General features: G+C 62.0%; 47 protein-coding genes and 1 pseudogene (1 of these 48 running past the window's edge). 24 read left to right on the forward strand and 24 right to left on the reverse strand.

Features of this window, described 5'->3' with window-relative positions; genetic code table 11:
- From HCZ30_RS14710 to HCZ30_RS14730, 5 genes are all read right to left on the reverse strand, one after another.
- On the reverse strand, nt 1-343 hold the 5' portion of the coding sequence (locus HCZ30_RS14710; protein WP_167639068.1) for a cytochrome c oxidase assembly protein. Its footprint begins 236 nt before the window's first position; only the first 343 of its 579 coding nucleotides appear in the window; its start codon is at nt 341-343; its stop codon lies off the left edge, out of view.
- Nucleotides 337-738 carry a hypothetical protein gene (locus HCZ30_RS14715; RefSeq protein ID WP_167639069.1) on the reverse strand — a complete coding sequence of 134 codons (402 nt, stop codon included), beginning with the start codon at nt 736-738 and terminating at the stop codon, nt 337-339. Before HCZ30_RS14715 ends, HCZ30_RS14710 begins: the two co-directional genes overlap by 7 nt.
- Nucleotides 738-3,293, reverse strand: a complete 2,556-nt coding sequence (locus HCZ30_RS14720) for a cbb3-type cytochrome c oxidase subunit I (RefSeq protein ID WP_167639070.1) — start codon at nt 3,291-3,293, stop codon at nt 738-740. Before HCZ30_RS14720 ends, HCZ30_RS14715 begins: the two co-directional genes overlap by 1 nt.
- A complete protein-coding gene (gene coxB / locus HCZ30_RS14725) occupies nt 3,290-4,249 on the reverse strand; it encodes a cytochrome c oxidase subunit II (protein ID WP_167639071.1) in 960 nt (319 codons plus the stop codon). The genes HCZ30_RS14720 and coxB overlap by 4 nt, the downstream gene beginning before the upstream one ends.
- A gap of 100 nt (nt 4,250-4,349) precedes the next feature.
- On the reverse strand, nt 4,350-5,378 hold the full coding sequence (locus HCZ30_RS14730) for an Ldh family oxidoreductase (RefSeq protein ID WP_167639072.1): 1,029 nt from the start codon (nt 5,376-5,378) through the stop codon (nt 4,350-4,352).
- Nucleotides 5,379-5,567: 189 nt separating this feature from the next.
- Between HCZ30_RS14730 and HCZ30_RS14735 the strand changes: the two are divergent.
- A pseudogene (locus HCZ30_RS14735) lies at nt 5,568-6,920 on the forward strand (MFS transporter).
- Between the two features lie 96 nt (nt 6,921-7,016).
- Here the strand turns inward: HCZ30_RS14735 and HCZ30_RS14740 are convergent.
- Both HCZ30_RS14740 and HCZ30_RS14745 read right to left on the reverse strand, forming a co-directional pair.
- The gene (locus HCZ30_RS14740; protein ID WP_167639073.1) at nt 7,017-8,603 is read right to left on the reverse strand and encodes an ABC-F family ATP-binding cassette domain-containing protein; all 1,587 of its coding nucleotides are present in this window, start codon (nt 8,601-8,603) and stop codon (nt 7,017-7,019) included.
- A gap of 172 nt (nt 8,604-8,775) precedes the next feature.
- Nucleotides 8,776-9,831 (reverse strand): alpha/beta hydrolase family protein, encoded by a 1,056-nt coding sequence (locus HCZ30_RS14745; protein ID WP_167639074.1) that lies wholly within the window; start codon nt 9,829-9,831, stop codon nt 8,776-8,778.
- A gap of 142 nt (nt 9,832-9,973) precedes the next feature.
- On the opposite strand from HCZ30_RS14745, the gene HCZ30_RS14750 reads away from it, so the two are divergent.
- Nucleotides 9,974-10,969 (forward strand): helix-turn-helix domain-containing protein, encoded by a 996-nt coding sequence (locus tag HCZ30_RS14750; RefSeq protein WP_167639075.1) that lies wholly within the window; start codon nt 9,974-9,976, stop codon nt 10,967-10,969.
- A gap of 1 nt (nt 10,970) precedes the next feature.
- Here HCZ30_RS14750 and HCZ30_RS14755 read toward each other — a convergent pair whose 3' ends face one another.
- A complete protein-coding gene (locus HCZ30_RS14755) occupies nt 10,971-11,666 on the reverse strand; it encodes a fumarylacetoacetate hydrolase family protein (protein WP_167639076.1) in 696 nt (231 codons plus the stop codon).
- A gap of 84 nt (nt 11,667-11,750) precedes the next feature.
- Between HCZ30_RS14755 and HCZ30_RS14760 the strand changes: the two genes are divergently transcribed.
- Nucleotides 11,751-13,070, forward strand: a complete 1,320-nt coding sequence (locus HCZ30_RS14760; protein WP_175581055.1) for an RsmB/NOP family class I SAM-dependent RNA methyltransferase — start codon at nt 11,751-11,753, stop codon at nt 13,068-13,070.
- A 31-nt stretch (nt 13,071-13,101) separates the two neighbouring features.
- Here HCZ30_RS14760 and HCZ30_RS14765 read toward each other — a convergent pair whose 3' ends face one another.
- Nucleotides 13,102-15,138: a YgiQ family radical SAM protein gene (locus HCZ30_RS14765; protein ID WP_217703061.1), complete on the reverse strand. Its 2,037-nt coding sequence runs from the start codon at nt 15,136-15,138 to the stop codon at nt 13,102-13,104.
- Nucleotides 15,139-15,317: 179 nt separating this feature from the next.
- Here HCZ30_RS14765 and HCZ30_RS16775 point away from each other — a divergent pair, with 179 nt between their 5' ends.
- The 3 genes from HCZ30_RS16775 (at nt 15,318) to HCZ30_RS14775 (ending at nt 16,711) form a co-directional block, all read left to right on the forward strand.
- Nucleotides 15,318-15,488, forward strand: coding sequence for a hypothetical protein (locus HCZ30_RS16775; protein ID WP_281352643.1), 171 nt, complete (start codon nt 15,318-15,320; stop codon nt 15,486-15,488).
- On the forward strand, nt 15,485-16,036 hold the full coding sequence (locus HCZ30_RS14770) for an oxidoreductase (protein ID WP_281352644.1): 552 nt from the start codon (nt 15,485-15,487) through the stop codon (nt 16,034-16,036). Before HCZ30_RS16775 ends, HCZ30_RS14770 begins: the two co-directional genes overlap by 4 nt.
- Before the next feature lie 84 nt (nt 16,037-16,120).
- Nucleotides 16,121-16,711 (forward strand): TetR/AcrR family transcriptional regulator, encoded by a 591-nt coding sequence (locus HCZ30_RS14775; protein WP_167639078.1) that lies wholly within the window; start codon nt 16,121-16,123, stop codon nt 16,709-16,711.
- Here HCZ30_RS14775 and HCZ30_RS14780 read toward each other — a convergent pair whose 3' ends face one another.
- Nucleotides 16,712-17,341 carry a class I SAM-dependent methyltransferase gene (locus tag HCZ30_RS14780; RefSeq protein WP_167639079.1) on the reverse strand — a complete coding sequence of 210 codons (630 nt, stop codon included), beginning with the start codon at nt 17,339-17,341 and terminating at the stop codon, nt 16,712-16,714.
- Between the two features lie 97 nt (nt 17,342-17,438).
- On the opposite strand from HCZ30_RS14780, the gene HCZ30_RS14785 reads away from it, so the two are divergent.
- Nucleotides 17,439-17,873 carry an RrF2 family transcriptional regulator gene (locus HCZ30_RS14785; protein WP_167639080.1) on the forward strand — a complete coding sequence of 145 codons (435 nt, stop codon included), beginning with the start codon at nt 17,439-17,441 and terminating at the stop codon, nt 17,871-17,873.
- Here HCZ30_RS14785 and HCZ30_RS14790 read toward each other — a convergent pair.
- Entirely contained in the window at nt 17,870-18,529 is a 660-nt protein-coding gene (locus tag HCZ30_RS14790) for a TetR/AcrR family transcriptional regulator (protein ID WP_167639081.1), read from the reverse strand. The two genes, HCZ30_RS14785 and HCZ30_RS14790, sit on opposite strands and share 4 nt — an antisense overlap.
- Before the next feature lie 122 nt (nt 18,530-18,651).
- On the opposite strand from HCZ30_RS14790, the gene HCZ30_RS14795 reads away from it, so the two are divergent.
- The 5 genes from HCZ30_RS14795 to HCZ30_RS14815 all read left to right on the forward strand — a co-directional run bounded on the left by HCZ30_RS14795 (nt 18,652) and on the right by HCZ30_RS14815 (nt 24,374).
- The gene (locus HCZ30_RS14795; protein ID WP_217703062.1) at nt 18,652-19,554 is read left to right on the forward strand and encodes a shikimate dehydrogenase; all 903 of its coding nucleotides are present in this window, start codon (nt 18,652-18,654) and stop codon (nt 19,552-19,554) included.
- A 22-nt stretch (nt 19,555-19,576) separates the two neighbouring features.
- A complete protein-coding gene (locus tag HCZ30_RS14800) occupies nt 19,577-20,584 on the forward strand; it encodes a DctP family TRAP transporter solute-binding subunit (protein ID WP_217703063.1) in 1,008 nt (335 codons plus the stop codon).
- 84 nt (nt 20,585-20,668) lie between these two features.
- Nucleotides 20,669-21,196: a TRAP transporter small permease gene (locus tag HCZ30_RS14805; protein WP_167639083.1), complete on the forward strand. Its 528-nt coding sequence runs from the start codon at nt 20,669-20,671 to the stop codon at nt 21,194-21,196.
- Nucleotides 21,197-21,200: 4 nt separating this feature from the next.
- Entirely contained in the window at nt 21,201-22,475 is a 1,275-nt protein-coding gene (locus HCZ30_RS14810; protein WP_167639084.1) for a TRAP transporter large permease, read from the forward strand.
- 12 nt (nt 22,476-22,487) lie between these two features.
- Nucleotides 22,488-24,374 carry a bifunctional sugar phosphate isomerase/epimerase/4-hydroxyphenylpyruvate dioxygenase family protein gene (locus HCZ30_RS14815; protein WP_167639085.1) on the forward strand — a complete coding sequence of 629 codons (1,887 nt, stop codon included), beginning with the start codon at nt 22,488-22,490 and terminating at the stop codon, nt 24,372-24,374.
- Here the strand turns inward: HCZ30_RS14815 and HCZ30_RS14820 are convergent.
- A complete protein-coding gene (locus HCZ30_RS14820) occupies nt 24,371-25,261 on the reverse strand; it encodes a LysR substrate-binding domain-containing protein (RefSeq protein ID WP_167639086.1) in 891 nt (296 codons plus the stop codon). The two genes, HCZ30_RS14815 and HCZ30_RS14820, sit on opposite strands and share 4 nt — an antisense overlap.
- A 163-nt stretch (nt 25,262-25,424) precedes the next feature.
- On the opposite strand from HCZ30_RS14820, the gene pcaC reads away from it, so the two are divergent.
- From pcaC to HCZ30_RS14845, 5 genes are read left to right on the forward strand one after another with little or no spacing between them, the layout of a single operon-like run.
- Complete coding sequence (gene pcaC, locus HCZ30_RS14825) at nt 25,425-25,802, forward strand: 4-carboxymuconolactone decarboxylase (RefSeq protein WP_167639087.1); 378 nt, start codon at nt 25,425-25,427, stop codon at nt 25,800-25,802.
- Entirely contained in the window at nt 25,799-26,980 is a 1,182-nt protein-coding gene (gene pobA, locus HCZ30_RS14830) for a 4-hydroxybenzoate 3-monooxygenase (RefSeq protein ID WP_167639088.1), read from the forward strand. Before pcaC ends, pobA begins: the two co-directional genes overlap by 4 nt.
- Nucleotides 26,981-27,003: 23 nt before the next feature.
- Nucleotides 27,004-28,032: a TRAP transporter substrate-binding protein gene (locus tag HCZ30_RS14835; RefSeq protein ID WP_167639089.1), complete on the forward strand. Its 1,029-nt coding sequence runs from the start codon at nt 27,004-27,006 to the stop codon at nt 28,030-28,032.
- Nucleotides 28,033-28,055: 23 nt separating this feature from the next.
- Nucleotides 28,056-28,532: a TRAP transporter small permease gene (locus HCZ30_RS14840; RefSeq protein ID WP_167639090.1), complete on the forward strand. Its 477-nt coding sequence runs from the start codon at nt 28,056-28,058 to the stop codon at nt 28,530-28,532.
- Nucleotides 28,532-29,887: a TRAP transporter large permease gene (locus tag HCZ30_RS14845; RefSeq protein WP_348640401.1), complete on the forward strand. Its 1,356-nt coding sequence runs from the start codon at nt 28,532-28,534 to the stop codon at nt 29,885-29,887. The genes HCZ30_RS14840 and HCZ30_RS14845 overlap by 1 nt, the downstream gene beginning before the upstream one ends.
- Before the next feature lie 36 nt (nt 29,888-29,923).
- Here HCZ30_RS14845 and HCZ30_RS14850 read toward each other — a convergent pair whose 3' ends face one another.
- From HCZ30_RS14850 to HCZ30_RS14875, 6 genes are all read right to left on the reverse strand, one after another.
- Entirely contained in the window at nt 29,924-31,528 is a 1,605-nt protein-coding gene (locus tag HCZ30_RS14850; protein ID WP_167639091.1) for an FMN-binding glutamate synthase family protein, read from the reverse strand.
- 11 nt (nt 31,529-31,539) lie between these two features.
- Nucleotides 31,540-32,316: a 3-keto-5-aminohexanoate cleavage protein gene (locus tag HCZ30_RS14855; RefSeq protein ID WP_167639092.1), complete on the reverse strand. Its 777-nt coding sequence runs from the start codon at nt 32,314-32,316 to the stop codon at nt 31,540-31,542.
- Nucleotides 32,316-33,641 carry an aspartate aminotransferase family protein gene (locus HCZ30_RS14860; protein ID WP_167639093.1) on the reverse strand — a complete coding sequence of 442 codons (1,326 nt, stop codon included), beginning with the start codon at nt 33,639-33,641 and terminating at the stop codon, nt 32,316-32,318. Before HCZ30_RS14860 ends, HCZ30_RS14855 begins: the two co-directional genes overlap by 1 nt.
- Before the next feature lie 3 nt (nt 33,642-33,644).
- Nucleotides 33,645-34,070 carry a universal stress protein gene (locus tag HCZ30_RS14865; protein WP_167639094.1) on the reverse strand — a complete coding sequence of 142 codons (426 nt, stop codon included), beginning with the start codon at nt 34,068-34,070 and terminating at the stop codon, nt 33,645-33,647.
- Between the two features lie 12 nt (nt 34,071-34,082).
- Nucleotides 34,083-36,716: a TRAP transporter permease gene (locus tag HCZ30_RS14870; RefSeq protein WP_167639095.1), complete on the reverse strand. Its 2,634-nt coding sequence runs from the start codon at nt 36,714-36,716 to the stop codon at nt 34,083-34,085.
- A 76-nt stretch (nt 36,717-36,792) separates the two neighbouring features.
- Nucleotides 36,793-37,752, reverse strand: coding sequence for a TAXI family TRAP transporter solute-binding subunit (locus tag HCZ30_RS14875; RefSeq protein WP_167639096.1), 960 nt, complete (start codon nt 37,750-37,752; stop codon nt 36,793-36,795).
- Nucleotides 37,753-37,894: 142 nt separating this feature from the next.
- On the opposite strand from HCZ30_RS14875, the gene HCZ30_RS14880 reads away from it, so the two are divergent.
- The 7 genes from HCZ30_RS14880 to HCZ30_RS14910 all read left to right on the forward strand — a co-directional run bounded on the left by HCZ30_RS14880 (nt 37,895) and on the right by HCZ30_RS14910 (nt 43,957).
- On the forward strand, nt 37,895-38,752 hold the full coding sequence (locus HCZ30_RS14880) for a MurR/RpiR family transcriptional regulator (protein WP_167639097.1): 858 nt from the start codon (nt 37,895-37,897) through the stop codon (nt 38,750-38,752).
- A 214-nt stretch (nt 38,753-38,966) separates the two neighbouring features.
- A complete protein-coding gene (gene queC, locus HCZ30_RS14885) occupies nt 38,967-39,668 on the forward strand; it encodes a 7-cyano-7-deazaguanine synthase QueC (protein ID WP_167639098.1) in 702 nt (233 codons plus the stop codon).
- Nucleotides 39,668-40,021, forward strand: a complete 354-nt coding sequence (queD, locus tag HCZ30_RS14890) for a 6-carboxytetrahydropterin synthase QueD (RefSeq protein WP_167639099.1) — start codon at nt 39,668-39,670, stop codon at nt 40,019-40,021. Before queC ends, queD begins: the two co-directional genes overlap by 1 nt.
- Nucleotides 40,018-40,725: a 7-carboxy-7-deazaguanine synthase QueE gene (gene queE / locus HCZ30_RS14895; protein ID WP_167639100.1), complete on the forward strand. Its 708-nt coding sequence runs from the start codon at nt 40,018-40,020 to the stop codon at nt 40,723-40,725. Before queD ends, queE begins: the two co-directional genes overlap by 4 nt.
- 88 nt (nt 40,726-40,813) lie before the next feature.
- A complete protein-coding gene (locus tag HCZ30_RS14900; RefSeq protein WP_348640402.1) occupies nt 40,814-42,238 on the forward strand; it encodes a TrkH family potassium uptake protein in 1,425 nt (474 codons plus the stop codon).
- A gap of 45 nt (nt 42,239-42,283) precedes the next feature.
- Complete coding sequence (locus HCZ30_RS14905; RefSeq protein WP_167639102.1) at nt 42,284-43,498, forward strand: AGE family epimerase/isomerase; 1,215 nt, start codon at nt 42,284-42,286, stop codon at nt 43,496-43,498.
- 60 nt (nt 43,499-43,558) lie between these two features.
- Complete coding sequence (locus tag HCZ30_RS14910) at nt 43,559-43,957, forward strand: YbaN family protein (protein ID WP_167639103.1); 399 nt, start codon at nt 43,559-43,561, stop codon at nt 43,955-43,957.
- Here the strand turns inward: HCZ30_RS14910 and HCZ30_RS14915 are convergent.
- The 6 genes from HCZ30_RS14915 to HCZ30_RS14940 all read right to left on the reverse strand — a co-directional run bounded on the left by HCZ30_RS14915 (nt 43,954) and on the right by HCZ30_RS14940 (nt 50,875).
- Entirely contained in the window at nt 43,954-46,044 is a 2,091-nt protein-coding gene (locus tag HCZ30_RS14915; RefSeq protein WP_167639104.1) for a 3'-5' exonuclease, read from the reverse strand. The two genes, HCZ30_RS14910 and HCZ30_RS14915, sit on opposite strands and share 4 nt — an antisense overlap.
- Nucleotides 46,041-46,421 carry a response regulator gene (locus tag HCZ30_RS14920; protein ID WP_167639105.1) on the reverse strand — a complete coding sequence of 127 codons (381 nt, stop codon included), beginning with the start codon at nt 46,419-46,421 and terminating at the stop codon, nt 46,041-46,043. The genes HCZ30_RS14915 and HCZ30_RS14920 overlap by 4 nt, the downstream gene beginning before the upstream one ends.
- 31 nt (nt 46,422-46,452) lie before the next feature.
- Nucleotides 46,453-46,929, reverse strand: coding sequence for a hypothetical protein (locus tag HCZ30_RS14925; RefSeq protein WP_167639106.1), 477 nt, complete (start codon nt 46,927-46,929; stop codon nt 46,453-46,455).
- Nucleotides 46,930-46,941: 12 nt separating this feature from the next.
- Nucleotides 46,942-48,699: a DUF294 nucleotidyltransferase-like domain-containing protein gene (locus tag HCZ30_RS14930; RefSeq protein WP_167639115.1), complete on the reverse strand. Its 1,758-nt coding sequence runs from the start codon at nt 48,697-48,699 to the stop codon at nt 46,942-46,944.
- Between the two features lie 148 nt (nt 48,700-48,847).
- A complete protein-coding gene (locus HCZ30_RS14935; RefSeq protein WP_167639107.1) occupies nt 48,848-50,605 on the reverse strand; it encodes a sodium:solute symporter family protein in 1,758 nt (585 codons plus the stop codon).
- A gap of 12 nt (nt 50,606-50,617) precedes the next feature.
- Nucleotides 50,618-50,875 carry a DUF4212 domain-containing protein gene (locus HCZ30_RS14940; protein ID WP_167639108.1) on the reverse strand — a complete coding sequence of 86 codons (258 nt, stop codon included), beginning with the start codon at nt 50,873-50,875 and terminating at the stop codon, nt 50,618-50,620.
- Nucleotides 50,876-51,167: the final 292 nt, after the last annotated feature.

The following is a 51,167-nucleotide window of genomic DNA, read 5'->3' on the forward strand; positions in this document are numbered from 1 at the left end:
CGAAGTTCCCTGCGCTCCGCACCGAGGTCCACAAAAGCAGCCCTGCGAGCAGGAAACTCGCCTGTTCCAGCACGAACCCCGTCGTCGTCATCCGCGCCCAGACATGCAGCGAAGGCAGGTGCCAAGCCCAGACGATGACGGCCTCCATGATCGCTCCCGCCGCAAGCCAGACGGCGCTATTGGGCAGCGGCAGACGGAAGGCGAGCAGGGCAGGCACCATGACGGTGACGCTCAGGTGCAGCACCATATGCAGCACCATCGACCCCGTCGCCAGCCTCGGCAGTGGCGACAGCCAGAGCGCGGCGAGAAGCAGCAGCGCAAATATCCGGCGGGGCGTCAGCATTCGCCGAGCACCAATCCGGGGATGATGTTGAACACGATGGCGACCGCCGACAGCACGCAAAGCAGCAGTGAGACGTGGCCGATGAACTTGTCCCGCCCGCGTTCGGAGCTTTCGGTGATCTCCTCAAAGATCAAAAACACGCCGCCGTAGCGTTTGACGGCGATCCACGCCAACCACGCGATCACCGCGCAGCAGAAAACGCCGAGACCGATGGCGATCCAGCGCGGCTCCATCAAGGGTGCAGCGTTCGGGGCCTTCGCGCAATAGACGGCGGCGACCCAGTAGGAGATCAGGAAATGCGCCGCCCAGATCGAAGGCGAAGCGACGAGGATCCAGATCGACCCTTGGTCAATGACGCGAGGCGCATCACCGGGCGGTTCGGGAAGCTCGGGCATCACAGCACTCCCATCATCAGCGGGAACAGGGCGAGAAGGGCGAAGGTCACGATCACGGTGATCGCCACGAAATGCCCGTAGAGCGTCAGGTTGATGACGTCCGCGCGGAAAATCGGCGTGCAGCAATGCTTCCAGATGCGGGCGATGACGTAGCCGTGCATCACTGCATCAAGGATCAGGTGCAGGCCCGTCCAGAGGATCAGCATCCAGACCATTGCGTCGAAACTGTGCACCGTCGGATCGAGGCCCACCGCCCACGCGGCATAGCACCACGCAGCGATACCGGCGGTTTTTATGACGACGGAGCCGACCAGCAGGATCATGGAGATCGTGCCGTTGTCCTTTCGCAGTGCCTCGCGCGCCGCGATCGTCATGCCCCAACCGACCAGCATCAGTGCGAGGCCGCCCATCAGCGGACCGAAGGCAGGCACATCGGCCAAAGACGGCAGGAAATCGGGCAGCGCGGTCCAAAAGAAGAAGTAACTGAACACGAGGCCCGTGAACGCCGTCATATCGCCTGTCATGGTGATGAACACCGCCCACCAGCCGACGGATTTGTTCCCTTGCGCGTAGGTCGGCAAAGTGATCCCGCGTCCGACGTACTTGGTCGTCTTTTCGGGGATGCGCGCCGTGCCGGTCCAGAGCCAGCGCAGCACGAACGCCACAAAGCCCGCGCCGAAGAACAGCGTCCATGTCCAGAGGTGGAAGGTCGCGAGGATGAACACCGCACCGAGGCAGAACGCAGCGCCGAGTGTCAGGAAGCTCGGCCCGCCAACGCGCTGCACGAACAGGGGCCGCGCGTCGAGGATGTCGGTGACGATCAGTTCGCGCTCGCCCTCTTCGGCATCAGGAAGGAACCACTCCCCGCGGTCCATTTCGCCGACCAGTTCAGGCTGTTCCCACAGGGGATAGCGGGTGTGCACGTAGGGGATCGAGCGGACGCCCCACGGGGTGCCTTCCTGCTCTTCCGACCACTCCATCGTGCCCGCGTTCCAGATGTTGCGCGGCGCAGCGGCGTGTTTGCCGCGCGGCCACAGGACGTTGATAGCGAGCACGAGGAAACCGAAGGCAAAAACGAACGAACCGATGGTGGAGACCATGTTCAAGAGGCCCCAGCCGTCCGACAGTTGATACGTCCAGACGCGGCGCGGCATGCCCATGATGCCCGTCCAGTGCATCGGCAGAAACGCCACGTTGAAGCCGCCGAACATGAGCCAGAAGCTCCACTTGCCCGCGCGGTCGTTCATCTTGCGCTTGGTAACAAAGGGATACCAGTAATGGATGCCCGCGAAGAGCGGGAACAGCATCCCGCCGATCAGCGTGTAGTGCAGGTGCGCCACGACAAAGTAACTGTCATGCGCCTGCCAGTCGAACGGCACCAGCGCGACCATGACACCCGTCAGGCCGCCGAAGACAAAGATCGCCAACGCTCCGCCCGCGAACAGCATCGGAACCGACGGGCGGACCTTGGCGACGAGCATGGTGGCGATAAAACAGAAAATCTGGATGCCCGTGGGGACGGCCACGGCCTCTGACGCGGCAGAGAAGAACGCGAGCGATATTTCGGGCAGGCCGGTCGTGAACATATGGTGGACCCACAGCCCGAAGCTGAGGAACGCGACGCTCACCGCCGACAGCACGATCCACGAATGACCGACCATCGGACGACCGGCAAAGGTCGGCAGCATGGTGGCGATCAGCGCGATGGACGGCAGGAAGATGATATAGACTTCAGGATGCCCGAAAATCCAGAACAGATGCTGCCAGAGGAGCGGGTCGCCCCCACGGTCGGGGTCGAAGAACGCCCAGCCGAAGGCGCGCTCCATCTCCAGCAGCAGATCGCCCGCGATGAGCGGCGGGAAGGCGAAGAGGATCATCCCCGCCACGACCAGCACGTACCAGCAATAAAGCGGCACGAGGTTCAGGCGCATCCCCGGCGGGCGGGATTTCAGGACGCCGACGATCAGTTCGACCGCTGCGGCGATGGAGGAGACCTCGATAAACGACAGGCCGAGCAGCCAGATATCCGTGCCGAGGCCGGAGTACGCGGGGTCCGACGACAGCGGCGTATACATGAACCAACCGCCATCCGGCGCGACCCCGAAAAAGATAGAACCGCAGACGAAAACGCCGCCGATCACGAAGCACCAGAAGCCGAAGGCAGAGAGCCTCGGGAACGGCAAATCGCGGGCGCCGAGGATCTCGGGCAGGATGATGATCGCGACCGCTTCGAAGATCGGGACCGCGAAGAGGAACATCATCGCCGTGCCGTGCAGCGTAAACAGCTGGTTATAAAGTGACTGCGAAAACAGCGGGTTATCAGGCACCGCGAGTTGCACACGGATCAGCAGCGCGAGGATGCCGGCAAAGACGAAGAACGCGAACGACGTCAGCAGATACCACTTCCCGACGTGGCTGTTGTTGACGGCGGAAACGCCGCGCCAGCCCGTCGGTTTTTTCCACACATCAAGCAGCCGCGCGCGCTGCGCCTCGTCACGGGCCTTGTCGTAGGGTTCGGCGGGCGGAAGCTGGGAAAGGTCGATTTCGTCCGTCATTCAAGGCTCATGAGGAAAGAGACAAGGGCCTCCAGCCGCGCGCCGTTGATGTGCGGATAGCTGGGCATGTCGATGTCGGGTTTCATGTTGTCGAGGTCGGTGATCCAGTCGGACACGTTATCTGGCGTCATTTTGTAGATACCAGCGCCGAGCCGTTCGCGGCTGGCAAAGTGCGTCAGATCGGGACCGACAGGGCCGATGGAGTCCGTGCCGCGAATGGTGTGACACGACCCGCAACCTTCCTCGGTGAAGACCTGATAGCCTTCGTCCTCAGGGTCCACGGTGGCGGGTTGGGCCTGCGCCGCGAGCCACGCGTCGAACTCGTCAGGCTCCATCACCACAGTGTCGAACCGCATCAGCGCGTGCGCGCCGCCGCAGTATTCCGCGCAAAGCCCGCCCCAGTTGCCGAGCTTTTGCGGGGTTAGCGCCAATTGCGTTTCGCGCCCGGGGATCATGTCCATTTTGCCGCCCAAGGACGGCACCCAGAACGAGTGGATCACGTCGTCGGCGGTCAGCTTAAATAGCGCGGTTTCACCCAGCGGGATGCGGATTTCGTTGGCGGTCGGGACGGGCCCGTCGTCGGTGTCGTAGACCACGCGCCACCACCAGCGCTCGCCATCGACGCGTATTGTGCGGTCGCCTTCGTTCGGGGTGATGTCCTTGAGGATGACGAGCCCCCAGACCAGCAGCGCGCCGACGACCACGGTCGGAAATACCGCGCCGCCCCAGACGATGAAGTGCCGCGCCTGCTGTTCGCGGTCGGGAACGGAGGCCTTTTGCGCGTAGACCGCTGCGCCGATGACGATGCACCAGATCACGGCCGCCCCGATCAGCAGCACCCAGAACAGATGTTCCACGCGCTGCGCTTCCTCGCCCGCCGCAGAGAGCCAGTTGTGCCGTCCACTACATCCCGCGAGCAAAAACGGAAGTAAGAATAATACCTTGCGCCCCGACACCCAGTCCCCCGAAAGCTATCAGAAGAACCAACGGCTTAGTCGCGGGAGGGTTCCCGAAAAAGTGAGTCTTTGTGAGCGAGGACCGCGGAACGCGGCATTTTTAATCGAGCGCGGCAAGGCCCTGAGCTTCGAACCGGTCGAGCTGGGCGACCTCGGCATCCGTCAGCGTGATACCCTCGGCCAGCGATTTTTCCCGCGCTTCGAACCGCCGCTGCGAGGGCAGGCGGGCGCCTTGCGCACCGATCGCACTGAGCAGCCGCTCGCCCTCGTCAATCGGATCACGACCCGAACGCGCGGCAAAAACGGCGGGGTCCATGGCAATGACCAGCGCGCCATGGCGAGGCAGCAGTGTGCCATTGGCGCCCGTGAATTCCAGCGCCTCCTTGCTCATCCGCTCGCCCAGCATCGCGCCCGCCATCAGTTCGATCATCGTGGAAATGGCAGAGCCCTTGTGACCGCCGAAGGGCAGCATCGCGCCGTCCAAGGCGGCCTCGGGATCAGTGGTCGGGTTGCCGTCCTTATCAACCGCCCAACCTTTGGGCAGGGGCGTTCCGGCGCGGCGGTGAAGTTCGATTTCGCCCCGCGCCGCGACGCTGGTGGCGAAGTCGTAGACGTAGGGATTTTCGCCCTGACGCGGGTAGCCAAAGGCCATCGGGTTGGTGCCGAGCAGCGGCTCCGTCCCGCCGGCGGGGGCGACGAAGGCATAGCTGGGGCACATGGAAAGGGATGCCAGCCCTTCGGCAGCCAGCAATTCCACCTCATGCCAGAGCGCCGAGAAGTGCAGACAATCCCGGATCACCAGCGCGGCGATGCCGGTCTCCTTGGCCCGCGCGACCAGCGCATCCTTGGCATGATCGAAGGCGGGATTGGCGAAACCGCCATGCGCCTCGACCTCGATCACTGCCTTGCCGCTGTCATGCAGTTCGGGCTGCGCATCCGGCACGGCGAGGCCCGCCTGAACCGTCCGCAAACACCCTTCGATCCGGTAGATACCGTGCGATTTGCAGTGATCCCGCTCGCCATTGACGATCACCGTGGCGACAGATGCGGCGTTCTGCGGCGTGAGGCCGGCACCCGTGAAAATGCGGGTTACACGATCATGCAGGTCGGTCACGGAAATGGTGGTCATGGTGGCTCCAAAGGTGGTTCGGGCGCAGTGAAGCACAACGTGTCAGGGGCCGCAAATCCCCCTTAGGGTACTATTGATGATACTTGAGTTGAAGCCCGCACCAATAAGTGACATCTGATGTTACGAAAGGATCGTTTGACCGAAAGTACTCTTATGACCGTCCCCGCCTCACGCACCCAATGGCTTGCCATGGGGTTCCTCTGCCTTGGCAGCTTTATCAATCTGCTCGACGTCACCATTGTCACTGTCGTCTTGCCGCAAATACGCGCTGATCTGGGCGCGACCCCGACCGAGCTTGAGTGGGTCGCCGCGATCTACGTTCTGGCGCTCGCCGCCGCGCTGCTCCCGATGGGGCGGTTCGGCGATATTTGGGGCCGCAAGCACCTGTTTGTTTGGGGTATGGCGGGGTTTACGGTCGCCTCTGCCGCCTGAGCGGGGGCGACGGGCATCACCATGCTGATAGGCGCACGCCTCGCGCATGGGGTGTTCGCTGCGATGATGGTGCCGCAGGTTCTTGCGATCCTGAATGTGACCTTCCCGCCCGAGCAAAAGACCCGCGTGTTCGGCATATTTGGCGCGGTTTCGAGCCTTGCCTCCGTCGCTGGCCCCGTGCTTGGCGGCGGCTTGATTGCGCTTGATCCCTGGGGGCTGGACTGGCGCGCGATTTTCATCGTGAACGTACCCTTGGGGCTGGTTGCCATCGTCGGCGCAGCGCTGACAATCCCGCCGGCAGAGGCCGCCTCGCGCAAGGTCGACTGGATCGGCACGGGGCTCTTCGCGCTGACCACGGTCTGCCTCATTCTGCCGCTGATCGAAGGGCGGACCATTGGATGGCCTTGGCCGATCATCGCGCTTCTGGTGGCGTCGCTCCCCTTGGCGGCGCTGACAGCACTTTACATGCGACGGCGCGACCGCAACGGCCAAGCCGTACTTATTCCCGCCGTTCTGGTGCAGAACACGTCATTCATGCGGGGCCTCGGGCAGATCGTGATCGTTTTCTCGGGCGTTCCGGGATTCTTCCTCGTGCTCACGATCTACTTGCAGTCCGCCCTCGACCTAACCCCGCTGCAAAGCGGCTTCGCCACGGCAGCGTTTCCTGCGGGCGTTATGGCCGCGTCGATGTCGGCATCACGGCTCAACGGTTGGCCGTTGTACCGGCGGATCGGCTTCGGAGCTGGGCTGCTTGCCTCCGGCATGGTGCTGACCGCCACGGTCCTGTCGCACGTCGGCGCGGGGGTCATGCCGTGGCATCTCACCCTCCCGCTGGCGATTTGCGGGCTTGGCATGGGCACGGCTGTTGTCGCGCTGTTCCAGTCGGTCATGGCCGCCGCACCAGCATCGGAATCCGGAGCCGCATCGGGCGCCATGCAGGCATTCCAGCAAGTCGGCGCGGCGCTAGGGATTGCCGTGATTTCAGCCATTTACTTCGGCTTCTCAGCGACGGGCGATACGCTGCACGCGATCCTTTTGGCCTGCCTTTACCCCGTGATCGTCTTCACGCTCCTCGGTGTGGTCACGCTGCGCAAAAAGGCTATAGCTTGATCATGGCCAAGAGGGCAATTGCTGCGCAGCCCGATCTGTCGCTCATCAGCCGCTACTTCGGCGGCTTTGCCAAACTGCTGGCTAACGGGCTGCCGATCAGGGAGATATAGGGCCTAGCACGACGGTCCGGTTTGGCGCGAGCCGATGGATGAAGGCCGCGTCATGGCTGATGGCGAGCACGGCGCCGTCGTAAGCGGCCAGCGCGGCCTCTAGCGCTTCGAGACCCGCGAGATCAAGGTGATTTGTCGGTTCGTCAAGGATCAGAAGTTGCGGAGGCGGGGTGCCGCCCAGAACGCAGGCCAAGCCCGCACGCAGCCGCTCTCCGCCGCTGAATTCGCCCGCATCGCGCAAGGCATCGTCCGCGCGAAACCCGAAGCGGGCCAGCGCGGCGTGCGCGTCTTGCGTGGTTGCACCCGAATGACGTGCGAGGAAGGTATCGCGCAGGCTTTGCCCGTGTTCAATCACATCGAGATGCTGGTCCAGCAGCGCCCAACCAACATGCATTCGGACCTCTCCCGAGGTCGGAGGCATCTGCCCCGTGATCAGCTTCACAAGCGTCGTTTTCCCGCTGCCGTTAGGGCCGGACACGACGATGCGCTGCGGGCCGGTGATGGTCAGAGAAAGTTTTCCGATCACTGGCTTATCTGGCATGTAGCTCGCGCTGACATCGCGCAGGGTCAGCACCGTTTTGTCGGCGGGCATGGCGGTGGAGGCGACATCCATATTGATGGGTGTCAGCACTTCGACCTTCTGGCGAGCGGCTGTCAACGCATCCTCGGCCTCGGCCCGGCGCACGTTGCGAAGGCGAATGCCTGCGCTGGCGGAGGCTTCGGCGCGGTTCTTTTCAAAGTCGTGGAACATCTTCGGCTGACTGCCGCCCACGCGGGATTTGCGGCCAGCGGCATCTTTGCGCGCCTTGCGCTCAGCCGCCTCGCGGGCGCGCAGGGCGGTGTCGTCCCGCACCTTTTCCGCGTGGGCCAAGGCGCTTTCGGCAGCTGCAAGCTCGTTCTCTTTCAGAGCGCGGTAGGCGCTGTAGTTGCCGCCATAGCGGGACGCGCCGAGCGAGGTCAGCTCGACAATCGCGTCCATTTTTTCCAGCAGTTCCCGGTCATGGCTGACGACAACCGCCGCACCTTTCCAACTGCCCAGCAGGTCGATCACAAGACAACGCCCCGCACGGTCGAGGTTATTCGTCGGCTCGTCCATCAGCAGGATATCGGGCTGCGCGAAAACAACCGCCGCCAAAGCCGCCCGCGTCTGTTGCCCGCCCGAAAGGCTTGCGAGCGGCGTCATGAGGTCAGCGTCAAGCCCGCAGCGGGTGAGGGCGGCGGCCATCCTGTCCGGAAGCGTCCAATCGGCCTCTGCGATGTCTTCGGCCGTGGCGACGCCATTTTCGGCGCGGTCCAGAACGGCCAGAGCGGGGCGCACGTCGAACAGGTCAGCGATGGCCACGTCAGGATCGTGGATCTGCCGCATCATTGCCAGCGTGCCGCTGACCGTCACCTGACCAGAGGGCGGCGCAATCAGACCCGCGGCAAGCCGCAAAAGCGTGCTCTTTCCCGCGCCATTACGCCCGACAACGCCGGTGCGCTCGGTACCAAAGGTCAGATCAAGGTCGGTGAAAAGCGGAGAGCCGTCAGGTTTGGACCAAGACAGGCGGCTGAGGGAAATAGAGGCGGGCATGAGGCATAATTTCTCGCTGCGAAACACGATAGGCGAATGCGGCGAGAGAATTGTTCATGGCGTGGAGCCTCCTGCGGTCTATAGGTTTAGTATGGAGATTGTTGGCACGGATCGCAAGAATAGCGTCAGCCTGTTGCGGCCAACGCAATATCCTATAATCTGTCTTATGTTGTTAAACTCCGTACCGCAGGTAGCTCACGATGGTCTCTGACAGCTCGGCATGGATGTCCGCGCGCGAGCGGCCTCCGGCGTCGTCGCACAGCGGGTCCGGCTCGCCCTCTTTTTCGAGGATACGCGGCCCCGCGGGCTTACACTCGGCCAAGAAGCTGAAATGCGTGGAGTCCGAAACGAGGCGATAGTCAGCCTGCGGGATCAGAGGCGCGGCATGGCTCGCATCGACGCCGCTCGGGATGGTGCCTTCATCGTCGAGGTTGAGCACCAGCATCGGAATGTCGATCTCGGTCAGGCTGTTATCGGTCAACGTGCCAACGATACCCGGATCGACGACCACCGCCGACCCAATGCGCGGATCGCGCAAATCCTGCCCTGCGGGCGACAGGTCAAAGCTGTGAAGGTCGATGCCGAAATGGGCGAGAAACGCGCAGTCGGACATGCCGTGATCGGTGCCGTCGCAGAACCGCGCCAGCTTCTCTGGATCGACGCGCGCACCGCTGAGCGCCATGGCGGTGTAGCCGCCGGCGGAGAAGCCCAGAACGGAGATGCGGGTCGGGTCGATATAGGGATAAGCGTCCGAGCCTGTGACCTCGTCCAGAACGGCAGACACATCGGCGGGGCGTTCCCAGACCCGCACGGCAGCCTCGGCCGAGGCATCGCCCGTCGTGGTGCCAGGATGGTTCGGCAGGATCACGACAAATCCGGCCTGCGCGAGTTCGGAAGCGATCCAGCCGAACTGACCGGCATTGCCGCCTGCACCGTGCGAGATGATCACGGCGGGAAATTGGCCGTCCTTGCGCGGTGCGTCACGACCAGCAGGCGTGCCATGGAAAACGCCGTTGCCGCCGACGGTCACGGCGCGTCCACCCGGCGTTGCAGGATACCAAATATGAAATTTAACATCGCGGTCACGCACGGGCGCATAGGCGCTGCCATAGGTGATGCCCGCAGTGCCGCCATAGGCGGGGCGGGTCAGTTCGTAGCCGCCCCAGCCGCATAGCGCGAGACCTGCGGTGCAGGCGGTGATCTGTAGGAATGTTTTGAGCTTCGACATCGGTTCTCTCCGGTTGGGTGTGTTGATGTCGATCGGTGTGCCAACCACTCGGAAATGCTGCGCCCTAAAACGCGTTTCAGGTCGCTCAGGATCGCGTTTAAGGTTATGAACAGCCTGAATTTACCGAGTGAAACGTCCGCCGATGTTATTTGTCCCTCTGCCCTTGTTCGCGTCGCTCCTGCTGGTTCTGGCATTGGTCCGTTTCTGCCTGTCACGGGAAATGCGCGTGCGCGCCCATCAGCTTTTCGCGCTGCTGGTGGCGCTCTACGCGCTGCAAACGCTGCTTGCCTCGCTCCGCTGGGGATATGAGGTCGAACGGGCAGCGAAAGGCATGATCCTGATGGCGCCGCTGTTGCCGGTCATCGCCTATCTGGCCTACCGCGCACTCTCGGGCCCGATCGCTGTTTGGCCGCTGGCGTTGGTGGTGCTCAACTGGCTGGTCTATGCCATCGCACCGGAGTTTTCGGACGCGGCGATCCTGATGACCTATATCGGGTTCGGCGGTCTGCTTCTGAGGCTCGGCAGCAAAGGCATTGCGCAGGTTGCGCTCTCCGCGATCAACGATGCTGCCGACATCCGCATCGCGATTTACGTGACAGGAGGCGCCCTGATCGCTTCGGGCCTGACGGACATCTACATCATCTATGATTTCGTGCGGAACGACGGACAGACGGCTCCGGTCATCATTACCTTCGTGCAGACGGCGTTCGTTCTGGCCATCGGAATTTCCGGCGTGGTCGGGCGGTCGACCGCTACCGCATCCGAGGAAACGCAGGAGCCCGCTCCTGCCCCGCAAGCCACGCTTGCCGACAGCGAGATCGTCGAACAGCTCGAACGCCTGTTCGAGGCCGAGCATTTGCATCGGAACGAAGACCTGAGCCTGCGCCGACTGGCCCGCAAAATCGGCGTGCCGGACAGGCAAGTCTCGAACGCCATCAATCGCGTGCGCGGGGTCAGCGTGTCCCAGTTCGTGAACGGCTTCCGCATTCAGGAGGCATGCGATCTACTGCGGGACACGGACCGCACCGTGCTGGATATTTCGCTGGCCTCGGGTTTTGCCTCGAAATCGAACTTCAACCGCGAATTCGCGCGCATGACGGGGAAAAGCCCGACGCAGTGGCGACAGGGCCAGTCATAACTTACTCCGCCGCGCCGATCGTCAGCTCCACCGGCTCCAGCCCGTCGATGCCGCCAGTGATGGTTTCGCCCGCCACCACGGGCCCGACGCCTTCGGGGGTTCCCGTCAGGATCACATCGCCGGGGCGGAGGTGGTAGTATTTCGACAGGTCCGCGATGATGGCAGCAACATCGTGGATCATGAGGTCCAGCGTGCTGTCCTGCCGCTGCACGCCGTCCACCTCAAGGTGGATGCGCTGGCTGCCGACTGCGAAATCATCCGCTTTGGTGATCGAGGCAAAGATGGTGGAGTTCTCGAAATCCTTTGACGCGTCCCACGGGCGGCGTTTGGCCTTGGCGTCCGCCTGAATATCGCGCCGCGTCATGTCCAGCGCGCAGCAGTAGCCGTAGACCACTTGCAGGGCATCCTCTTTTGCGACGCGGAACGCGGGCGCGCCGATGACGAAGGCCAGTTCCATCTCGTAGTGATAGTCCGCTGTGCCCGCAGGATAAGGCACCTCGGCGCCCGTCATCGCGGCGGTCGTCGGCGATTTGGTGAAATAGAACGGCGCCTCGCGGTCAACCTTCGCGCCCATCTCGGCAGCGTGCGCGGCGTAGTTGCGGCCCACGCAGAAGATGCGGCCGATGGGGTATTCTGCCGCCTCGCCCTTGACCGGAATAGTCGGATTGGCGGGGAGCGTGAACAAAGTGGCGGGCATCGGCGGCGGTCCTTCCGGGGTGTTTCGGCGTCAGCCTAACGTGCCGCCGCGCGGGTGCAAGGGCCGCTACAAATGCAGGTTTTCATGGGAGGACGATCGGAGTACACAAGCCGCCATTCCAGCGAGATTGATACCGTGACCCCAGCCGCCGCCCGCCTGCAAGCCATCCTTGATCTGTTCACCGCCACCGAGGCCGAGCGCCGCCCCGTGGATGCGGTCACCTCCGCTTGGCTGCGCGGTCGCCGCGATATCGGAGACGAGGATCGCGGCACCATTCTGGACACGCTTTACGACCTGCTGCGCCACCGCGCCCGCCTGACATGGTGGCTGGAGAAATTCGGCCGCGAGGCCAATGCACGCAACCAGTTCCTCGCTTGGTTGGTGCTGGCCGAACGCCGTCCCGCCGAAGAGATCAAGCGCCTGCTGGGTGAAGAGCCGCAGGACGGGTCGCTGTTGAACAAACTCCACGGTCACACCATCGAACACCCCGAAATGCCCGAGGCCGTGCTGCTCGAATGCCCCGCATGGGCCGAACCGTCGCTACGCGCGCGTTTCGGGGATCGCTTTGCGCCCGAGATGAACGCGCTCCTGACGCCCCCGCCCTTCGATCTGCGGGTCAACCCGATCAAGGCCACGCGCGAGGGCGCGCTGAAGCAACTGGCGAAACTGGGACTGCCTGCCGAGCCGACGCCGCTCGCCCCGCATGGCATCCGCTTGGCCGAGAAATTCGCGCTGTCCCGTCTGCCCGCGCTGAAAACGGGCGAGGTCGAAATTCAGGACGAGGGCTCGCAGCTTGTCGCGCAACTCGTGGACGCCCAGCCCGGTGACCGCGTGGTCGATTTCTGCGCCGGCGCGGGCGGCAAGACGCTCGCGATGGCCGCGCAGATGAACAACAAAGGCCGGATCATTGCCTGCGACGTGAACGAAGGCCGCCTGAAGCGCTGCTCCGAACGCGTCCGCAACGCGGGGATGCACAACGTGGAGACAAAGCTCCTCGGCTCGGAATCCGACAAGTGGGTGAAGCGCAAGAAGCTCGGCTTTGACCGCGTTCTGATCGACGCGCCGTGCAGCGGCACGGGCACGTGGCGGCGCAACCCCGATACCCGTTGGCGCGACGAAGGGGGCCTCGAACATCTGACCGCCCTGCAATCGCGCATCCTCGCCAGCGCCGCGCGTCTGGTGAAGGAAGGCGGGCGTCTGGTCTATGCGACCTGCTCCATGCTGCCCGAAGAAAACGAAGCGCAGGTCGAGGCTTTCCTCAAAGCCTTCCCCGCGTTCAAGCTGGTCCCGCTGGCCGAGGTTGCGCCCGATCTGCCGCAGACGGGCGACTACCTGTCGCTAACGCCTGCGCAGCATGACACGGACGGCTTCTTTGCCGCCGTGATGACCCGTACCCCCGCATAAAAGAAAATCGGGCCGAAGCCCGATTTCCTCATTATTTCTTAGGCTTAGACGGGTACTGGTTGCCCTTCGTCGTGAACTTCATCGGCCGCGAATTCGGGCGGCTGCTGGAGCGGTTGCCGAACTTCTTCGGCCCCTTACCGTTGCCAGAACCCGTGCCAACAGGCTGGTGCGCAGGGATCAGTTGGTCCGGACGCGGCCCGATCAAATCGGCGCGGCCCATCGACTTCAGAGCCTCGCGCAGCAGCGGCCAGTTGTCCGGATCGTGGTAGCGCAGGAACGCCTTGTGGATACGGCGCTGACGGCCACCGCGGACGGTATCGACCTTTTCCCCACCCCCGCGGCGCACACCGCGCAGCGTGTTGACGCCCGTGTGGTACATCGCGGTCGCGGTCGCCATCGGAGACGGCAGGAAGGTCTGCACCTGATCCGCGCGGTAGCGATTTTTCTTGAGCCACAGCGCGAGGTTCATCATGTCCTCGTCCGTCGTGCCGGGGTGGGCGGCGATGAAGTACGGGATCAGGTAATACTTCTTGCCCGCCTTCTCGGCAGCGGCGTCGAACATTTCCTTGAACTTGTCATAGGTGCCGATACCCGGCTTCATCATGACGTCGAGCGGCCCGCGTTCGGTATGTTCCGGCGCGATCTTGAGGTAGCCGCCGACGTGGTGCGTCACCAGTTCCTCGACATATTCGGGGCTGCGCACGGCAAGGTCGTAACGCACACCCGAGGCCACCATGACCTTCTTGATGCCGTCGACTTCGCGGACCTTGCGATAAAGCTGGATCAGGTCATCATGCGAGGTGTTCAGGTTCGGACAGATGTCGGGGAACACACAGGACGGCAGACGGCAGTTCTTTTCAATGTTCGGATCTTTGCAGGCCATCCGGTACATGTTCGCGGTCGGGCCGCCCACGTCCGAAATCACGCCCTTAAAGCCCGGCGTCTTGTCGCGGATCAGTTCAATCTCGCGCAGGATCGACGCTTCGGAGCGGTTCTGGATCACCCGGCCTTCGTGCTCGGTGATCGAACAGAAGGTGCAGCCGCCAAAGCAGCCGCGCATGATCGTGACCGACGCCTTGATCATCTCGTAAGCGGGCACCTTCGCGTCCATGTAGGACGGGTGCGGGATGCGCGCATAGGGCAGGTCGTAAACCGCGTCCATTTCCTCGGACTTCAGCGGGATCGGCGGCGGGTTCAGCCACAAATCGCGGTCGCCGTGACGCTGGACCATCGGACGCGCGTTACCTGGGTTGGCTTCGCGGTGCAGAACACGCGAAGCGCGGGCGTAGGCGTCTTTGTCCTTTTCCACGACCTCGAAGGACGGCAGACGGATCACGGTTTTACCGGGGTGACGGGTCGCGGCCTCGTCAGCGCTATCGAGGTCATCGGCCGGCAGTTCAGTGTAATCCTCGGGAACCGAGCGGAACAGCGCGACACCGCGCACATCGTCGATTTCGCGAGCGACTTCGCCCTGCGCAATACGGTTCGCCAGTTCGACAATCGCGCGCTCGGCGTTGCCATAGACCAGCAGATCGGCCTTCGCATCAGCGAGGATCGAGCGGCGGACCTTGTCCGACCAGTAGTCATAATGAGCAATGCGGCGCAGCGAAGCCTCGATCCCCCCGAGGATCACAGGCACGTCCTTGTAAGCTTCGCGGCAACGCTGCGTGTAAACGATCGTGCAGCGGTCGGGGCGCTTGCCCCCCTCGCCGCCAGCCGTATAGGCATCGTCGCTGCGCAACTTGCGGTCCGAGGTGTAGCGGTTGACCATCGAGTCGAGGTTGCCGCCGGTCACGCCAAAGAACAGACGCGGGCGGCCCAGTTCCCTGAACGCATCCGCCGACTGCCAGTCAGGCTGCGAGATGATGCCAACGCGGTAGCCCTCGGCCTCCAGCAGACGCCCGATCAGCGCCATGCCAAAACTGGGGTGGTCCACGTAGGCATCGCCGGTGACAAGGATAATGTCACACTCGTCCCATCCGAGCCGCGTCATCTCTGCGCGGGTCATCGGAAGGAATGGCGCTGCTCTTCCGCCAATATACTTGGGGGCCGTCATCATCTGGTTCATGGTATTTTCGGGGAGTTTGCTTCTGTAGCTGATCTGCGGGCGCATATCACAAGCCGCAAAACAACTCAATGTCGGACATATTATGTGCTGACCGCACATTTATCTCCGCCGACCCCTTGCGGGGTTTTTTACGCATTAAATATTTTGTAATATATAACTCCTCTGCAAGGACATTCCAGATGAAAGACATTGAAACCGCAGGCACTTGGCAGCTTGGCGACAAATGCGTCACGCGCATGGGCTATGGCGCTATGCAGTTGGCGAGCAAGGGCGCTTTTGGCGAACCCCGTGACCGCGACGGCGCGATGCAGAAGGGAACTGGCTGCCCGCGCAATCGAACGATGAACTGACCGCGGCAGTCGAAGACAACCTGCGCAACCTCGGTCTTGATGTGATCGACGTGGTGAACATGCGCTTCATGGGCGGCGGCGCGGGGCATGGCCCCAGCGAAGAACCCATCGCCCGCCAGATGGAGCAGATGGTCAAACGGCAAGAGCGCGGCCTGATCAAGCATATCGGCATCAGCAACGTCACCCTCGCCCAGACCCGTGTTGCACGCGAAATGGCGGATATCGTGTGCGTGCAGAACCTCTACAACCTCGCCAACCGCGGCGATGACGAGATGATCGACGAACTGGCCAAAGCAGGCATCGCTTACGTGCCGTTCTTCCCGCTGGGTGGATTCTCTCCGCTGCAATCGGACGAACTGGCCGCCGTGGCGCAGGACGTGGACGCCTCCGCGCTACAAGTCGCGCTCGCGTGGCTGCTGCGCCGTTCGCCCAATATCCTGCTGATCCCCGGCACCTCGTCGGTCGATCACCTGCGCGAAAACGTAGAGGCCGCGACGCTGAAACTGGACGCCGATGCGATGGCCGCGCTCGACAAAATCGGCAAGTAAAACACCTTAAGGCCGCCCCGCGCGGCCCGTTGTCTCCCCTCGGTAATAGGGTTAGGTTTCCGCACCAACCGACAGGGACGCCGCATGCCTAGAACCGGCCTCAGCCAGGAAGAACTCCGCGAACGCGCAGTGGACGTGACGCTGGCGCAGCTTCGCAAGGTCGGCTCGGAGAAGCTGCGGCTGGTGGACGTGGCCAAAGCGATGGACGTCAAACACACCTCGCTCTACCCGCATTTCGCCAACAAGGCCGCGCTGGTCGATGCGGTCACTGCGAAATGGCTGCTCGAAAGCGAAGAAGCGCTGGCCAAGGTCTGCGCGATGGACCTGCCCGCCCGCGAAAGGGTCGAGCAGTGGTTCATGACCCGCTACACCATGAACCGCGACCGTGCGCAGAATGATGCCGAGGTGTTCCACGCCTACAATCTGGCAAGCGACGCAAAACAGCCCGCCGTTGTCCATCACCTCGCCGCGCTGCGCCAGCAGATGGCGGACCTGATGCGAGAGCTTGGCTATGAGGGCGACACCGCGATGGAGCGGGCGCGTCTGATCCTGCGCGCGATGGTGTTTTTCATCCACCCCGCCATGATCGCCGATCACGCAGAGGAGGACCACTCGGCCCACCTTCGCGACACGCTGGACTGTCTTTTGAAAGGGATGAAGGTCAGGGACTTCTGATCACTTCCGGCGCAGGTGGATCACCGTATCCTCTAGCTGCGCAGGCTCGCCCTCGGGCGATTTGGCAGAACGCGTGGCGATGCCGACCTGCACGAAGTCCCATTCGTCTTCAGTGGCTTGCAGATCCGCCAGCTCGCTCGCGACCGTGGGGAAGCTCTTGGCGCGTTCCTTCATTTCCTCGCTCGCCCACGGCGGGGCGGAGGCATGGGCGACGATCAGCAGCGTGCCGCCCTTGGCCACGAGTTTCGACACCTTGTTCAAAATCTCACCGCGAGGGAAGTCGAACGAGGACTGGAAAAACAGCGCCGTCACCAGATCGAACGGGCCTTCGGGCTGGCGCTCCGTCAGGTCCATCGACTCGAACGTCGCGGTGCCCTTGAGGTCGAGCATCTCCGCCCGCGCTCGCGCCCTCTCGCACGCCGTTTCCGAGATATCCACGCCCACCGCATCCCAGCCCTGCTCGGCCAGCCAGATCACGTCATCGCCGTTGGACGACCCCAGATCCAGCGCGTGCCCCGATGCCATATCGGTCGTCACGCGCAGGAGGATGCCGCTCGGCGTGCCCGAGGATGTGGTGCGCTTGGTCTGGTAGAACTCTTCCCAGTAAGCCTTCGGATCTTCCGTGGTCATGCGACTTTCCTTCATTGGTATCATCGTAAGTTACTTGATTGCGCACTGGAGTCAACATCATGTAACGTAGAAAGTATCTTTACCGATGGAGCCGCCCTTGCGTCAGGACACCCGCCTTTCCCGCCTACTGCACGTTCTTCTGCACATGGCCCACAGCGATGCGCCGATGACCTCGCAGCACATCGCGGACATGCTGGGCACAAACGCGGTGGTCGTCCGCCGCACGATGGCAGGGCTTCGCGATGGCGGATTGGTCGCGGCGGAGCGTGGGCACGGCGGCGGCTGGACGCTGATCAAGGACACGCAGGACATTACCCTGCGCGACATCTACGCCTGCATCGGGGAGCCGACGCTGTTTGCCTTCAACCTGTCGAACCCCGCCCCGCAATGTCTGGTGGAGCAGTCGGTGAACACGACGATTTCGGAAACACTGGACGAGGCGACCACGGCGCTCATGGCAAAATTCGAAAGCATCCGCCTGTCGGACATTCAGGCCGACGTGGAAAACAGGCGCAAAGCGGCGGGCTGTTAGGCCGCGACCGACGCCAGAATGCTCTGCACCACCTGTTCGCGCAGCGCGGCCTGACCGGCCTCGTCGAACAGATCGTTGCCGAAGTTGAACGAGAACGTCGACTGGTTCGCGCCGTTGAAAAAGCTCATCGCGGAGATCTGCCAGTGGATCATCAGCGGTGACAGTCCGCTCCGCATCACGCCCTCTTTGACGCCCGCATCGCAGATTCGTTCAATCTGCGTAATCGCCGCCGTATTGGTCGTCATCAGCGACTCCACATCCATCATATGCTTCCCGTGATGAATATTCTCGATCATCACGAGCCGGATGAAATCGCGGTTTCTGGCGTGGTGGTCAAAGGTGAACTCCACCAGTTTGCGCAGAGCTTCCATGGGCGGGAAACCGTCGAGGTTCAGGTCACGCTCGGCCTGACGGACGCTTCCGTAGACTTCTTCGAGAACGGCGCGATAGAGCCCCTCTTTGTCCCCGAAATAGTAGAAAATCATACGCTTGGACGTCTGAATCTGGTCCGCGATGTCCTGAACTCTGGCACCCGAAAGCCCGTGCTTCGCAAACTCGACCTTGGCGGCCGCAAGGATGTCAGCCTTCACCGCTTCGGGGTCTTGCTTCCACGAACGGGGCTTCTTGGGTGCTGAAATCTTGGGCTCTTTGGTCATGAAAAATACTTTCGTTCAAACGGCTTGCCTGGTCAAGTTTAACCGTCCGGTACATTTGCGTTGACGGAATTAACCGCACGGTTCATTGTGAGGTCAGAATCGCTTTGGGAGGAGCGCCCGCCATGCCGTTGACCGACACAGATCAAGTGCTGACCACAGTCCGCATGGGACTGATCGGCAAAGGTATCGGCCTGTCGCGCACCCCGGCGATGCACATCGCAGAGGCCGAGGCCCAAGGGCTTCGCTGCACCTACGACCTGATCGACACCGACACGTCGGACTATGCGGGCCACACGCTCCGCGACCTTCTGAACATCGCAGAGGACAGCGGCTACGCGGGTCTCAACATCACCTACCCCTACAAGGTCGAGGTCATCGACCACCTCGACGATCTGTCCGACGGCGCCCGTGCAGTCGGCGCGGTGAACACCGTGATTTTCCGCAATGGCAAGCGCACCGGCCACAACACCGATGCGTCGGGCTTCAAAACCGCGTTCGAGATGTACCTCGGCGACAGCGCCCACGAACACGTCGTGCTGATCGGCGCAGGCGGTGCGGGCGTTGCCGTGGCTCACGCGCTGGCCCGTTCGGGTGTCAAACGCCTGTCGATCTTCGACACCGACGAAAAGCGCGCGAACGATCTGTCGGTACAGCTTCACAACAGCCAGACCGACTGCCTGTCCGAGACTGTGACCGACCTCGAACGGTTCCTGCGCAACAACGCGCCGGACGGCATCGTGAACGCCACGCCGATGGGCATGGAAAAGCTGCCGGGAACCGCCGTTCCTGCCGAACTTCACCGAAAATCCACTTGGGTCGCGGATATCGTCTATTTTCCGCTCGAGACCCAATTGCTGAAAGAAGCGCGCGCCGCAGCCTGTCAGACGATGCCCGGGTCCGGGATGGCCGTCTATCAAGCCGTCCGCGCCTTCGAACTGTTTACGGGTCGGCCTGCCGATCCTGCACGGATGAAGGCGACTTTCGACGCCTTCGACACTCAACCCCGCAGCAATGCGGGATCCTGAACGCCTAAGGGAGGAGACCACAATGGCTTTCAAATTCGCAGCACTCGCAGCAACCACCGCACTGGTCGCGGGCATGGCCGCTTCGGCCAACGCACAGACCATCCGCTTCGGTCACGTTGACCCGGACGACTGGACCGCGTCGAAGAAAGGCGCAGCTGCCAACATCTTCAAGAACATCGTCGAAGGCGAAACCGACCTGACCGTGGAGCTGTTCCCGGCTGGCGCACTCGGCAACGAAGACGAACTCGTCGGTCAGGCCGAAGAGGGCCTCACTCAGGTCGTCATGGTTTCGGGCGCAATGTCCAAGGTTTGCCCCGCGGCTGGCGTTCTCGACATCCCCTACACCTTCTCGTCGGCCACCATCGCTTGGGACGTTCTGGACGGTGAATTCGGCGACGCACTGGCAGAGCACTGCCTTGAGCAGACCGGCCTGCGCACGCTGGCTTACGGTGAAACCGGTTTCCGTAACTTCACCAACAACACCCGCGAAATCCGCTCGCCCGCCGATATGGAAGGTCTGAAGTTCCGCGTTCAGCCGATCCCGCTCTACGTCGAGATGGTTTCGGGTCTGGGCGGTGAGCCGACCCCGATCGCATGGACCGAACTGCCGAACGCGCTGTCGACCGGCGTTGTTGACGGTCAGGAAAACCCCGTTGGCGTGATCTACAACAACGGCCTGCACGAGCTTCAGCAGTACATGACCCTCGACGGTCACGTCTACGCTGCCGACTTCATCCTGATCTCGGATGACTTCTATCAGGGTCTGTCGGACGCCGAACAGCAGGTCGTCGCCAAAGCTGCCCGCGTTGCAGGCAACATGGGCCGTGCGATCCAGCAGTGGGGCACCGCTGAAGGCGTGAACAAGGTTCAGGAAGAAGGCATGCAGGTCTACTCGCCGACCGCCGATGAAATCGCGGCCTTCGCTGAAAAGGCGCAGCCGGCTGTGATCGAATACCTGCGCGGCGAGCTCGGTGACGACGCCGTCTGGATCGACAACCTGCAAGAAGCCGTTTCGGCAGCTTCGAACTAATCGACCAACTCTATCTCTCCCATGCAAAGAACAGGGGCGCCCACCGCGCCCCTGTTCCTCAAAAGCCCGAAAAGAGCTGCTTTCATGGACACTATCAACCGTATCGTCAGACGTATCTTTGCCTTCGGAGCGGGAACGTCGATGGCCCTCGTGTTTCTCATCATCTTCGTGAACTCGGTCCGTCGCTACACCATCGGCAAGTCGCTGCCGTGGGGCGAGGAGCTTCCGATTTACCTGACGATCTATGGCGTTATGTTCGGTCTAGCCTATGCCTACATGACCGACCGCCACATCCGTTTCACCGTGCTGACGGACATGCTGAGCGCCAAGACGCGCCAGCTTCTGTTCCTCATCACGGACGTCATCACCCTGATCTGCGGCCTCGCGCTGATCCAGGCGGGCTACCAGTTCATGATGCGCCGCGGTGACCGCGACAGCTCTGGCCTGAAGAAGACCGCCGACTGGCTGGCAGATAGCACCGGCATCGTGCCGCTCGAATGGCTCGGCAAAGTTGGCCCGTGGCAGTTCGCGATCGCTCTGGGCGGCGCCATGCTGGCCATTGCTGCCCTGCTGCGCCTGATCGAGCGCGCCTCTGAAGTGAAGGAGGCCTGAGAACATGGTCTACGTTGTCCTCATCGTCGCCCTGCTGATCGGCGCCCCGATCGCCATTTCCATCATCGCGGCCCTTCTGACGTTCATGTCAATGAATGATGCGCCCTACGCCATCCGCATCGTCGCGACCGAGATGTACAAGAGCCTCAACAGCTACCCGCTGCTCGCCATTCCGCTGTTCGTCCTCGCGGGCGAGCTGATGAACGAAAGCGGCATCACCCAGCGGATCATTGCGTTCGCGAACGTGCTCGTGGGCCGTATGCGCGCGGGCCTTGCGATGGTGAACATCTGGGCTTCCGTGATCTTTGCAGGCCTATCGGGCTCTGCGGTTGCCGACACCTCCGCGCTTGGCCGCGTGTTCATTCCTGAAATGGAAAAGCACGGCTACACCCGCGAATTCGCCGCCGCCCTGACCGCTGCTTCGTCGGTCATCGGCCCGATCATCCCGCCGTCGATCCCCGTCATCATCTACGCGCTGACCGTGACCGGCGTCACCGTGCCTTCGCTGTTCCTTGCAGGCGTCATCCCCGGCATTCTGCTGGCGATCTTCCTGTCGGCCTACGTGATGCTGACGGTCAAAGTGGACAAGGGCAACCAGTCCAGTGACCTCGTGACCATCCCGCCCGCGCAGGCACTGCTCGGCGGTATCCTTCCCCTGCTGATGCCGTTCTTCGTGGTCGGCTCGATCCTGCTGGGCGTCGTCACCCCGACCGAAGCGGCAACCTTCGCCGTGGCTTACGCGCTGATCCTCGGCGGCCTTGTTTACCGCAAGATCAGCTTTGCCGCCCTGCCCCGCATTTTCTCCGATGCGATGCGCGATAGCGCCGTGATCCTCGCGATCATTGCTGCTGTGGGTGCTGCCAACTGGCTGCTGACCTACAATCAGGTGCCGAACATGCTGACCGACTGGGTTGTCGGCAATGTGGACAGCAAGACGACGTTCCTTCTGGCGACCATCGTGCTGTTCCTGTTCGTGGGTCTTTTCCTCGAAGGCATCGCGGCAATGCTGGTGCTCGTCCCGATCCTCCACCCCATCGCTGTGTCGATGGGCGTTGATCCCGTGCACTTCGGTATCCTCGTGATCTTCAACCTGATGATCGGCCTGATCACACCGCCGCTCGGCCTCTGCCTCTTCGTGGCCGAAGGCATCGCTCAGGTCGGCATGGCAAAGATCACGCGCGCCATCCTGCCGTTCTTCTTTGTCGAAGTCCTTGTTTTGCTCATCCTGACCTTCGTGCCCCAGACCGTGATCTGGCTGCCGCAAGCGCTGGGATATTAAGGAGTTATCCCGATGAAAACCTCGATTGCCACCGTCTCCATCTCCGGCACGCTCACCGAAAAGCTCGCAGCGATTTCGGCGGCGGGGTACGATGGCATCGAGATTTTCGAGCAGGACTTCATCGCGCATGACGGCTCCCCCGCCGAGGTGGGCCGCATGGTGCGCGATCACGGGCTGGAGATCACCATGCTCCAGCCATTCCGCGATTTCGAATGCCTGCCAGAGCCGCTGCGCTCTAAGGCGTTCGACCGTGCGGAGCGCAAATTCGACCTCATGCAGGAACTGGGCACCGACCTCATCCTGATCTGCTCGTCCTGCCATCCCGCCTCGCTCGGCGGGATCGACCGTGCGGCGAATGACCTCAATGAGTTGGGCGACCGTGCCAAGGCGCGCGGTCTGCGCGTCGGCTACGAGGCGCTCGCGTGGGGCCGCCATGTGAACGACCACCGCGATGCGTGGGAAATCGTGCGCCGCGCCGATCACGACAACATCGGCCTGATCCTCGACAGCTTCCATACGCTCGGTCGCGGCCTGTCGCCCGAAAGCATTCGCTCGATCCCTGGTGACAAGATTTTCTTTGTCCAGTTGGCCGATGCGCCCGCGATCCCGATGGATCTGCTCTACTGGTCCCGCCATTTCCGCAACATGCCGGGCGAAGGCGATCTGGACGTGCGCGGCTTCATGCAAGCGGTTATGGCGGCGGGCTATTCCGGCCCGCTCAGCCTCGAAATCTTTAACGACCAGTTTCGCGGCGGCAATGCCCGCACCGTGGCCAAGGACGGCTATCGTTCGCTCATCACCCTGATGGATGACGTCCGCAAAGCCGAACCCGAGGTCAAAGTAGACCTGCCCGCGATCCCCTCCCGCATCGGCGTTCATGGGGTCGAGTTCATCGAGTTTACCGCGCGCGGCGATGACGCGGGCAAGCTAGCCGGCCTCCTCGGCTCGCTCGGCTTCGTCCGCACCGCCCGCCACCGCAACAAAGACATCGACCTGTGGCAGCAGGGCGAAATCCGCATCGTCGTCAATTCCGACCCCGAGGGTCACGCCGCCCACGTCTGGAATGCGCGCGGGCTGAGCGTTTGTGATATCGGGCTGCGGGTCTCCTCCGCGCAGGACACCGTGGAGCGCGCACGCGCTCTGGGCATGTCACCTTTTGACCAACCGCTCGGCCCGGGAGAGCTGGATATCCCCGCCATTCGCGGCCTCGAAGGCTCGATCCTCCATTTCATCGACGAAGACAGCGGCCTGTCCCGCGTGTGGGACGTCGAATTCGTGCCGGCCGGCGACGAAACCAAGGGCGCGGGCCTCAAGCGGATCGACCACCTCGCCCAGACCATGAGCTACGACGACATGCTCAGCTGGACGCTGTTCTACTCGTCGCTGTTCGACATGCAGAAATCGCCCATGGTCGACGTGATCGACCCCGACGGCCTCGTGCGCAGCCAGATCGTCGAATCCAAGGGCGGCGAAATGCGCGTGACGCTCAACGGCGCCGAAACCCACCGCACGCTGGCGGGTAACTTTCTCGCGTCGAACTTCGGTGCGTCGGTGCAGCATATCGCACTGGAAACAGACGATATTTTCGCGACCGCAAAGGCGCTGGCCGACTGCAAGTTCGAAGTTCTCCCGATCCCCGCGAACTACTACGCCGACCTCGCCAGCCGTTTCGATATTTCGCCCGATCTGCTCGCCCGCCTGAAGGCCGCGAATGTCCTCTATGACGAAGAAAACGGTCGCAGCTTCTTCCAGCTTTACTCGCGCAGTTTCGCGGGCGGCATGTTCTTCGAAATCGTCCAACGCGGCGGCGGATACACAGGCTTTGGCGGCCCGAATGCGCCGTTCCGCATCGCCGCGCAAAAACGGCTTGGGCGGGTCAAGGGCGTGCCCGCGGCCTAATCCTCGCTGACGCTGAATTTCCTCAGCAATTCAGACAGATGCACCACAAGCCCGTTCGCTTCGGCGGCTGGCTTTGTCGTCATTCCCAAAGCGCCCGACATGAACGCATTGCGCAGCGGGAACGTCATCAGCGAGCCCGACAGAACCTCCTGACGGACCACGCCCCGCGAAATGAACCAGAGCATGTCCGAATTGACCAGAAGCGCCCGCGCGAACGACAGCGTCACTGTCTCGAAAACGGGCTGCACATCGTCCAACCCGACCACGTTCAGATAGGCGTCGACCGCCTCGCGGATAATCGCGCCTTTGTTCGGCAGGATCAGCGGGCTGCTTCGCACCGCATCCGCAGGCTCGGCCTCCGCGAGCGGATGGCCCGCGCGGCCCACCAGCCAGATCGGCTCTTCGTAGAGGAATTCGAACTTCAGCCCCGCAAGGTCAGCCGCCGTCGGCATTCGTCCGACCATCAAATCGATGTCGCCCGCCCGCAGCCGTTCCAGCAGATATTTGTTCGGCCCCGTCAGAACGCGGATCTGCGCTTCGGGCCGCTGGCGGGAAAATTCCAACGCGACGGAGGGGAAAAACTCCCCCGCCACCGTCGGCAGAATACCCACGGAGACGGTGTGCCGCCGATCCTCACCGCCGAGCGATCTGACACCCGCTTCAATGCTGTTCATTGCACTCAGCGCATGACGCTGGAACGTCTCGCCCGCTGCCGTCAGCACGGTTTTGCGCCCCACGCGGTCGAACAGAACCGAGCCCAACCGCAGCTCCAACTCGCCGATGGTTTTCGACAGCGCGGGCTGCGTGATGTTCAATTTTCGCGCCGCGCCAGAGATCGTGCCATCCTGCGCAACAGCGAGGAATCCTTCGATATGACGCAGCTTCAATCCGTTAGGTATGCTCATTTGGTTATGGATAAGGCACGAGAATGAATTTTAACAAGTCATTTTCTTATGTCACCAATACGAAAGGGGGAGAAAACGAGACGAAAGTCGCAGAACTGCGCATCGTCGTCGGCCCTCCCCATACGTAAATTAAGAGGACCGACCCGTGGCTGATCATTTCGAAACCGGACAACAAACGCGCCGCCGCATCCTTGGCGATGCGCATGTCGACCGGGCCGAAGCTTGCACGACCGAACTGGACAAACCGTTTCAGGATCTGATCACCGAAGGCGCGTGGGGCACTGTTTGGGCCTCTGACGGCATCACCGACCGCGAACGGTCCATGATCACGATCGCGCTGCTCGCCGCGACGGGCAATCACGAAGAAATCCCGATGCACATCCGCGCCACCGCCCGCACCGGTGCGACCAAAACGGACGTGGCCGAAGCGCTCCAGCACGTTGCGATCTACGCGGGTGTTCCCCGCGCCAATCACGCACTGAAACTGGCCAAGCAGACCTATCAGGAAATGGAAGCGGAATGACGACCACCCGCACTCAGGTTGCCATCATCGGCGGCGGTCCTTCGGGCCTTCTGCTGTCGCAACTGCTTGATCTGAATGGCATCGACAGCATTGTTATTGAACGCAAAAGCCGCGAATACGTGCTTGGCCGCATCCGCGCAGGCGTGCTCGAAGCGGGCTCGGTCAAGCTGCTTCAGGACGCAGGTGTCGGCGAGCGTATGGCCCGCGAAGGCCAGACCCATGACGGCGTTGAACTCAGCTGGCACGACGAGCGCCTGCACATCGATCTCAAGGCGCTGACGGGTACGCCGGTGACGGTCTACGGCCAGACCGAAATCACGCATGACCTTTATGACGCCCGCGAGGCGCGCGGCGGTCAGGTGATCCACGAAGCCGAAGTCCAGCGCATCGAAGGCGCGGAGACGGACAGCCCCGTCGTCGTCTACCAGAAGGACGGGCAGGAACACCGGATCGAATGCCGCTTCGTCGCCGGTTGCGATGGCTTCCACGGGCCGGCCCGCAAGGCAATTCCCGACACGCACCGCAAGGAATTCATTCGCGAATATCCCTTCGGCTGGCTGGGAATGCTGTCCCGCACCCCGCCCGCGACGGAAGAGTTGATCTACGCCACCCACGACCGCGGTTTTGCCCTGTGCTCCATGCGCTCGGACGAGATCAGCCGCTACTACGTGCAAGTTCCGCTGACCGAAAAGGTCGAGGACTGGTCGCCGGATCGTTTCTGGGACGAACTCAAGCGCCGCATCCCCGCCGATGTCGCGGCGAACCTCGTGACCGACGGCGAAGTGCTGGAGATGTCCATCGCCCCGCTCCGCTCGTTCGTGTCCGAACCGATGCGCTACGGCTCGCTGTTCCTTGCGGGTGACGCGGCGCACATCGTGCCGCCGACGGGTGCGAAAGGTCTGAACCTCGCGATTGGCGACGTTTATTACCTGCATCGCGCGCTGGAGCAGGCTATCAAGAATAACAACACCGCAGGCATCGACGGGTATTCCGACACCGCGCTGTCCCGCGTTTGGAAATGTGAGCGTTTCTCATGGTGGATGACGTCCATCCTCCACGACTTCCCCGATCAGGGGGACTTCGAGAAACGGATGCAAAGGGCCGAGTTCGAATACCTCGCCCGATCAGAAACTGCCCGCAAGAGTCTGGCAGAAAACTACGTAGGGTTACCCTACTGATAAGAACCCTAAGGGAGGAAAACATGAAACTAAAAGCACTTCTCGGCACCGCCACCGCGCTCACTGTTCTTGCACTGCCCGCAGTCGCGCAGGACTACAGCCTCAAACTGCACCACTTCCTCAGCGAACGTTCGCCGGCGCACCAGCAGATGCTGGTTCCGTGGGCCGAGCGCGTCGAGGAACTGACCGAAGGCCGCGTCGATATCGAGGTCTACCCGTCGATGACCCTTGGCGGCCGTCCGCCGGAACTCGTGCAGCAGGCACGCGACGGTGTTGTCGATCTGATCTGGACCCTGAACGGCTACACGCCGGGCCTGTTCCCGCGCACCGAAGTCTTTGAACTTCCGACCGTTTTCGTGAACGACCCGACCGCTGCGAACCTCGCCATGCGCGAAATGTTCGACGAATATCTGGCCGAAGAATACAAGGGCCTCCAAGTGATGTTCCTGCAAGCCCACGCAGGTAACGCGCTTCACATGGTCGACGCTGACCTGCGCAGCCCCGCTGACCTCGAAGGTCTGAAGCTCCGCACCCCGAGCCGCACTGGCGCATGGGTGATCGAAGCTCTCGGCGCGTCGCCGGTTGCAATGCCGGTTCCGGAACTGCCGCAGGCCCTGTCCAAAAAGGTCGTCGAAGGCGCGCTGATCCCGTGGGAAATCATCCCCGCGCTTCAGCTTCAGGAACAGACCGACTACCAGATCGAAGGTCCGGACATGAGCCGTTTCGGCACCTCGATCTTCCAGGTTTCGATGAACAAGGACGTCTGGGAGTCGCTCCCAGCCGACATTCAGGACGCGTTCCTTCAGGCTTCGAACGAAGAGTGGCTGACCGAGGTTGGCGGCATCTGGCGCGGCGCCGATGACTTCGGCATCAACATGGCGACCGAAGCGGGCAACACCCACGTCGTTCTGTCGGATGACGAATACGCCGCCTTCGAAGGGCCGATGAACGGTGTTGTCGATCGCTGGATCGAAGAAGCCAACGGCGCCGGTCTTGACGGCAACAGTCTGGTCGAAGCGGCACGCGCAGCCATCGCCTCGCACGCCGAATAACTTAGAGCCACGGAACCTTTCGCATGAGAATTTTCGCACTTGGTCGCAAGGTGATCGACGGTTGGGCCCTGATGGGTGGGCTCGTCCTCGCGGTGATCGTGCTGGTCAACGTGTGGACCACAGTGGGCAGCCTGATCGGGCTGCCCTTTGCGGGAGACGTCGAACTCACTGAAATGATGGTTGCTGCGGCGGCCTTCATGTTCCTGCCGTTCTGTCAGCTCCACCGCCACAACGTGACTGCCGACATCTTTACCTCGAACATGAACCCGCGTTTTGTGAGCCTTCTCAACGGGATCGCATCGCTGGTCGCGCTCGGCTTTGCCGCGCTTCTGCTCTGGCGGATGACGTACGGGATGCTCGACACAAAGGAATACAACTATTCCTCGACCATTCTGAGCGTTCCGCTCTGGTGGCCGTATGTGCCGATCCTCGTGTCGCTGGCGCTGCTGTTTATCGCAGCCGTCATCACCACCGCCGAAGACCTTTTCGGAGCCTCCTGATGGAACCTATTACTCTCGGCCTGATCGGACTTGCGGTCCTGATCGGCCTGATCGCCCTTCGTATGCCCATCGCATACTCCATGATTATCGTGGGCGCTGTCGGCACGGTTTCGATCAGCGGCTACAAGATCCTTTTCTCGCAGCTCAAGACGCTCGGCTACGGCCAGTTCTCGATCTACGACCTGACCGTCGTGCCGATGTTCGTCCTGATGGGCGCGCTCGCCACGAAAACCGGCCTGTCCCGAGACCTCTTCCGCGCCGCGAACGCGTGGTTCGGCTGGATGCGCGGCGGCACGGCGATGGCAGCGATTGCGGCCTGTGCGGGCTTCGGCGCGGTTTGTGGCTCGTCGCTGGCGACTGCGTCCACCATGGGCAAAGTCGCCCTGCCCGAGCTTGAACGCTACAACTACTCCCCAGCGCTGGCCACCGGTTCGGTCGCGGCGGGCGGCGTGCTCGGCATCCTCATTCCGCCGTCGGTGATCCTTGTGATCTATGCGGTGCTGGTCGAAGCCAACATCGTCACCATGTTCATGGCGGCGCTGATCCCCGGCTTGCTGGCCGTGGCGCTGTTCATCGCGACCATCGCGATCTACGTCCGCCTCGTTCCCGGCTCCGGCCCGGCCCACGGTGCGTCCGACAAGGCAGAGTTCTGGGCCGCAACCCGCGGCGTAATCCCTGTGCTTGTGGTGTTCGGTATCGTGATCGGCGGCATCTACGCCGGCCTCTACAACCCGACCCCCGCCGCAGCAATCGGTGTGTTCGCGGTGTTCGTCTACGGCCTGATCCGCAAGCAGATGAACTTTGAAACGATGGCCGCCTCGATCAAGGAAACCGCTGGCACAACAGGCATGATCTACCTGATCCTGCTGGGCGCCGAACTGCTCAAGATCTTCATGTCTCGCGCAGGCGTACCCCAAGCCGCTGCTGATATCGCAGTGAATTCGGGCCTTTCGCCGATGATGATCATGATGATCCTTCTACTGGCGCTGGTTCTGCTGGGCTGCCTGATGGACTCCATGTCCATGATCCTGCTCGTCCTGCCGTTCTTCTGGCCTGTGCTCGTCGCGATGAACGGCGGCGACTACCAGATGGCCGAAGGCTCGGGCTACGGCATGTCCACTCTGGACCTCAAGGTCTGGTTCGGCATCCTCGCGCTTGTGGTGGTGGAGCTCGGGCTGATCACGCCGCCCGTCGGGATGAACGTCTTTGTGATCTCTGCGATGGCCAAGAACGTACCAATGCTGACGACCTTCAAAGGCGTCATGCCGTTCTTTGCCTCTGAACTCGTACGCGTCGCTCTCCTTATCGCCTTTCCGGCGTTGACGCTCGGTCTCCCTGCCCTGTTAGGCAACTAACTGAAAAGGCCCGCCATTCCAGCGGGCCTTCTTTTTTCAGATACCATCGTCGAAGGGGCGGAAGTCGTTCGACGCAGCCCGCCGCCACCGTTGCAGATAACCGCCGCGGTCGTCATCCTCGCGCAGCAGGAACCCTTCGGGCATATACGGATAAACGTCGTCGCCGGTGACCATATCGCGGTCTTTTTCGCGCATCATCAGGTGACGCGGCAGGAATTCTCCCGGATGGCTGAGGCCCGCAGCGCCCGTGATATCGGCCAGTGCCTTCATGGTGTTGCGGTGGAAATTCGCGACCCGCTGCGCCTTGTCGGGAACGTTCAGCGCGCGCTGACGCCATTCGTCCTGCGTCGCAACACCCGTCGGGCAGTGGTTCGTGTGGCACGCCTGCGCCTGAATGCACCCGACCGAGAACATGAAACCGCGGGCAGAGTTACACCAGTCCGCCCCCAGCGCCAGCGTGCGGGCGATGTCGAACGACTGCACCAGCTTGCCGCTTGCGCCGATGCGGATGCGGTCACGCAGACCGACGCCGCGCAGGGTGTTGTGGGCAAAGGTCAGACCCTCGACCAACGGCATCCCCATGTGGTTCGTGAATTCCAGCGGAGCGGCACCGGTCCCGCCTTCCTTACCGTCGATGACGATAAAGTCGGGCGTGATCCCCGTTTCCAGCATGGCGCGGACGATGCACATGAACTCGCGGCGGTGCCCGATACACAGCTTGAAGCCCACGGGCTTGCCTTTCGACAGATCGCGAAGCTGCTGGATGAAGTCCATCATCTCCAGCGGGGTATCAAAGGCCGAATGGCTGGCGGGCGAATGGCAGTCCTCGTTTTCGGGAATGTCACGCGCTTCGGCAATCTCGGGGGTGATCTTCGCGGCAGGCAGCATACCGCCCTGCCCTGGTTTCGCGCCCTGGGACAGCTTGAGTTCAATCATCTTCACTTGATCGTCCGCAGCCAGCGCCGCGAATTTCTCGGGGTCGAAACGACCGTCGTGAGTGCGGCAACCGAAATAGCCCGTGCCGATCTCGAAAATCAGATCGCCGCCGCCTTCGCGGTGATACCGGCTGATCCCGCCCTCGCCTGTGTCATGCGCGAACCCGCCGATCTTCGCGCCCTTGTTCAGCGCGGAAATGGCGTTGGCCGACAGCGCACCGAAGCTCATCGCAGAGATGTTGTAGATCGACGCGCTGTAGGGCTTGGCGCAATCGTTGCCGCCGATCAGCACGCGAAAATCCGAGTTTTCGATTTTCTGCGGCCTGATCGAGTGCGTCATCCACTGATAGCCGGAATCGTAGACGCGTTTTTTCGTGCCAAACGGCCGCTTGTCCTCGACGTCTTTGGCCCGCTGGTACACGATCGCGCGCGCTTCGCGGCTGAACGGCACCTCTTCGTCGTCGCCTTCGATCAGATACTGGCGGATCTCGGGGCGGATGGTTTCGAACAGGTAGCGGAAATGGCCGATGACGGGATAGTTGCGCAGCACCGCGTGGCGCGACTGGAGCAAATCGTAGATGCCCACCAGCATGAAGATCCCGCTCAGCGACCCGATCGCGTAGGACCAATCGTGCCAGACGGGAAACGCGAAACAGACGATGGTAATCACGATGGTGATCGCAAAGACCAGATAACGGGCCAACATAGCGGGCTCCTTTATGCTTTTTCTTCCGGAAGCGAGGCGACCAGTTCACGGACACGCTCGGCGTTGTCCTTGGCGCAGGTCAGATCGCGATTGATCCGGTTATTTTCAAATCCGATGCGGGCTTTACCGCCCATCTTGCGCGCTGCGAGAAGACAGTCGGTTTCCTCTGCGCCGAACGCGCAGACCGCCCAATCAACGTAGGGCAACAAGGACAGGAGTAAATTCGCGGGCTTGCCGAGGTCCGACGGCGTCGACCGTTGACCCGGTGCATAGCGGCCCAGAACGATCAGCGCTTGCAGGTGGTCGGACGGCACGATGCCTTCGGACACCATATCCGCCAGTTTGTGCACGTCGCCCGCATCGTAGAGGATGTGCTGCACAGCCGTGCCCGCCGCGTGGGTGTCGTGGTAAAAACGGCGCAGCACCTTGTCATCCTGCCCCGCGATCATCTCGCGCACGGCGATACTGACGGCTTCGGCCTCGACATCGGCGACCAGTTGGCGCTGCTCTTCGGGGGTGTAGCGGCCCACGGCCTCGGTCGTGATCTGCACGTAGAAATCGGGCAACTTCAGTTTCGTTTCGGCGATCAGCTCGCGGTAGGCGCCTGCATCCAGAACGTGCTGCTGGCCCGCGTCGCGGACATGGGCGTGGATGCCGTCCGCGCCCGCCTCTTTGCAGGCAACCGCGCAGGCCACGGTTTTGGCAATCGTCACCGGAACGGCGGAGTGGTCTTTGGTCGTCAGCCGCGCCCCGTTAGGCGCGACCATGATTTTCGGAAGCGGTCGCATTACTCGGCCAGTGCCTTTTCAACTGCGCCCGACAGCTTGGAGACAAGCTCGTCGATCTGCGCGTCTTCGATGACGAACGGAGGGGCCAGCAGAACGTGGTCGCCGCGCACACCGTCGATGGTGCCGCCCATTGGATAGCAGACGAGGCCCGCGTCAAAGGCGTTCTTCTTGATCTTGGCGTTCAGTTTACGCGCCGGATCGAACGGGTCCTTTGTGTCGCGGTCGGCCACGAACTCCACTCCGCGGAACAGTCCGCGGCCACGGATATCGCCGACATGCGGGTGCTGGCCGAACTCGGCTTCGAGCGCCGCTTGCAGCTTTTCGCCCTGCGTGCGGACACGCGCCAGAAGGTCGTTCTCTTCGATTTCCGACAGCACGGCATTTGCCGCAGCCGCCGCCATCGCATGACCCATGTAGGTGTGACCGTGCTGGAAAAAGCCCGACCCCGCCGCGATCGCGTCGTAGATTTTACCCTGAACCAGCAGTGCACCGATCGGCTGGTACCCCGCGCCGAGGCCCTTTGCGATGGTGATCATGTCGGGCGAAATGCCGTCTTCCTGACAGGCAAACAGATAGCCCGTCCGGCCCATGCCGCACATGACTTCGTCGAGGATCAGCAGGATACCGTGCTTGTCGCAAATCTCGCGGATACGCTTGAGGTAGCCTTTGACCGCAGGCACAGCGCCCGAGGTCGCACCGACAACGGGCTCGGCAACAAACGCCATCACACTCTCGGCGCCAAGGCGTTCGATCTCAGTCTCCAGCTCGTTCGCGACGCGCAGACCGTAGGCATCAATCGTCTCGCCCTCCTCGCGGCCACGGTATTCGTAGCACGGCGAAATGTGCGAGGTCTCGACCAGCAGCGGCGCGAACTGTGCGCGGCGCCATTCGTTACCGCCGGTGGCCAGCGCGCCAAGGGTGTTGCCGTGGTAGCTTTGACGGCGGGCAATCACGCGGTGACGCTGAGGCTGGCCGATTTCCATGAAGTACTGACGGGCCAGCTTGATCGCCGCCTCGACAGCTTCGGAACCGCCCGACACCAGATATACGCGGTCGATGCCTTCGGGCGCGGCGGCGGTCAGACGATCCGCCAGACGCTCCGCCGGATCGGAGGTGAAAAACCCAGTGTGCGCGAACGCAACCTGATCGAGCTGTTCATGCAGCGCGGCGCGCACGCGGGCGTTCGAGTGACCGAGGCACGACACAGCCGCGCCGCCCGATCCGTCCAGATAGCGCTTGCCGGAGGCATCGATCAGATAACAGCCATCCCCCGCGACGGCAGTAGGCAACTGGCCGCGCGTTGAACGTCCGAAGATGTGGGTCATGTGTCAGTTCCTTACGACATAAACCGATTGTTTGGCGTGGCGGACAACGCGGGCCGCATTCGGGCCGAGCAGATAGTCCGAAAACTCCGGTCTCAGCGCGCCCATGACAATCGTGTCCACTCCCAGCTTGTCAGCCGCGCGGAGGATTTCGTCATAGACCGTGCCGTGGGTGACGTGCGGACGCACGTCGATCCCGTCCGGAACATTTGCATTCACCCACGACGACAGCTTGTTGCCGAACGCCTTGAGCGCATCCTTTTCAAAGTCCTGTTTGAAGAACCCCGACACCTGCGCCATCCCGAAGTCAGGCAGCACCGCGATGATGTGCAGCGTGCCTTTTTCATCGAGCAAGCGGAGCGCTTCTTTGAGAGGCGACAGCGATGCCGCCTCTTCGCTCAGGTCCACGGTGAGTAGGATTGAGTTAGCCATATCCGCTCCTCCTCAGAATGCGGGTTTGGTCTGGCGACGACGCTGCATCACCACAACAAGCGCCAGAAGTAGCAGCGCGGGGATCCAGAAGATCTGCTTGGGCAGACGATCCGCCGGATGCAGAAGGCTGGTCACTTCGACACGTTCGTCCATGTAGAAGTCGAAGCCCTGAAGCTGCTGCTGGTACGGCGTGCCGAACATCGGCTCGTCCATATAGAGGTTCTCCCCCTCCGGCATCAGGAACAGGCCCGCCGCATCGGCGCGGCCCGTGGCGGGCTCGTCTTCGGTGACGGTGTGAACCAGCGTCAGCTCGCTCGGGCTACCGTCGATGAACGCAGGGCCCGACACCACAAAGCGGATGGTGTCGCCGACGTTCGCCTCGTCGAAAGTCTGCGCCAGCTCTGTCGGCGGCAGTTCTTCGAAACGCGGCTGGATACGGTCGAGCCAGAACCCCGGCACGAACAGGGTGAACGCGACGAGCAGCAGCGCGGCGCTTTCCCACTTGCGCGAAGCCGCGAGGAAATAGCCTTGCGTTGCCGCCGCGAACAGCAGCATCGCGACCGTCGCCACACAGAACACCATGATCGCTTGCAAGATACCTGCGGTCGTTCCCAGATCGACGCCATAAAGGATGAGCGTCGGGTTGTAGATGAACAGGAACGGCAGCGCGACGGTCCGCATCGAATAGAAGAACGCGGTAAAGCCCGTCTTGATCGGATCACCGCCCGACACAGCCGCCGCCGCAAAGCTGGCGAGGCCAACAGGCGGAGTCACGTCCGCCATGATGCCGAAGTAGAATACAAAGAGGTGCGCCGCGATCAGCGGAACGATCAGACCTTCCTGCGCGCCAAGCTGCACGACAACCGACGCCATCAGCGACGACACGACGATATAGTTGGCGGTGGTCGGCAGACCCATACCGAGGATCAGCGAGAACACACCCACCAGCAACAGCATGATCATCAGGTGGCCGCCCGAAAGCATCTCCACCAGACCCGCAAGCTCGGTGCCGATCGGGGTTTTGGTCACGGTCGCCACGATGATACCCGCCGCAGCCGTGGCCACACCGATACCGATCATGTTGCGCGCGCCGGTGATCATGCCGTCCACGAGGTCGATCAAACCCGCGCGGAACGCGAGGCCAACGGACTCGCCACGGAACATCGCCTTGAGCGGTCGCTGGGTGATGATGATCGAGAGCATCACGGCCACAGCGTAGAACGCCGACTTGGCCGGAGACTGCATCTCTACCATCAGGAACCACACCAGAACGAGGATCGGCAGCAGGTAGTGCAGACCGGTCGGGAACACTTCCTTGACGGTCGGCAGGGTGAACTTGCCCGAATTCGGATCGTCCAGCGTCAGGTCGGGGTGGTGCGCAGCGGTGCGGACCATCAGCACGTAAGTGATGATGATCGCCGCCATAATGATCCAGCCCGAAATCGCGGGAGCAACGCTTTGCAGCGTGCCGACAGCCCAGATCAGCGCGTAAAAGGCAGCGCCCGCCACAACGAAACCGATCGCGATTTTCAGGAACATCTTACCGAGGTTCGCCGCAGCACCCAGTGCAGGCATGTCGCGCTTCAGCGCTTCGAGGTGCACGATGTAGACCAGCGCGATGTAGGAAATCACCGCCGGAATGAAGGCATGTTTGATGACCTCGACGTAGGAAATGCCGACGAATTCCACCATGAGGAACGCCGCCGCGCCCATGACGGGAGGCATGATCTGGCCGTTGACCGAGGAGGCAACCTCGACCGCGCCCGCTTTTTCGGACGAGAAGCCGACCTTCTTCATCAGCGGAATGGTGAAGGTGCCCGTGGTCACGACGTTCGCAATCGACGAGCCCGAAATCAGGCCGGTCATCGCAGAGCCAACAACCGCCGCCTTCGCAGGACCGCCGCGCAGCGCGCCGAGGCCCGCGAACGCCAGCTGGATAAAGTAGTTACCCGCACCAGCCTTATCGAGGATCGCGCCGAACAGCACGAAGAGGAACACGAACGCCGTCGAAACACCGAGCGGAATGCCGAAGACACCCGTGGTATCGAGCCATTGCGCGTTCACAATGGCGGTAAACGACAGACCCGCGTGCTCGATGATATCGGGGATCAGCCAGCCCTGCCCCATGTAGGCATAAAGCAGGAAGATCGACCCGACGATGGTCAGCGCAGGCCCCAAGGCGCGGCGCGACGCTTCGAGCAGAAGCAGGATACCCACCGAACCGATGACGATCTGCGGCGTGGTCGGCAGACCAGACCGCGCGGTCATCGCCAGTTCGCGGGAGAAGAGGAACACGTAGAACGCACAGCCCGCGCCGACGATGGCGAACACCCAATCGAGCAGCGGAACGCGGTCACGCGGGGAAGACTTCATCGCCGGATAGGCAAGGAAGGCGAGAAGAATGGCAAAGCCGAGGTGAACGGGGCGCGTCTGCGACGAGTTCAGAACGGGAACCCATGCGCCGAACCACAGCTGCGGCTGCGCGATCCAGAGCTGGAAGAGCGACCAGGCAAACGCCGCGCCCGAGATAAAGAGCGCGACCGCTCTGTTGGTCGGATTACGACCGCCCGAGTCCGTGCTCGCAACGAGGTCCTGTAGCTCGTCGTCCGAGAAGGTCCGGTTCTGTTTAGTCTCTGCGTCACTCATTCAAAATGCCCCCGTCACGCTAGCAAAACAGGCCGCCGCCAGAAGCAGCGGCCTGTCAAATTCGATCAGCCGTTGATTATTCGATCAGACCGGCTTCGCGGTAGTAGCGCTCTGCACCCGGGTGCAGCGGAGCCGACAGACCGTCGTTTGCCATCTGCTCGGGGTCGAGGTTCGCGAACGCCGGGTGCAGCGAACGGAAGCCGTCGATGTCTTCGAACACAGCCTTGACCAGCTGGTAGACGACTTCTTCGTCAACAGCAGCCGAGGTCACGAGGGTCGCGCCAACGCCGAAGGTTTCGGTGTCTGCGTCGTTACCACGGTACATGCCGCCCGGAATGGTGGCGGTACGGTAGTAGGGGAACTCTTCCACGAGGCCGTCGATGACATCGCCGGTGACGTTCACGAGGGTCGCGTCACATGCGGTGGTGGCTTCCTGGATCGAACCCGACGGGTGACCGACGGTGTAGACCATGGCGTCGATGTTGTTGTCGCACAGTGCCTGCGACTGCTCGGCAGCCTGAAGCTCCGACGTCAGCGCGAAGTCGTCCATGGTCCAGCCCATAGCGTTCATCACGACTTCCATCGTATCGCGCTGGCCCGAACCCGGGTTGCCGACGTTGACGCGCTTGCCCTTGAGGTCTTCGAAGTTGACGATGCCGGCGTCGGCACGGGCAACAACGGTGAACGGCTCGGGGTGGATCGAGAAGACCGAACGCAGATCAGGGTTTGCACCGGCGTCTGCCAGCGAACCTTCGCCGTTGTAGGCTTTGAACTGGACGTCCGATTGTGCAACGCCGAATTCCAGCTCGCCCGAGCGAACAGCGTTCACGTTGTAGACCGAACCACCGGTCGACTCGACGGCGCAGCGGATGCCGTGCTCGGAACGGGTCTTGGCCATCATTCGGCAGATCGCGCCGCCGGTCGGGTAGTAAACGCCGGTGACGCCGCCGGTACCGATCGAGATGAAGTCTTGTGCAAACGCCGGAGCGCCAGCCACTGCCAGAGCACCTGCAAGCGCAATGTTGGTGATTTTCATGTTTCTCTCCTCTGAAGGCTCATCATTTCGTGATGAGTATGCGTTTGTGATAACAAGCCATTCAGATAATGCAAATGTATTATTTTTTGTTTATATAAGCGCAAAATGCGCAACAAAACGAACGCATCAGGGGGTCTGGGATATGGAAAAGTACAAGGAAATCCGCGCTCTGCTTATCAGAGTTGTAGAGGACGGTACGCCCACACTCTCTTCTTTCGCCGCCTGGATCCTCGATCACCTCAACGATGTCGCTTTCCAATCGATTCGCGGGCTGGCCACGATGGCGGAGGTGAACCCCAACACCGTCACCCGTCTTGCGCGAGAATTGGGCTATGAAGGATACGAAGCCTTTCGGCAAGACGTCCGCTCGCTTTTGAACCGCCCCCGTTCCCAGTACAGCGACCGCGCGCAAGCGCTCAGCCAGAAGACCGGCTCGGACATCTGGCAGGAGGCGCTGTTCTCAAGCTGGACCAACGTCGAGACGCTTTTCACCCGCGAGGCGCTCGCGACCTTGGACGAATGCGTCGATCCGCTACTTGAAGCGCAACATGTCTATTCGCTCGGCGTGCGCAGCTGCTTTTCCATCGCGCACTACTTCAGTTACGCGGGCGCGATGGCGTTCGACAACTTTGTCCACGTCCCCGCCATGCCCGGCGCGATCCTCGACCAGATCAGCCGCGCCACCCCAGACGATATCGTCGTTGCGATCACCTACGAACACTATTCATCCGAGGTCGTCCGCGCCTGTCAGGTCGCCCGCGACGCAGGCGCGCGGGTGCTTGCACTGACCGACAGTTACCAGTCCCCCATCGCCATCGGCGCGTGGAAAGTCATTCGCCTCCCCATGAGCGGCCCGCAACTCATGCCCTCGCTGACCACAGCGTTCATCACCTGTGAGCTTCTGCTGTCCGCCATGACCGCCCGCAGCGAGAGCGCGGCAGAAAACGTCGCGAAGTTCGAAAGCGCGATCAGCCAGTACGGCGGTTACTTCAAGGATTGAGCTTGGGGGCCTGCCCCAGCCTTTCGGGACGCGAGAGGCAGGGTAGACTTGCAGTATGGCCTAGCGGCCATGGCCTCCGGCGGAGGTATTTTTATCAGAATGAAGCGGTAACGCCGCGCCCTGTTTTTCAAAGCGGGTTGCTTTCATGCAGGGACAGGCATATGTGCGCCGCACCGGTCGCAGCCTACCCGGTCAACAAAACAAGGGGAAAATGATGAAAGTAGCTGTTGTCTGCTCCGGCGGACTGGATTCCGTATCGCTGGCCCATGTTGTTGCCGCCAGCGGAGATTTGAGCCGTCTGATCTCGTTCGACTATGGCCAGCGCCATAGCAAGGAGATCGACTCGGCCGCGGCCTGCGCCAAACGTCTGGGCGTACCGCACCATGTGATCGACCTGCGCTCTGTCGGAGCGAGCCTCACCGGCTCGGCGCTGACCGACGATGTCGACGTGCCCGACGGGCATTATGCCGAAGAAACCATGCGTATCACCGTGGTTCCGAACCGGAACGCCATCATGCTGACGATTGCTTACGGCATCGCGGCGGCGAACGGGGACGACCATGTGGCAACCGCCGTTCACGGCGGCGACCACTTTATCTATCCGGACTGCCGCCCCGCCTTTACCGAGGCGTTCGACGCGATGCAGAAGGCGGCGCTGGACGGATACGCGGACGTGACGCTTTATACGCCGTTTGTGCGCCGCTCGAAGGCGGATATCGTCACCGAAGGCGCCAAGGTGAACACGCCGTTCGCCGAAACGTGGTCCTGCTACAAGGGCGGCGAAATCCATTGCGGTCGTTGCGGCACCTGTGTCGAACGTCGCGAGGCGTTCCATCTGGCAGGTGTCGAAGACCCGACGCCCTATGAAGATCCGGACTTCTGGATCAAGGCTGTCGAAGAGCGGGGACAGGGCTGATGTTCCGTATTTCCAAGGAATTCCACTTCTCTGCCTCGCACCAGTTGACGCATCTGCCGGACGATCACCAGTGCGCGCGTCTGCACGGGCACAACTATATCGTCGTGGTGGAGCTGGCTTCGGCCACGCTGAACGATGACGGGTTCGTGCGGGATTATCATGAGCTGAAGCCGCTCAAGACATATATCGACGACACCTTCGACCACCGTCACCTCAATGACGTGATGGAGGGGCACTCGACCGCCGAGAACATGGCCAGGCATTTCTTTGACTGGTGCAAGGCGCGCTGGCCCGAGACCTCGGCCGTGAAGGTGTCCGAGACGCCCAAGACTTGGGCAGAGTTCCGGCCATGAGCAACCTGCGCATCGCCGAAATTTTCGGCCCCACCGTGCAGGGCGAAGGCGCGCTGATCGGTGAGCCGACCGTGTTCATCCGCACGGGCGGCTGCGATTACCGCTGCTCGTGGTGCGACTCCATGCACGCGGTGGATAGCGAATTCCGTCACACGTGGCTGCCGATGACCGACGAGGCCGTCTGGTCCGAGGTTCGCGAATTGTCGGGCGGCGTGCCGCTAACCGTGTCGATCTCGGGCGGCAATCCGGCCATTCAGGATTTCACCGGCGTCATCGCTCTGGGCAAGGCCGAGGGCTACCGTTTCGCCTGCGAGACACAAGGGTCCGTCGCCCGTCCGTGGTTCGCCGATCTGTCGATGCTGGTCCTGTCGCCCAAGCCGCCGTCGAGCAGCGAGACCGTCGATTGGGACATCTTCGCTGACTGCGTTGCTGCCGCCAAGGACGCGCCGCGCTGTATGAAGATCGTCATTTTCGACGACACCGACTACGCGTGGGCCAAGGACGCCGCCGCGCGGTATCCCGATATGCAGCTCTATCTGCAACCGGGAAATCCGATGGTTGATCCCGACAAGCCCGTCGATCTGGAACAAACCACCGAGCGGCTGGAATGGCTCATCGACAAGGTCACTGCCGACCGCTTCTTCCGTGCGCGGGTTCTGCCGCAGCTTCACGTGATGGTGTGGGGCAACAAGCGGGGCGTCTGACGGGCGCCCTGCATTCCCTGTTGTACTCTGCCGCCAACAGGCAGACAAACAGGGCAAGTTTCGCTTGTGAGAGCTCGCCTTGCACTTTGTGGTCTACGTCAATGGCATCGTGATGGTGTTTCTGGCTGCCTTGATGGGGCTGGATGCGCTCTTCTTCCGCGAGACCGCCGTACACTTTCTGACGTCGGCGGTGATCGTGGGCTGCGTTGGCGGGCTGATGGCCATCGCGACCGCGAACAGGCGCGACCGCGTCCACAGGCTGCACCTGTTTCTGATGACATCGTCGGTCTGGCTGGTCGCCGCGCTGGTCGGTGCTATCCCGCTGGAGTTCTGGGGGATGCACGCCGTCGACGCGATTTTCGAGGCGATGTCCGGCATCACCACCACAGGATCGACCGTGATGAGCGGTCTCGACCAGACGCCCAAGGGCATCATTTTCTGGCGGGCCTTGTTGCAGGCGCTCGGCGGGGTCGGGTTCATCGTGACGGGCATCGCGATGTTGCCGTTCCTCAAGGTCGGCGGGATGCAGCTTTTCCGCACGGAAAGTTCGGACAAGGGCGACAAGGAGGTCCGCAACGCCGCGACCTTCGCCTCCTCCACACTGAAAATCTACGTCTGCCTCATCGGCGTCTGCGCGCTGCTGTACCTCGCGGGCGGGATGAGCGGGTTCGACGCCATCACCCACGCCATGACCACCCTGTCGACAGGGGGCTATTCGGGGTACGACGCGTCCTTCGGCCATTTCGATAGCGCCTATTTGCAATGGGTCTGCACGCTGTTCATGCTGCTCGGCGCCCTGCCCTTTGCGTGGTACATCCGTGTGATCCTGCGCCGCACCGTGCGATCCGAGCAGGTCAACGCGATGCTCATTTCGTTGACAGCTGTCATCCTGCCGATGGCCGCGTGGCTTGCGCTTCACCAGCAGATCGACCTGCTGACCGCGCTGCGGATGGTGGCGTTCAACGTGGTGTCTGTCGTGACGACCACGGGCTATGCGACCACCGACTACACCCTTTGGGGACCGTTTGCGGTGATGGGGTTCTTTATCCTGACGGCAACGGGCGGCTGCACCGGATCGACCGCTGGCGGCGGCAAAGCGATGCGTTGGCTGATCGCTGCGCGGGCCATCTGGGCCTCGCTGAAAAAGGTGCGCAGCCCGAACCGCATCTCCGAGGTCTACTTCGAAGGCCGCCGCGTGGAGCCAGACGTCATGAGCGGCGTGGTCTCCTTCCTCGTGTTCTATGCCATCACCTTTGGCCTGATGTCCGCCGCGCTCACCATGCTGGGGCTGGACCTGTCCACCGCGACCTCGGGCGCGCTCACGGCATTGGCCAACGTCGGTCCCGGAGTGGGCGAAATCATCGGGCCGGCGGGCAACTTCGCCACGCTCTCCGCGCCGGTCAAAGCGGTCCTGACCTTCGGCATGTATCTCGGGCGTCTGGAAATGCTCACAGTCTTTGTGCTCTTCACCCCCCTCTTCTGGCGGGAAGTTTTGGTCGACACGCGCAACTAGAACGTTAATCATAGAAAAGTATTTCAGTGATTGAGATTTATTACGATGGACGCTTCGGATTACGCCGCGCTCGATAGTCACCTGATCGACGAACCCCGTTTTCAGTACCGACTGCGATCCGAAGCCGAAGCACAACTCGCGTTCTTCCGTCGATCACTCAGAGCCGATGGCGGGTTTGATCTGCTGGCGTTTGACGGCACTCCGATCACTGGACAGGACCAAGGGCTGACGGGCACCGCGCGGCACGTCTACTCCTACGCGCTCGCCAAATCGACGGGTCATCCGGACTGCGACGACATGATCGACGCTGGCCTGACGTGGCTCGACAGCCATTTCCGCGACAAGGCCCATGGCGGATTTTACTGGACGCTGAATGGCACCGAACCGACCGTCGATCACAAGATGGCTTACGGGCACGTCCATGTCCTGCTCGCCGCATCCGCCGCCACGCAAGTCGGTCATCCGCTTGGCCCCAAACTGCTGGAGGATCTTTCGGACCTCCTGCTCAACCGTTTCATGGACAGCTCCGCCGGTCTGCTCGCCGACGAGTTTTCCCGCGACTGGAGCTATTGCTCCGCCTATCGCGGCTATAACGCCAATATGCACGGGCTGGAGGCATACCTCGCCGCATATGAGACCACGGGCGACACCGGTTTTCTGACCCGCGCTGAACAGGTGATCGACTTTTTCGCGAACCGCATTGCTCGGGCGAACCACTGGCGGGTGATTGAACATTTCGACGCCAACTGGTCGCCGGATATGGACTACGACGGTCATTTCGCGCTGACGCCGCGCGGCACGACTCCGGGGCATTCGTTCGAACTGGCGCGGCTGATGATCCAGTATTGGGACCTCGCCGGACGCCCGCGCGGCAATCTGGTGTTCGACGCACGCAGCATCATCGACACCGCGCTGTCCGATGCGTGGGATGAGAGCGGCGGCATTTCATACACACTAGAATATGACGGCCGCATTCTGAACCCCGCCCGTTACTGGTGGCCCGTGACCGAAGCGATCCTTGCCATACAGGCGCTGATCAAGGTCGCCCCGATGCCCAACGACGAGGGACGTTTCCGCAGGCTCTGGGACGAGGCCGAGGCGCTATTCATCGATCACGACTACGGCGGCTGGTTCCACGAGGTCGCGCCCGACGGCACCCCGACCGAAGCGACGGTGCGCGGTAAGCCCGACCTTTATCATTCGATCCAAGCGGCGATCCTGCCTGCGCAAAAGGGTGTGACGCGCATCATGAGCGCGTAAATCGGATATTGCTCCGCCTGCTTCGAGGATTATGTTGGCCCTCGGAGGTACATCCAACCGATGCCCAAATCCCGCGCCCATCAACACGTCGTCCGCGCTGTCTGGTTCAGCATCGGCGTCCTCATGATCGTGCTTGCGGTCATCGGCGCGGTTCTACCAATCATGCCGACGACGGTGTTCGTGATCATGGCGGCCTTCGCGTTCGGCAAATCGTCTCCGGCGATCGAGGCGTATCTGCTCAATCACCGCTACTTCGGCCCGATCATTCAGGACTGGCGCAAGTACGGGGCCATCGCGCCCAAGTACAAAGTCATCGCTATCGGAGCGATGCTGGTGACGGTCGTCTCTGCACTCGTGCTGGGCGCGCCGCAGAAAGTCATCATCATCCAGCTTGTTTGCATCTCGCTCGTCGCGATCTACATCGTCACGCGCCCATCGGGACGGGTCGACGCGGACTAGATCTTCATCAGGTCGGTGTTGAGATCCTTTTGCAGGCGCTCGTGCTTGCGGAACTCCGCGATGAGCTGCCCGAAGGTTTCAATGCCCCGCGCCTCGGCCATTGTAAGCATCTTCTGGAACGCTTCGGCTGTGGCAATCGCGTCACCCATGGCCGTATGGCGCGCCCCGTCGGGGATGCGGACACCGAGCCGTTCGCAGATCGCGTCGAGCGTATGCTTCTCGCCCCGCCCGAACAGGAATGCGGACAACAAAACAGTGTCTATTACAGGCTGATCGAAGCTTTTTCCGATCCCCGCTTCGTGCCGCCGCAGGAACTCCATATCAAAGGGCGCGTTGTGAGCGACCAGCACGGATTCCTTGGCGAAAGCGTGGAATTGCCGCCCGACTACATCGAGCGTAGGGCGCTGCGCAACCATATCGTCGGTGATGCCGTGCAGGTTGGTCGTTTGCAGCGGAATGGGGCGTCCGGGATTGACGAGTTGCTCCATCACCTCGTTCGGCACGATCCGCCCGTTGACGATGCGCAGGGCAGCGATCTGGCAGATTTCGTCACCTTGGGACGGCATCAGGCCGGTCGTTTCGGTGTCGAAAACGGTGTAGGTCATCTCTGACAGCTTGGCGTTGATCAGCTCGGTCGGCGGCGGGCGGCGCAGCAGTTCGAAGTCGTAATTCACGCCGGTCGCCAGCTTGGTCGCGTGCTGACCGATGGTCTTGGGCAGCGGGATTTTCAGGATATACCGCCCTGCCCCGTCCTCTTCGGGCCAGCAATCGGTGCCATGAAGGCGCAGGACCGAACGGCCCGTCAGCACCGTGCGGCGATCCGGCAAGGGCGCTGCGATGCACTCGGCCAGACGGTCGTAATAGAGTTGATGACCGCTCCACCCCAGACCGATCACGGTCATGCCGCCCTCTTCGCGGATAATCAGCGACAGCGCCCGCGCGTTGTGCTGTTTTGAAATGAGCCTTGCCAGATGCGCCACCAGCGACGCCATCGGCGACACCGCGATATTGAGGCGGATCTGCTCGTAGCCCTCGGCAATCAGCGTGATACCATCAAGGCGGCTGCGGATCGCGCGGATGAACTTGGTCGGAGAGATGTCTTCGAGCGGCCAGTACGCCTCGCGGGTTTTGCGGTAGGCGGCGTCCATGCTGTTGACCTGCGCGATCAGCTTATGCGTCCGCGTCAGCAACGCCTCGGACAAGGTGATATCGGCGGCAAGGCTCGGGGATTGTTCGCGCAGTTCAAGGTTCGCTTCGAGCGAGGCAAGTTCTGGGCGCAGCGTGACGAAGAGGTCCGCCATCAGCGTGCCTGCCGCAATCGCGTTGCGCGTTTCGAAACTCGCATCCCGAAGGACCAGCACATAGGGCGGCTGCGCGTCGACTGTGCTCGGCGCGTAAAGCAGACGCACCTCGCCCATGCTGAAATGCCCCGTGCGCGCGTTCTCCATCAGGAAGGTGACGGAACGGTCGGGAGAGTGGCTGGCAACGGCGAGGTTATACGCCTCCAGTAGCGGGCCATATTCGGTGAATTCGAACACCGACCGCCCCAGCGCCATCGCGGTTTCGCCCTCGTTCAACAGACCGGTGGCCGCACCATTATAGAACGTCACCGTGTGGCGACCCGAGCAGACGACGACCCCCAGAGGCAGGACCGCAAGCGTCTGGATCAGCTTTTCCAGCTCGCTGCTCATCCGCGTGGTTTCATGCGCAACGGACTCCGCCATCGAATTGCGCGCGTTGCTGAGGCTGCGTCCGATTTGCTCCACCGCCGGAACGAGGTCTCCCAGATAGCGCGTCGTTTCCGGATCGGGCGGCACCGCGCTGTCACACTGGGCGCGGGCTTGCAAATGATTGGCGACCGCTTGGATCGGTGTGGCGAGGTTCTGGTCGAACAGCGTCCAGACCCACGTCAGAAAAGCGGCGAGGAAAATGATCGACAGAACCATCGGCAGCGCCGGACCCGCGTCGGGATAAAGGCGGCCAATTACGGCGGAGAGCTGAATGATCGCCACGCTACCCACGAACATCAGGACAAAGAACAGCCCCATCCGAGTCCGGAGCTTTTTCCTGCGGAGACTCGCAATCATGGCCGCACTCCCTTCCATAATTCCGAAATCGCGTAATTCAGTTCGGGCAGATCGAACGGCAACGGCAGCACGACCGTCGCACCCACCCCATCGGCTTTGAGCCGCACGATGTCATTGTCGGCGGGGATCATCAGCGCGATCGGGATGTCACGGAAACCGGCTTCGAGGCGGACCCATTGCGTGAACGCAAATCCCGACATCGAAGGCAGGTTGGCATTGATCAGCAGGGCGTCGGGCCTGTTCAGCTGCAAGCTTTCCATTGCCGCAATGGCCGAACGAACGTGCGAGGTGGTGTAACCTTCCTCCTCGATCAACGTCGACAGCGACTGCCCGAAGGTCAGATCGTGTTCGACAATCAGTATGTACTTCGCGTTCATGTGGAACCCCAATCAGTGGTCCCGCCAGACGTCATGCCTGACAGAAAGCTTGTAGTATCGTTTCTCCCTCGGCGAGCTGTTCTTCGGGCTCGAATGTGCCGTCGGTAAGTGCTCGCGCGATAGTACTTTGGTTGCAGTTCACTCGGACCAATACGCCAGACGACTCCTTCCACCGAGACGCGGCAATGATGAGCCCAGAATACACGTTATCGGTGTCAGCAATAGAAATATCTTTCGCATATAACACGCCCGAGGTGACGGGCCACGCGTATGACCAAGGTTTAAAGGGACTTTGCGAATATGCACGTTCTACGACAATCGCGTCCGCTGGCACCGTATTTTCGGCCCACACGTATTCCGCGTAAATCGTTGTGCACAGGATCCCAATTCCGCCCGCTGCGGGAACAATCCATTTCGGCAGGCGTCCTCGCGACATCTTGATCACCCCGAGCGCGATCCCCGCCAAGGCAACGCCCGCGATGAGCGTTGCTGCAAATTCGAAAAGCATGACCTCTCCCCCCTACTTTACCGCGCCCGACCCCAGCGACGATTGCATGGTGCGCACGATGACGAAGGCATCGCGAAGATGGCTTCGTTCGAACGCGGGCAATGTCGATGGAGTGAGATAGTTGTCCGGCTTCTCTCCAGCCCTCACCAGTGCGGCCTGATGTTCCAGACGCACGGTGGCAATCGTATCGTAAGCCGACAGCAGGTCCCTCCCCCCGCTATCGGATATGATGCCTGCCTCGATCGCTGCGTCAATACGCGAGCGTGTATTCACCACGGACAATTGACCGCGGAGCGCATAGACGCGGCCCAAATCGACGATGGGCACGACGCCGTTGTGCTTCATATCGACCTGATGGCGGTGCTCGCCCGATTTGATCGTGGCAAAGCCCCGAAACAGCGACAGCGGCGGTATGTGCTTGAGCGAATTGCCGATCATGTGGGCGACGAAGATGGAGTTCTTGCCCGCAGCTTTGAGTGTGCCCTCTTGCAGTTCATCAAACAGCCGCTCGTCACCCGCGATGGGGCGCAGGTCGAACATGACGGAGGCGAGCATTTGCGCCTCTTCGTCCGGCTGGGTGATCCAGCGGTGGAAATAGCCCTTCCACGTTTTCAGCCGCTGCCGCCAACGATCCGCCGTCGCCATCATATCACCGGGGCAATAGACGTAACCGCAGGCGTTGAGACCATCGCAGACGAAACGCGCGGTCTGTTCGAACCAGCGCATGTCATCTTCGGTCGCGCTATCGTCGATAATGAGGCAGTTGTCCTGATCGCTGACGCCCGTCTGTTCGCGCCGCCCCTGACTGCCGCAAGCGGCCCAGCAATAGGGGACGGGCGCGGGGCCGAACTGCGCCTCGGCCATCTTGAGCAGGCGGCGGGTGACGATATCGGCGATGTCGGTGACTTTGCGGGTGACGACATCATGCGCGAGGTGGCTACCGACAAGCTGCATCAGCAGTTCGGGCAAGCGGCGCGTGACATCCGCCATCTCGGCCACCGTTCCGGCGCGGGTCACATCCGCCACCATATTCGCCTGATTGCTGGCGAGGAAACGGGTCAGGTCCGTCTGGGTGATCATCCCGACGAAGTGCCCCTGCTCCACCACCGGAATATGGCCGATCCGGCGGTCGATCATCGTGTGCATCACGTCGGACCCCAGCGCCTCGGGGCGGAGGGAGACGGGATCGGCGGTCATCACATCGGACACAGGCGCGGACGGATCGCGCCCCTCTGCGATGACCTTGTTGTTCATATCGCGCACCGTGATCAGGCCGACGAGCAGATCGCCCTGCACCACGCCGAGCGAGGAAATACGGTGCTCCCGCATCAGTTTGGCCGCGTCGCGGATCGTCGTGTCGGGCGTGCAGGTGACAGGCGCGTGGGTGAGCATATCGCCCAGCTTCAGCGTCATGATCCCGCCTTGGGTCATGCCGCGCGTGCCGCCGCGATTGAAATACCGGTTGAACGCTGGCGCGTCCGTCATCGCCTGCCGGAAAACGGCGGCGGGAAGAAGGTAAAGCTCCGCGTCCTTGGTGACGACAGCGGTGGTCGCGGCCTTCCCGTCCCTCAGTAGACCCCGCTCGCCAAAGTGGTTGCGGGCGCGCAGCACCGAGACCAACGCCCCGTTTCCGTCCGTCACCTCGACCGCCCCGCTGGCAATCAGCCAGACACCATCAAGATCGTCGCCATGTGCGTAAACGGTCTGCCCTGCCTCGACGTTCTGGCGGATCAACTGAACCGCCAACGCTTCGAGCGCGGCAGGGTCCATCCCATCGTATGGGTGTGTCTGTTTCAGGAACGGCAGTAGTGACTTCAAGTGTTCGCCCTCTGTGCAGAAAGCGCAGGGTCTCCCCCGCGCTTCCAATTGATCATGAGACTGTTTCCAGTGGATTGATCTGTATCAACACAGACCAATTTTAGTGGTCGACAGCCGCTCCTGCACCGCTCGGGATGCGGATGTTTTCAACGAGCTCCTGAATTTCGACCGGCGGTTCGTCGGTCGCGTTGGACACCACGTAGGCCACGGCAAAGTTCACCAGCGCACCGACCGCACCGAACGAGGTCGACTTGATCGAGAACAACAGCGGATCGGCATCGGTGAAGCTGTTGGTGCCTTGGATGAAGAACCAGCCCTTATGCAGGAAGATGTAGACCAGCGTCACCAACAGACCTGCGATCATACCGGCCACGGCGCCCTTGTTGTTGATGCGCTTCGAGAAGATGCCCATCATCAGCGCAGGGAAGATCGACGCCGCCGCCAGACCGAAGGCCAGCGCCACGGTCTGCGCGGCAAAGCCCGGCGGGTTCGCACCCAGAATGGTCGCCACGACAATCGCGACACCCATCGAGATACGGGCAGCCAGCAGCTCGTTCTTTTCCGAGATGTTCGGATTGATCTGCGACTTGATCAGGTCGTGCGACACCGCCGACGCAATCGCCATCAGAAGGCCCGCAGCGGTGGAGAGCGCAGCGGCCAGACCGCCAGCAGCCACCAGCGCGATCACCCAACCCGGAAGGTTGGCGATTTCGGGGTTGGCCAGAACCATGATGTCACGGTTCACGTCCAGCTCGTTACCTTCGCCCGAACGGTACTCGATGGTGCCGTTGCCATTGGCGTCTTCAAAGGTCAGCAGACCGGTCTTTTCCCAGTTACGCACCCACGCCAGCTCGTCGCTGGTCTCGATTTCCTCGACCGAAACGGCCTCGGCGTTCAGACCGTTCGGCCAGAAGGTATCGATCACGTTGAGGCGGGCCATCGCACCGACAGCAGGCGCCGTCAGGTAGAGGAGAGCGATGAACACTAGCGCCCAACCCGCCGAGAAACGCGCGTCCTTCACGGTCGGAACAGTGAAGAAGCGAACGATCACGTGCGGCAGACCTGCGGTACCGATCATGAGGGTCATGGTGAACAGGAACAGGTTCAGCGTGGTATCGGTCTGCGCCAGATACGACCCGAAGCCGAGGTCGGTGACCAATTGCTCCAACGTTGCCAGCATCGGCTGACCTGCGGGAACGCCCGCAATCTGGGTGGTGGTGTCGCTGAACAGGCCAATCGCCGGAATCGGAGTGCCCGTCAGTTGCAGCGCGATGAAGATCGCCGGAATGGTGTAGGCGATGATCAGTACGACATACTGCGCCACCTGGGTGTAGGTGATGCCCTTCATGCCGCCGATAACGGCGTAGAAGAACACGATGGCCGCGCCGATCAGCAGACCGGTGAGGTTGTCGACTTCGAGGAAGCGCGAGAACGCAACGCCGACGCCGGTCATCTGGCCGATCACGTAGGTCAGCGAAGCCACCACGAGGCAGATCACGGCCACGGTGCGGGCGGTCTGGCTGTAGAAGCGGTCACCGACGAACTCGGGCACGGTGAATTTGCCGAACTTGCGCAGGTAAGGCGCAAGCAGCATGGCGAGCAGAACGTAACCACCGGTCCAGCCCATCAGGTAGGCCGAGGTGTTGTAGCCGCCGAATGCGATGATACCCGCCATCGAGATGAACGAGGCCGCCGACATCCAGTCAGCGCCGGTAGCCATGCCGTTGACGACAGGGTGAACGCCGCGGCCCGCTGCGTAGAACTCCGACGTGGAGCCTGCACGCGCCCAGATGGCGATGCCGATATAAAGCGCGAAGGTCGCGCCGACGACGATGATGTTCAGAGTAAACTGGTCCATGATCCGCGCCCCTTACTCGTCAACGCCGTATTCGCGGTCCAGCTTGTTCATGCGGAACGCGTAGGCGAAAATCAGGATGAGAAACACGAGGATCGACCCTTGCTGGGCGAACCAGAAACCGAGGTCGGTCCCGCCGACGATGATGCCCGACAGCGCCGGACGCAGCAGAATGCCAAAGCCGAACGAACACAGGAACCAGATCACGAGGCTGATGCCGATGATCCTCTTGTTCGCCGACCAGTAAGCGTTTTTGTCGCTTTGGATAGCCATAACTTCCTCCTTGAGGCCCTCTCCCAAGGGCCGACTAGACCGGCGATGTCGCCTGTCCCCCTGCCCTGCCTTTATGCAGGGCGATGACCGGAGCGCCGTATATCCGGCGCTCCGTTATTCATCAGGCCGGTTCGGCCTGCTTCTTGTGAATTGAATTGGCGACCAGATCATCCACGACCGACGGGTCAGCCAGCGTGGACGTGTCCCCGAGCGCGCCGGTGTCGTTTTCGGCGATTTTGCGCAGGATGCGGCGCATGATCTTGCCGGAGCGGGTTTTCGGCAGGCCGGGGGC

Origin of the sequence: Marivivens donghaensis, from assembly GCF_011806565.1 — a bacterium.
In the GTDB taxonomy this organism is placed as follows: Bacteria; Pseudomonadota; Alphaproteobacteria; order Rhodobacterales; family Rhodobacteraceae; genus Marivivens; species Marivivens donghaensis_A.

Excerpts from the sequence above, each read along its gene's own strand:
- HCZ30_RS14715 (WP_167639069.1), bottom strand. The coding sequence starts at position 738 with ATGCCCGAGCTTCCCGAACCGCCCGGTGATGCGCCTCGCGTCATTGAC.
- HCZ30_RS14720 (WP_167639070.1), bottom strand. The coding sequence starts at position 3,293 with ATGACGGACGAAATCGACCTTTCCCAGCTTCCGCCCGCCGAACCCTAC.
- HCZ30_RS14730 (WP_167639072.1), bottom strand. The coding sequence starts at position 5,378 with ATGACCACCATTTCCGTGACCGACCTGCATGATCGTGTAACCCGCATT.
- HCZ30_RS14740 (WP_167639073.1), bottom strand. The coding sequence starts at position 8,603 with ATGCCCGCCTCTATTTCCCTCAGCCGCCTGTCTTGGTCCAAACCTGAC.
- HCZ30_RS14745 (WP_167639074.1), bottom strand. The coding sequence starts at position 9,831 with ATGTCGAAGCTCAAAACATTCCTACAGATCACCGCCTGCACCGCAGGT.
- HCZ30_RS14750 (WP_167639075.1), top strand. The coding sequence starts at position 9,974 with ATGTTATTTGTCCCTCTGCCCTTGTTCGCGTCGCTCCTGCTGGTTCTG.
- HCZ30_RS14755 (WP_167639076.1), bottom strand. The coding sequence starts at position 11,666 with ATGCCCGCCACTTTGTTCACGCTCCCCGCCAATCCGACTATTCCGGTC.
- HCZ30_RS14760 (WP_175581055.1), top strand. The coding sequence starts at position 11,751 with ATGGGAGGACGATCGGAGTACACAAGCCGCCATTCCAGCGAGATTGAT.
- HCZ30_RS14765 (WP_217703061.1), bottom strand. The coding sequence starts at position 15,138 with ATGAACCAGATGATGACGGCCCCCAAGTATATTGGCGGAAGAGCAGCG.
- HCZ30_RS16775 (WP_281352643.1), top strand. The coding sequence starts at position 15,318 with ATGAAAGACATTGAAACCGCAGGCACTTGGCAGCTTGGCGACAAATGC.
- HCZ30_RS14775 (WP_167639078.1), top strand. The coding sequence starts at position 16,121 with ATGCCTAGAACCGGCCTCAGCCAGGAAGAACTCCGCGAACGCGCAGTG.
- HCZ30_RS14780 (WP_167639079.1), bottom strand. The coding sequence starts at position 17,341 with ATGACCACGGAAGATCCGAAGGCTTACTGGGAAGAGTTCTACCAGACC.
- HCZ30_RS14790 (WP_167639081.1), bottom strand. The coding sequence starts at position 18,529 with ATGACCAAAGAGCCCAAGATTTCAGCACCCAAGAAGCCCCGTTCGTGG.
- HCZ30_RS14795 (WP_217703062.1), top strand. The coding sequence starts at position 18,652 with ATGCCGTTGACCGACACAGATCAAGTGCTGACCACAGTCCGCATGGGA.
- HCZ30_RS14800 (WP_217703063.1), top strand. The coding sequence starts at position 19,577 with ATGGCTTTCAAATTCGCAGCACTCGCAGCAACCACCGCACTGGTCGCG.
- HCZ30_RS14805 (WP_167639083.1), top strand. The coding sequence starts at position 20,669 with ATGGACACTATCAACCGTATCGTCAGACGTATCTTTGCCTTCGGAGCG.
- HCZ30_RS14810 (WP_167639084.1), top strand. The coding sequence starts at position 21,201 with ATGGTCTACGTTGTCCTCATCGTCGCCCTGCTGATCGGCGCCCCGATC.
- HCZ30_RS14815 (WP_167639085.1), top strand. The coding sequence starts at position 22,488 with ATGAAAACCTCGATTGCCACCGTCTCCATCTCCGGCACGCTCACCGAA.
- pobA (WP_167639088.1), top strand. The coding sequence starts at position 25,799 with ATGACGACCACCCGCACTCAGGTTGCCATCATCGGCGGCGGTCCTTCG.
- HCZ30_RS14835 (WP_167639089.1), top strand. The coding sequence starts at position 27,004 with ATGAAACTAAAAGCACTTCTCGGCACCGCCACCGCGCTCACTGTTCTT.
- HCZ30_RS14840 (WP_167639090.1), top strand. The coding sequence starts at position 28,056 with ATGAGAATTTTCGCACTTGGTCGCAAGGTGATCGACGGTTGGGCCCTG.
- HCZ30_RS14845 (WP_348640401.1), top strand. The coding sequence starts at position 28,532 with ATGGAACCTATTACTCTCGGCCTGATCGGACTTGCGGTCCTGATCGGC.
- HCZ30_RS14850 (WP_167639091.1), bottom strand. The coding sequence starts at position 31,528 with ATGTTGGCCCGTTATCTGGTCTTTGCGATCACCATCGTGATTACCATC.
- HCZ30_RS14855 (WP_167639092.1), bottom strand. The coding sequence starts at position 32,316 with ATGCGACCGCTTCCGAAAATCATGGTCGCGCCTAACGGGGCGCGGCTG.
- HCZ30_RS14860 (WP_167639093.1), bottom strand. The coding sequence starts at position 33,641 with ATGACCCACATCTTCGGACGTTCAACGCGCGGCCAGTTGCCTACTGCC.
- HCZ30_RS14865 (WP_167639094.1), bottom strand. The coding sequence starts at position 34,070 with ATGGCTAACTCAATCCTACTCACCGTGGACCTGAGCGAAGAGGCGGCA.
- HCZ30_RS14870 (WP_167639095.1), bottom strand. The coding sequence starts at position 36,716 with ATGAGTGACGCAGAGACTAAACAGAACCGGACCTTCTCGGACGACGAG.
- HCZ30_RS14875 (WP_167639096.1), bottom strand. The coding sequence starts at position 37,752 with ATGAAAATCACCAACATTGCGCTTGCAGGTGCTCTGGCAGTGGCTGGC.
- HCZ30_RS14880 (WP_167639097.1), top strand. The coding sequence starts at position 37,895 with ATGGAAAAGTACAAGGAAATCCGCGCTCTGCTTATCAGAGTTGTAGAG.
- queC (WP_167639098.1), top strand. The coding sequence starts at position 38,967 with ATGAAAGTAGCTGTTGTCTGCTCCGGCGGACTGGATTCCGTATCGCTG.
- queD (WP_167639099.1), top strand. The coding sequence starts at position 39,668 with ATGTTCCGTATTTCCAAGGAATTCCACTTCTCTGCCTCGCACCAGTTG.
- queE (WP_167639100.1), top strand. The coding sequence starts at position 40,018 with ATGAGCAACCTGCGCATCGCCGAAATTTTCGGCCCCACCGTGCAGGGC.
- HCZ30_RS14905 (WP_167639102.1), top strand. The coding sequence starts at position 42,284 with ATGGACGCTTCGGATTACGCCGCGCTCGATAGTCACCTGATCGACGAA.
- HCZ30_RS14910 (WP_167639103.1), top strand. The coding sequence starts at position 43,559 with ATGCCCAAATCCCGCGCCCATCAACACGTCGTCCGCGCTGTCTGGTTC.
- HCZ30_RS14915 (WP_167639104.1), bottom strand. The coding sequence starts at position 46,044 with ATGATTGCGAGTCTCCGCAGGAAAAAGCTCCGGACTCGGATGGGGCTG.
- HCZ30_RS14920 (WP_167639105.1), bottom strand. The coding sequence starts at position 46,421 with ATGAACGCGAAGTACATACTGATTGTCGAACACGATCTGACCTTCGGG.
- HCZ30_RS14925 (WP_167639106.1), bottom strand. The coding sequence starts at position 46,929 with ATGCTTTTCGAATTTGCAGCAACGCTCATCGCGGGCGTTGCCTTGGCG.
- HCZ30_RS14930 (WP_167639115.1), bottom strand. The coding sequence starts at position 48,699 with ATGGACCCTGCCGCGCTCGAAGCGTTGGCGGTTCAGTTGATCCGCCAG.
- HCZ30_RS14935 (WP_167639107.1), bottom strand. The coding sequence starts at position 50,605 with ATGGACCAGTTTACTCTGAACATCATCGTCGTCGGCGCGACCTTCGCG.
- HCZ30_RS14940 (WP_167639108.1), bottom strand. The coding sequence starts at position 50,875 with ATGGCTATCCAAAGCGACAAAAACGCTTACTGGTCGGCGAACAAGAGG.